Origin of the sequence: Rhizobium sp. CSW-27, from assembly GCF_018760785.1 — a bacterium.
Lineage (GTDB): Bacteria > Pseudomonadota > Alphaproteobacteria > Rhizobiales > Rhizobiaceae > Neorhizobium.
In genome coordinates, this window is sequence record NZ_JAHHZO010000023.1 from 1 (window position 1) to 41,220 (window position 41,220).

Annotated in this window: 45 protein-coding genes; 12 read left to right on the forward strand and 33 right to left on the reverse strand. The window is 62.3% G+C overall.

Annotation, left to right across the window (positions count from 1 at the left end):
• Nucleotides 1-415 precede the first annotated feature (415 nt).
• Complete coding sequence (locus tag KLP42_RS24770) at nucleotides 416-2,353, forward strand: M23 family metallopeptidase (protein ID WP_215570625.1); 1,938 nt, start codon at nucleotides 416-418, stop codon at nucleotides 2,351-2,353.
• A gap of 12 nt (nucleotides 2,354-2,365) precedes the next feature.
• On the opposite strand, the gene KLP42_RS24775 is transcribed toward KLP42_RS24770, so the two are convergent.
• From KLP42_RS24775 to KLP42_RS24810, 8 genes are all read right to left on the reverse strand, one after another.
• Nucleotides 2,366-3,286 (reverse strand): S66 peptidase family protein, encoded by a 921-nt coding sequence (locus tag KLP42_RS24775; RefSeq protein WP_215570627.1) that lies wholly within the window; start codon nucleotides 3,284-3,286, stop codon nucleotides 2,366-2,368.
• Between the two features lie 68 nt (nucleotides 3,287-3,354).
• Complete coding sequence (gene clpB / locus KLP42_RS24780) at nucleotides 3,355-5,955, reverse strand: ATP-dependent chaperone ClpB (RefSeq protein ID WP_215570628.1); 2,601 nt, start codon at nucleotides 5,953-5,955, stop codon at nucleotides 3,355-3,357.
• Between the two features lie 215 nt (nucleotides 5,956-6,170).
• Nucleotides 6,171-6,863: a DUF4167 domain-containing protein gene (locus KLP42_RS24785; RefSeq protein WP_215570630.1), complete on the reverse strand. Its 693-nt coding sequence runs from the start codon at nucleotides 6,861-6,863 to the stop codon at nucleotides 6,171-6,173.
• A 324-nt stretch (nucleotides 6,864-7,187) separates the two neighbouring features.
• Nucleotides 7,188-8,054: a peptide chain release factor N(5)-glutamine methyltransferase gene (gene prmC / locus KLP42_RS24790; RefSeq protein WP_215570632.1), complete on the reverse strand. Its 867-nt coding sequence runs from the start codon at nucleotides 8,052-8,054 to the stop codon at nucleotides 7,188-7,190.
• Nucleotides 8,051-9,130, reverse strand: a complete 1,080-nt coding sequence (gene prfA, locus KLP42_RS24795) for a peptide chain release factor 1 (RefSeq protein ID WP_215570634.1) — start codon at nucleotides 9,128-9,130, stop codon at nucleotides 8,051-8,053. The genes prmC and prfA overlap by 4 nt, the downstream gene beginning before the upstream one ends.
• A gap of 106 nt (nucleotides 9,131-9,236) precedes the next feature.
• On the reverse strand, nucleotides 9,237-11,504 hold the full coding sequence (gene ptsP / locus KLP42_RS24800) for a phosphoenolpyruvate--protein phosphotransferase (protein ID WP_215570699.1): 2,268 nt from the start codon (nucleotides 11,502-11,504) through the stop codon (nucleotides 9,237-9,239).
• Between the two features lie 88 nt (nucleotides 11,505-11,592).
• Nucleotides 11,593-12,867: an aspartate kinase gene (locus KLP42_RS24805; protein ID WP_215570636.1), complete on the reverse strand. Its 1,275-nt coding sequence runs from the start codon at nucleotides 12,865-12,867 to the stop codon at nucleotides 11,593-11,595.
• 202 nt (nucleotides 12,868-13,069) lie between these two features.
• Complete coding sequence (locus KLP42_RS24810) at nucleotides 13,070-13,759, reverse strand: SH3 domain-containing protein (protein WP_215570638.1); 690 nt, start codon at nucleotides 13,757-13,759, stop codon at nucleotides 13,070-13,072.
• A gap of 260 nt (nucleotides 13,760-14,019) precedes the next feature.
• Between KLP42_RS24810 and ubiG the strand changes: the two genes are divergently transcribed.
• A complete protein-coding gene (gene ubiG / locus KLP42_RS24815; protein ID WP_215570640.1) occupies nucleotides 14,020-14,766 on the forward strand; it encodes a bifunctional 2-polyprenyl-6-hydroxyphenol methylase/3-demethylubiquinol 3-O-methyltransferase UbiG in 747 nt (248 codons plus the stop codon).
• 10 nt (nucleotides 14,767-14,776) lie between these two features.
• Here the strand turns inward: ubiG and KLP42_RS24820 are convergent, their stop codons facing one another.
• Genes KLP42_RS24820 through KLP42_RS24840 form a run of 5 tightly spaced genes read right to left on the reverse strand, consistent with a single transcriptional unit; the run spans nucleotide 14,777 to nucleotide 17,762 of the window.
• Nucleotides 14,777-15,349 (reverse strand): DUF3291 domain-containing protein, encoded by a 573-nt coding sequence (locus tag KLP42_RS24820; RefSeq protein WP_215570642.1) that lies wholly within the window; start codon nucleotides 15,347-15,349, stop codon nucleotides 14,777-14,779.
• A 31-nt stretch (nucleotides 15,350-15,380) separates the two neighbouring features.
• Nucleotides 15,381-15,809: a DUF1178 family protein gene (locus tag KLP42_RS24825; protein ID WP_215570649.1), complete on the reverse strand. Its 429-nt coding sequence runs from the start codon at nucleotides 15,807-15,809 to the stop codon at nucleotides 15,381-15,383.
• Nucleotides 15,806-16,657: a carbon-nitrogen hydrolase family protein gene (locus KLP42_RS24830; protein WP_215570651.1), complete on the reverse strand. Its 852-nt coding sequence runs from the start codon at nucleotides 16,655-16,657 to the stop codon at nucleotides 15,806-15,808. Before KLP42_RS24830 ends, KLP42_RS24825 begins: the two co-directional genes overlap by 4 nt.
• 12 nt (nucleotides 16,658-16,669) lie before the next feature.
• Nucleotides 16,670-16,927, reverse strand: a complete 258-nt coding sequence (gene grxC, locus KLP42_RS24835; RefSeq protein ID WP_215570653.1) for a glutaredoxin 3 — start codon at nucleotides 16,925-16,927, stop codon at nucleotides 16,670-16,672.
• 58 nt (nucleotides 16,928-16,985) lie between these two features.
• Complete coding sequence (locus tag KLP42_RS24840; protein WP_215570655.1) at nucleotides 16,986-17,762, reverse strand: ComF family protein; 777 nt, start codon at nucleotides 17,760-17,762, stop codon at nucleotides 16,986-16,988.
• Nucleotides 17,763-17,823: 61 nt separating this feature from the next.
• Between KLP42_RS24840 and KLP42_RS24845 the strand changes: the two genes are divergently transcribed.
• Nucleotides 17,824-18,711 carry a methyltransferase domain-containing protein gene (locus KLP42_RS24845; RefSeq protein ID WP_215570657.1) on the forward strand — a complete coding sequence of 296 codons (888 nt, stop codon included), beginning with the start codon at nucleotides 17,824-17,826 and terminating at the stop codon, nucleotides 18,709-18,711.
• Nucleotides 18,712-18,731: 20 nt separating this feature from the next.
• On the opposite strand, the gene KLP42_RS24850 is transcribed toward KLP42_RS24845, so the two are convergent.
• The 6 genes from KLP42_RS24850 to KLP42_RS24875 all read right to left on the reverse strand — a co-directional run bounded on the left by KLP42_RS24850 (nucleotide 18,732) and on the right by KLP42_RS24875 (nucleotide 22,744).
• Entirely contained in the window at nucleotides 18,732-18,899 is a 168-nt protein-coding gene (locus KLP42_RS24850) for a Flp family type IVb pilin (RefSeq protein ID WP_252193254.1), read from the reverse strand.
• Nucleotides 18,900-18,940: 41 nt separating this feature from the next.
• Entirely contained in the window at nucleotides 18,941-19,261 is a 321-nt protein-coding gene (locus KLP42_RS24855; protein WP_215570659.1) for a hypothetical protein, read from the reverse strand.
• 136 nt (nucleotides 19,262-19,397) lie between these two features.
• Nucleotides 19,398-19,811 (reverse strand): 8-oxo-dGTP diphosphatase MutT, encoded by a 414-nt coding sequence (gene mutT / locus KLP42_RS24860; protein WP_215570660.1) that lies wholly within the window; start codon nucleotides 19,809-19,811, stop codon nucleotides 19,398-19,400.
• The gene (locus KLP42_RS24865; protein ID WP_252193259.1) at nucleotides 19,808-20,587 is read right to left on the reverse strand and encodes a GNAT family N-acetyltransferase; all 780 of its coding nucleotides are present in this window, start codon (nucleotides 20,585-20,587) and stop codon (nucleotides 19,808-19,810) included. The genes mutT and KLP42_RS24865 overlap by 4 nt, the downstream gene beginning before the upstream one ends.
• A gap of 7 nt (nucleotides 20,588-20,594) precedes the next feature.
• Complete coding sequence (gene argJ / locus KLP42_RS24870; protein ID WP_215570665.1) at nucleotides 20,595-21,836, reverse strand: bifunctional glutamate N-acetyltransferase/amino-acid acetyltransferase ArgJ; 1,242 nt, start codon at nucleotides 21,834-21,836, stop codon at nucleotides 20,595-20,597.
• 65 nt (nucleotides 21,837-21,901) lie between these two features.
• Nucleotides 21,902-22,744, reverse strand: a complete 843-nt coding sequence (locus KLP42_RS24875) for a peptidylprolyl isomerase (RefSeq protein ID WP_215570667.1) — start codon at nucleotides 22,742-22,744, stop codon at nucleotides 21,902-21,904.
• Nucleotides 22,745-23,005: 261 nt separating this feature from the next.
• On the opposite strand from KLP42_RS24875, the gene secA reads away from it, so the two are divergent.
• From secA to KLP42_RS24895, 4 genes are all read left to right on the forward strand, one after another.
• Nucleotides 23,006-25,711, forward strand: coding sequence for a preprotein translocase subunit SecA (gene secA, locus KLP42_RS24880; RefSeq protein ID WP_215570669.1), 2,706 nt, complete (start codon nucleotides 23,006-23,008; stop codon nucleotides 25,709-25,711).
• 168 nt (nucleotides 25,712-25,879) lie between these two features.
• Nucleotides 25,880-27,313, forward strand: a complete 1,434-nt coding sequence (locus tag KLP42_RS24885; RefSeq protein WP_215570670.1) for a lipopolysaccharide biosynthesis protein — start codon at nucleotides 25,880-25,882, stop codon at nucleotides 27,311-27,313.
• A 62-nt stretch (nucleotides 27,314-27,375) separates the two neighbouring features.
• The gene (locus KLP42_RS24890; protein ID WP_215570701.1) at nucleotides 27,376-28,605 is read left to right on the forward strand and encodes a GNAT family N-acetyltransferase; all 1,230 of its coding nucleotides are present in this window, start codon (nucleotides 27,376-27,378) and stop codon (nucleotides 28,603-28,605) included.
• 217 nt (nucleotides 28,606-28,822) lie between these two features.
• A complete protein-coding gene (locus KLP42_RS24895; protein WP_215570673.1) occupies nucleotides 28,823-29,029 on the forward strand; it encodes a hypothetical protein in 207 nt (68 codons plus the stop codon).
• A 312-nt stretch (nucleotides 29,030-29,341) separates the two neighbouring features.
• On the opposite strand, the gene KLP42_RS24900 is transcribed toward KLP42_RS24895, so the two are convergent.
• From KLP42_RS24900 to KLP42_RS24925, 6 genes are all read right to left on the reverse strand, one after another.
• Entirely contained in the window at nucleotides 29,342-29,509 is a 168-nt protein-coding gene (locus tag KLP42_RS24900) for a hypothetical protein (protein WP_215570675.1), read from the reverse strand.
• Between the two features lie 10 nt (nucleotides 29,510-29,519).
• Nucleotides 29,520-29,717, reverse strand: coding sequence for an IS630 transposase-related protein (locus KLP42_RS27320; protein ID WP_215570677.1), 198 nt, complete (start codon nucleotides 29,715-29,717; stop codon nucleotides 29,520-29,522).
• A 346-nt stretch (nucleotides 29,718-30,063) separates the two neighbouring features.
• Nucleotides 30,064-31,017, reverse strand: coding sequence for an ImmA/IrrE family metallo-endopeptidase (locus KLP42_RS24910; protein WP_215570678.1), 954 nt, complete (start codon nucleotides 31,015-31,017; stop codon nucleotides 30,064-30,066).
• A 3-nt stretch (nucleotides 31,018-31,020) separates the two neighbouring features.
• A complete protein-coding gene (locus tag KLP42_RS24915) occupies nucleotides 31,021-31,542 on the reverse strand; it encodes a helix-turn-helix domain-containing protein (RefSeq protein ID WP_215570679.1) in 522 nt (173 codons plus the stop codon).
• 14 nt (nucleotides 31,543-31,556) lie between these two features.
• Nucleotides 31,557-32,204 (reverse strand): hypothetical protein, encoded by a 648-nt coding sequence (locus tag KLP42_RS24920; RefSeq protein ID WP_215570680.1) that lies wholly within the window; start codon nucleotides 32,202-32,204, stop codon nucleotides 31,557-31,559.
• Complete coding sequence (locus KLP42_RS24925) at nucleotides 32,201-32,407, reverse strand: ribbon-helix-helix protein, CopG family (RefSeq protein ID WP_215570681.1); 207 nt, start codon at nucleotides 32,405-32,407, stop codon at nucleotides 32,201-32,203. The genes KLP42_RS24920 and KLP42_RS24925 overlap by 4 nt, the downstream gene beginning before the upstream one ends.
• 141 nt (nucleotides 32,408-32,548) lie before the next feature.
• On the opposite strand from KLP42_RS24925, the gene KLP42_RS24930 reads away from it, so the two are divergent.
• The 3 genes from KLP42_RS24930 to KLP42_RS24940 are packed head-to-tail and all read left to right on the forward strand — an operon-like array spanning nucleotide 32,549 to nucleotide 34,789.
• Nucleotides 32,549-33,202, forward strand: a complete 654-nt coding sequence (locus KLP42_RS24930; protein ID WP_215570682.1) for a multiubiquitin domain-containing protein — start codon at nucleotides 32,549-32,551, stop codon at nucleotides 33,200-33,202.
• Entirely contained in the window at nucleotides 33,177-34,358 is a 1,182-nt protein-coding gene (locus KLP42_RS24935; protein ID WP_215570683.1) for a ThiF family adenylyltransferase, read from the forward strand. The genes KLP42_RS24930 and KLP42_RS24935 overlap by 26 nt, the downstream gene beginning before the upstream one ends.
• Nucleotides 34,355-34,789, forward strand: a complete 435-nt coding sequence (locus KLP42_RS24940) for a ubiquitination-like system serine protease family protein (protein ID WP_215570684.1) — start codon at nucleotides 34,355-34,357, stop codon at nucleotides 34,787-34,789. The genes KLP42_RS24935 and KLP42_RS24940 overlap by 4 nt, the downstream gene beginning before the upstream one ends.
• 155 nt (nucleotides 34,790-34,944) lie before the next feature.
• On the opposite strand, the gene KLP42_RS24945 is transcribed toward KLP42_RS24940, so the two are convergent.
• The gene (locus tag KLP42_RS24945; RefSeq protein WP_215570685.1) at nucleotides 34,945-35,823 is read right to left on the reverse strand and encodes a hypothetical protein; all 879 of its coding nucleotides are present in this window, start codon (nucleotides 35,821-35,823) and stop codon (nucleotides 34,945-34,947) included.
• Nucleotides 35,824-36,110: 287 nt separating this feature from the next.
• Nucleotides 36,111-36,947 (reverse strand): DNA adenine methylase, encoded by an 837-nt coding sequence (locus KLP42_RS24950; RefSeq protein ID WP_215570686.1) that lies wholly within the window; start codon nucleotides 36,945-36,947, stop codon nucleotides 36,111-36,113.
• 314 nt (nucleotides 36,948-37,261) lie between these two features.
• Here KLP42_RS24950 and KLP42_RS24955 point away from each other — a divergent pair, with 314 nt between their 5' ends.
• Nucleotides 37,262-37,570 (forward strand): hypothetical protein, encoded by a 309-nt coding sequence (locus KLP42_RS24955; RefSeq protein WP_215570688.1) that lies wholly within the window; start codon nucleotides 37,262-37,264, stop codon nucleotides 37,568-37,570.
• Between the two features lie 44 nt (nucleotides 37,571-37,614).
• Here KLP42_RS24955 and KLP42_RS24960 read toward each other — a convergent pair whose 3' ends face one another.
• Nucleotides 37,615-37,932, reverse strand: a complete 318-nt coding sequence (locus tag KLP42_RS24960) for a hypothetical protein (RefSeq protein WP_252193255.1) — start codon at nucleotides 37,930-37,932, stop codon at nucleotides 37,615-37,617.
• Nucleotides 37,933-38,132: 200 nt separating this feature from the next.
• Between KLP42_RS24960 and KLP42_RS24965 the strand changes: the two genes are divergently transcribed.
• The gene (locus tag KLP42_RS24965; protein ID WP_215570692.1) at nucleotides 38,133-38,276 is read left to right on the forward strand and encodes a hypothetical protein; all 144 of its coding nucleotides are present in this window, start codon (nucleotides 38,133-38,135) and stop codon (nucleotides 38,274-38,276) included.
• Nucleotides 38,277-38,352: 76 nt separating this feature from the next.
• On the opposite strand, the gene KLP42_RS24970 is transcribed toward KLP42_RS24965, so the two are convergent.
• The 5 genes from KLP42_RS24970 to KLP42_RS27410 form a co-directional block, all read right to left on the reverse strand.
• Entirely contained in the window at nucleotides 38,353-38,724 is a 372-nt protein-coding gene (locus tag KLP42_RS24970) for a DUF1515 family protein (RefSeq protein WP_215570694.1), read from the reverse strand.
• Nucleotides 38,708-38,986, reverse strand: coding sequence for a hypothetical protein (locus KLP42_RS24975; RefSeq protein WP_215570695.1), 279 nt, complete (start codon nucleotides 38,984-38,986; stop codon nucleotides 38,708-38,710). Before KLP42_RS24975 ends, KLP42_RS24970 begins: the two co-directional genes overlap by 17 nt.
• Nucleotides 38,987-39,105: 119 nt before the next feature.
• Entirely contained in the window at nucleotides 39,106-40,005 is a 900-nt protein-coding gene (locus KLP42_RS24980; RefSeq protein ID WP_353844929.1) for a glycoside hydrolase family protein, read from the reverse strand.
• An 89-nt stretch (nucleotides 40,006-40,094) separates the two neighbouring features.
• A complete protein-coding gene (locus KLP42_RS24985; protein ID WP_215570698.1) occupies nucleotides 40,095-40,544 on the reverse strand; it encodes a hypothetical protein in 450 nt (149 codons plus the stop codon).
• Nucleotides 40,541-41,185: a glycine-rich domain-containing protein gene (locus KLP42_RS27410; RefSeq protein ID WP_502941350.1), complete on the reverse strand. Its 645-nt coding sequence runs from the start codon at nucleotides 41,183-41,185 to the stop codon at nucleotides 40,541-40,543. Before KLP42_RS27410 ends, KLP42_RS24985 begins: the two co-directional genes overlap by 4 nt.
• Between the last annotated feature and the right edge of the window lie 35 nt (nucleotides 41,186-41,220).

Here is a 41,220-nt window from a genome sequence, read left to right on the forward strand (position 1 = left end):
TCGCCAGCAGCGCCGCCGCCCTCGTTGGTGAAACGGCTTATACGGATACCATCCTATATCGTCAACTCAATAAGTCGCAAAAACGTCAAGAAAATCGCAAGTAACTGAAAATAAACGGGAAATTGAGCAGGCGGCGCGGAGCTCGATACCGTACGGGCGACAGATGCCGGAAAAGCGGGCGGGTGGGACATGCTCCATGCTTATACGCCCCCGCTACGCCCCTGCCGCGACATTTCCACATTCGGCCCTTAAAGCAGCGTTACCTTCGCTGCACAATCGACCGGATCGCAGCACTGCCCGGAGCCCAGCGGCCGGGATGGGGTGGGGACAGGGGTTTGACTCCGACAGCCGAATTCGGCACATCTTCCGGCGGACGAAAAAGACGGCAGGACACCAAGGGGATGACACGACAGGAATGACGACGTCTCGCAGCATCTTGCCCTCTCTGGGAAACGAGGCGCCGATCCTGGCCGATGGCCGGCGTGTGCCCGACCGGCGGGAAATTTCGCTGCGCTGGCTGTCCGGCACCTTCCTGACCGGCATCACCTCTTCGGTCCTGATGGGCGTTGCCCTGTTTGCGGCGCTTGACGGGCGCCAGCAACTGGCGATCCCGGCCGAGGCCTATGCCACCCTTCCGATCCACAGCGACGCCGACAGCGTGTCGCGCGGTGGCCGCCTGCTGACCAACAATGTGATTGCCATGCCGACGGACCGCAAGGTGCTCGAAGTGGCGACCATGGTGAAGGAAGGCAGCAAGGAAGTGCTGCGCCGGCAGCCCTTTTCACACGTGAAGATGACGCTGGCGGCCAATCATGTACCTCAGGAAGCCTATCCGCCCTTCGATCCGCTGACGGTGTTTTCCAGCGGCGAGACGGAGGGTGAGGCCGAACACTCTACCACCGGCGTGATTTACGGCTCGGAGATCGAGTCCGAGGTGAGCCTGCAGACGGTCGCCTTTCCGACCGCGGACCCGAAGCTTCCCTTCGCCCCCGGCATGACACAGGACGAGGTTGAGGAGAATGTGCGCACCAATGGTTCCGTGCTGACGGACGGTGCAACGCAGATTTCCGCCCTCACCTATGTCGATCCGCAGCGCTTCGAGGGCAATGACGCCGTGCTGCCGATGATCGCGCCGCCGTCCGCCCGCGTAGTGGAGGAGAACATGTCGGTGACCGCGCCGGAACCCGTCACGCCGAACACCCGCGACTATGCCGAGGACGTCATTCCGATCCGCCAGCCGACCGAACTGGCCGATTCCATGATGGCTGTCGGCTATCCGAAGACGCAGGCCGACGACATTGCCGGTTTCCTCGGCCGCGAAACCGGCGGCACCGCCCTGCAGGAGGGCGATGTGGTGCGCATCGGCCTCATTCAGGAAGGCGAAATGGTCTCGATCTTCCGCGCCAGTCTCTATCGGCGCGGCCAGCATGTCGGAACCATCGCACTGGACGACAAGGGCCGCTTCGTGCATGGCGCCGAGCCCATCCATCTGGACGCGGTGGACAGCGCCTTTTCCGAAGAGACGCCGATGATGCTGTCCGGTCGCGAATTGCCGAGCGTCTATGACGGCATCTACCGCGCAGCCCTCTCCTACGGCATGACCACCGACATGACGGCAACACTGGTGAAGCTGCTTGCCAGCACGGTCGATCTGCAGGCGCAGTTGAAGCCGTCGGACACCATCGAGGCCTTCTTCTCGGCCGCCGACGAACAGGGCCGCGCCGGCCCCGATTCCGAACTGCTCTATGTCAATGCCCGGTTCGGCGATACGGTCAGCCGCTTCTACCGCTTCCAGAACCCGGAAGACAATTCCGTCGATTATTTCGACCAGGACGGCAAGAGCGTGCGACAGTTCCTGCTGCGCAATCCCGTTCCCAACGGGCGCCTGACATCCGGCTTCGGCATGCGGCGCCACCCGATTCTCGGCTATTCGCGCATGCATACCGGAACGGACTGGGCAGCCCCGCGCGGCACGCCGATCATCGCCACGGGCAATGGTATCGTCGAGCGCACCGGCTGGGCCTCCGGCTACGGCAACCAGACCATCATTCGTCACGCCAACGGCTACGAGACCTCGTACAATCACCAGAGCGCCATCGCCAAGGGTATCCGCGATGGGGCGCGCGTGACGCAGGGCCAGGTGATCGGCTATGTCGGCTCGACCGGCTCCTCGACCGGCGCCCATCTGCACTACGAACTGATCGTCAACGGAACCAAGGTCGACTCGATGAAGGTGCGCCTGCCGGGCGGCAAGTCTCTCACAGGCAACGCACTCGCCCGTTTCGAGGACGAGCGCAAGCGGATCGACACCCTGCTGACCGCCAAGGACACCGACCAGGTCGCAAGCCGCTGATCGACGGCGACTTCAGCCATCCACGGTCAGATTTCCCGCATCCGCATCAAGACGGGCCGTGGCCCCAAGCCGCACGGATTGCGCCCGCGTCCCGTGACCGAAGGGCAGGCCGCCCAGCACCGGCACACCGAGCCGATGCAGGTGCTCGCCGACCAGATCGACGATCTTTTGCGCCTTCTCCGGCGATTTCAGGGTGAACTGCCCGACAGCCACGCCCGCAAGACCCGCCAGATGGCCGCCCTTGACCAGCAGGGTCAGCATGCGGTCGGTAAGGCCGGGCATGCAATCCACAGACTCCAGCAGCAGGACGGCACCACGCAGATCCGGTAGCGCCCAGCCCGCGGCGGTGGCGAGCGTTTCCAGATTGCCGCCGATCAGCGGGCCGGCAGCCGTTCCCCCGGTGGTAAGGCGGAACGTGGGCTCGTCAGGACGGGCCTGGTAGACGATGTCGCCACCATCGAACAGAATCCGGCGAAGGATTGCGGCATTGTCAGGCTCCAGGCCACCGGAACCATCGCCATAGAGAGCCCCGTGGATACCGCCCGGCCCGGCATGGGCGAGAAGCGCCATGTGCAGGGCGGTGATGTCACTGAAGCCGATCAGCGGTTTGGGGTCGCGGCGAATGGCTTCGACATCCATGCGGTCGGCGATGCGATACGAGCCCCGACCGCCACGGGTGGCAAAGATGGCGCGGATGTCCGGATTGCGAAAGGCATCGTTGAGATCGGCAAGCCGCTGGTCGTCGGTTCCGGCAAACCAGCCATGCTCGGCAAAGGCATGCGGCCCGAAATCCACCACGAGGCCCCAGTCTTCCAGATGGGCGGCACATCTGAGCACGGCGTCCCGCTCCGGCGTGCTGGCCGGGGAGACGAAGCGGACGCGGTCACCCTGCCTCAGCCGCGGGAAGACCGGTGCATGCCCTGTCGCATCCATTGCCTGTACCCCATTCTCGTTGCGCAAGCAGAAAGGGCCGCCGGTGTGGCGGCCCTTGCCGGGAAGGATCAGGCGGCTTCGGCAACTGCCTTCTTCACGTAGAACAGCAAGCGATCGGAGCCGGCAGACACCTTGACGGTGGATGCATCGGGCACCTGCCCGCCCAGAATCTGCTCGGCGAGCGGATCCTGGACGAACTTCTGGATCACCCGCTTCAGCGGGCGTGCACCATAGACGGGATCATAGCCCTTGTCGGCCAGCCATTCGCGGGCATCCTCGCCGAGCTCTATGGTGATCTTGCGATCCAGCAGCAGCTGCAGCAGCCGCTTCATCTGGATATCGACGATCGCGCCCATCTCGCTGCGGGCCAGGCGATGGAAGAGGATGATCTCGTCCACGCGGTTCAGGAATTCCGGCCGGAACGAGGCCTTCACCACGTCCATCACCTGGTCGCGGACACTGTCCACATCCTGTCCTTCAGCAAGATTAGTCAGGTATTCCGCCCCGAGATTCGAGGTCATGATGATGATCGTGTTCTTGAAGTCCACCGTGCGGCCCTGTCCGTCCGTCAGGCGACCGTCATCCAGTACCTGCAGCAGAACGTTGAAGACGTCCGGATGCGCCTTCTCGATCTCGTCGAACAGCACGACCTGATAGGGCTTGCGGCGAATGGCTTCCGTCAGCGCGCCACCTTCATCATAGCCGACATAGCCGGGAGGCGCGCCGATCAGACGCGAGACCGAGTGCTTCTCCATGTATTCCGACATGTCGAGGCGCACCATGGCCGTTTCGTCGTCGAACAGGAAGCGGGCCAGAGACTTCGTCAGCTCCGTCTTGCCCACACCCGTCGGTCCGAGGAAGATGAACGAGCCGATCGGCCGGTTCGGATCCTGCAGCCCGGCGCGCGAGCGGCGCACGGCACGCGAGACGGCCTGTACCGCATCGCCCTGGCCGACGACGGACTTCGCCAGCTCGTCTTCCATCCGCAGCAGCTTGTCGCGCTCGCCTTCCAGCATCTTGTCGACCGGAATTCCCGTCCAGCGGGAGACGACATGGGCGATGGCATCGGGCGTGACCACCTCCTGCACCATGGACGAGGCAGAATTGTCCCGCTCTTCGGCTTCCTTCAGCGCCTTTTCCAGGTTCGGAATGACGCCATAGGTCAGCTCGCCGGCGCGCTGATACTCACCCTTGCGCTGGGCAATCGCGAGATCGTTGCGGGCCTCGTCCAGCTGGCGCTTCAGATCGGCGGCAAGGCCGAGCTTCTGCTTTTCCGCCTGCCAGCGCGCCGTCAGTGCGTCGGCCTGCTCTTCCAGCGAGGTCAGTTCGCCTTCGAGACGGGCCAACCGGTCGGCGGATGCCGTGTCGGTTTCCTTCTTCAGGGCTTCCCGTTCGATCTTCAGCTGGATGATGCGGCGGTCGAGTTCATCGAGTTCTTCGGGCTTCGAATCCACCTGCATGCGCAGCCGCGACGCGGCCTCGTCCATCAGGTCGATTGCCTTGTCCGGCAGGAAACGATCCGTGATGTAGCGGTTGGAAAGCGTTGCTGCAGCCACGAGCGCGGAATCCGAGATCCGCACCTTGTGGTGCTGTTCATATTTTTCCTTCAGGCCGCGCAGGATGGAAATCGTGTCCTCCACCGTCGGCTCGTCCACCATCACCGGCTGGAAACGGCGGGCAAGCGCCGGATCCTTCTCCACATGCTTGCGATACTCATCAAGCGTGGTGGCACCGACGCAGTGCAACTCACCGCGGGCCAGCGCCGGCTTCAAGAGGTTGGAGGCATCCATCGCGCCATCGGCCTTGCCCGCGCCGACCAGCGTATGCATCTCGTCGATGAACAGGATGATCTCGCCGTTTTCCGACTGCACTTCATTGAGCACGCTCTTCAGCCGCTCCTCGAATTCACCACGATATTTCGCGCCCGCAATCAGCGCGCCCATGTCGAGCGCCATCAACCGCTTGTCCTTCAGGCTCTCCGGCACGTCGCCATTGACGATGCGCAGCGCGAGCCCCTCGGCGATCGCCGTCTTGCCGACGCCGGGCTCGCCGATCAGGACCGGATTGTTCTTCGTGCGGCGCGAGAGCACCTGGATCGTGCGGCGGATTTCATCGTCGCGGCCGATCACAGGGTCAAGCCTGCCCTCGCGGGCTTCCGCCGTCAGGTCGCGGGCGAACTTCTTCAGCGCATCAAAGCCCTGTTCGGCATTGGCGCTGTCGGCCGTGCGACCCTTGCGGATGTCGTTGATGACCTGGTTAAGGCCCTGTGCCGAGACGCCGGCCTTCTTCAGGCTGGCGGATGTCGAGGCGGAGCTTTCGATGGCAAGCGCCAGAAGCAGCCTTTCGACGGTGACGAAACTGTCGCCGGCCTTCTTCGCAGCCTCTTCCGCCGTCGAAAAGACCTTGGCCAGCGGCTGCGCCAGATAAACCTGCCCATTGCCGCCGGAAACCTTGGGCAGCCTGGCAAGCGCGGCATCATTGGCAAGACGGGCTTCCTTGGCATTGCCGCCGGCACGCTCGATCAGCGATGCGGCCATGCCCTGGTCGTCGTCAAGCAGGACCTTGAGCACATGTTCGGGGGTGAACTGCTGGTGCCCCTCCGACAGCGCATAGGTCTGCGCCGACTGCAGGAAACCGCGAACCCGCTCGGAATATTTCTCGATGTTCATCCGTAACCTCCTTGGATCGCCCTGCCCTTATAAGGCACAGGCCGACAATTGAGATTGAGCTCCCTCAAAGGCGAGCTCCGCTTCCCCGGCCGTGACCGGAGAAGCATTCTGAGCGAGATATGGGAGACGGATTTTTCGGTTTAAAGAGCGGCCAAAGAAAAACCCCGGTCGAGCCGACCGGGGCTTGATGATGGTCAATCCGCGCGAAGGAACGCTTATTCCGACGTGGCATCCGCCATTGCGGGTGCGGCATCGGAAGCGCCGGCATCGCCTTCGCCGGCGGTTTCGCCACGGCGCGGACGGCGCGGGCGGGTGCCGGCATTACGCCGACGCGGCTGGCGCTCGCGGGGCGCTGCACCTTCCTCTTCCATGGCAACCTCGGCGGGCGTGCCTTCGATCACCGGCTGCGGACCGGTGCCATCGATCACGGCAGCGTCTTCCGCGACCGGCTCGGGTGCCGGCTGAGGCGCGGGACGTTCGCGGCGCTGATGCTGCTGGGGCTGCGGCTGGTGAACCGGCTGGGGCTGTGCGGCGACGGTTTCGTCGGCATCACCCATCTCCATGTCATCGCCATCCCGATCATTGTAATCCTGGCGATCGTCGCGCTGGTAGCGCTCCTGCATCTGCGCCTGAGCGGCTGCAATGATGCGGTTGTAGTGCTCGGCGTGCTGGAGATAGTTCTCCGCCATCACACGGTCGCCGGCGCTTTGCGCATCGCGGGCCAGGGCGGAATATTTTTCGGCAATATGCTGTGCAGTGCCGCGGATCTTCACGTCGGGGCCGGAACTGTCATAGGTCCGGGTCAGTGGGTTGGAACCCTTTCGGTTGAAATTGTTACCGCCACCATTGTTATTGTTGTTATTATTGCCGCGCCCCCGACCACGCTTGTTCTGCTGTCCTGGCCTCATCGATTTTTCACCTGAATTCTCTGTGCTTTGCTGATTAAGGGCCACGCGGCCATGCGGCTTCCCGCCGAAACAAGGCTTCACGTGCCGCGGACAGGTGAGATCCATCCATCCTGCCGCATGTGAAAGTCAGTTTTCTGATGCACGCACTGGGTCACTTCAACCCTGGAAGCCTTCCAGGGAAGGCTGCTGTCCGGTTGAGCTTAACCTGAACGAATCTTCGTTCATTCTCAGCCGCCCATTGCGTGCCCGCAACCTATCCCGCTTCATCTCCGAATCCAAGCCTTTTCTTTCGCGTCTGCAAAAAGGGCATAAGCTTCGGGCAATTCACGGATTTTTCCGCGAGAACACCAGCACGCGGTCCTGTCCTCCATAGTCGCGGAAGGCGTCCGTCAAAGTATAACCGGCATCGGAAAATAGAGCGGTCACGGTCTGCTTCTGGTCGAAGCCGATCTCCAGGCCGATCCATCCATCCTCATCGAGAAAGTTGTCGATGCCGCTGGCAATCGCCCTGTAGGCATCAAGACCATCCGGCCCGCCGTCCAGCGCCAGTATCGGATCGTAATGGCGGACATCCGGTTCGAGTTCTGCAATGACATCACGAGTGATATAGGGCGGATTTGACACGATTATGTCGAAACGCCCCTCAATGCAGTCGAACCAGCAGGTTTCCACTGTGGAAAACCGATCCGCGACACCATTGAGATCGGCATTGCGCCGCGCCGTTTCAAGGGCACCGGGCGCAAGATCGGCTCCAACGGCCTGCAATTCGGGAATTTCCTTGAGCAGGGCGAGCGCGATGGCGCCGGTACCGGTGCCAAGATCGAGAAGACGCGCGCTGCCCTTGCGGGCGATGATCCGCCGCGCCGGCTCCAGCATCGCCTCCACCAGGATTTCGGTGTCCGGCCGCGGCTCCAGCGTGTCTGGCGACAGGGCGAGGCGCACGCTGTGAAAATCGCGCATGCCCAGAATCCGGTGCACCGGTTCGCGCTTGATGCGCCGCGCCACCGCGGCATCGATCCGGGCCCTGTCGTCGGCCGCGACCGGTCGGTCCGCCTGCAGCAAAATCTCGGTCGGCGACAGATCGAGAAGTCCCGCCAGCAGTACGCGGGCATCGGTTGCGGCATCGGCAAGCCCCGCTTCGGCCAATCGTGCACGGCTCAGCGCCAGAACGGCCGACAGCGTTTCACTCACGTCTGTTCTCCCAGCTGCGCCAGCTGCCCGGCCTGGTAATCGGCAATCAGCGCGTCGACCACCTCGTCGATCTCGCCTTCCATCATCCGGTCCAGCTTGTAGAGGGTCAGATTGATGCGGTGGTCGGTCACGCGCCCCTGCGGAAAATTATAGGTGCGGATGCGCTCGGAGCGATCGCCGGAACCGACCTGGCTCCTGCGGTCGGCCGAGCGCTCGCTGTCGGCCTTCTGCCGCTCGATATCGTAGAGGCGCGAACGCAGCACCTGCAGCGCCTTGGCGCGGTTCTGGTGCTGCGACTTTTCCGAGCTGGTGACGACGAGGCCGGTCGGAAGATGCGTGATACGCACCGCCGAATCCGTGGTGTTGACGTGCTGGCCACCGGCGCCGGACGAGCGCATGGTATCGATGCGGATGTCTTCCGGACGGATCTCGATGTCGATTTCCTCGGCCTCCGGCAGCACGGCAACCGTTGCAGCGGAAGTGTGGATGCGCCCGCTCGCCTCGGTTTCCGGTACACGCTGCACGCGGTGCACGCCGGATTCGAACTTCAGCTTGGAAAACACGCCGCGCCCGGTGATGGTCGCGATGATTTCCTTGAAGCCACCCGCCTCCCCCTCGCTTGCCGACAGCACCTCGACCTTCCAGCCCTTGGTGGCGGAATAGCGTTCATACATGCGAAACAGGTCGCCGGCGAAAAGGGCCGCCTCGTTGCCGCCGGTGCCGGCGCGGATTTCCAGGATGGCGCTCTTCTCGTCGGCGGCATCCTTCGGCAGGAGCAGGATCTGCATGTCCTTCTCCAGCGCCTCGATACGTTCCTCGGCCTCCGGCAGTTCCATTTCCGCAAGTTCGCGCATCTCGCGCTCGGTCGAGCGGTCCTCCAGCAGGGCACGCAGGTCCGCCACCTCGGAAAGCGTCTTCTCGTAGTCGCGGATCTTGCGTACCAGCGGCTGAAGCTCGGAATATTCCGAGGCCAGCTTCACATAGACGTCGGCCGACGGACCTTCGGACATGCGCGCCTCGATCTCGCCGAAGCGGCGCTCCAGTTCACGCATCTTGTCGACAGGAAGCTTCGCCACCCTTGTTTACTCCAGTCTTCTTCTTGTTGGCCGCAACCGGCAACATGGCCGGCGCGTGGGCGCCATCGTCTGTTGTCGTGCCGCAACGGCGCGGCAGCGCACCCGCCTAGATCGGGATGTTGTGGGCCGCGGCGAATGCCACCAGCATGTCGCGCACCGATGCGTTGGAACGGGTATCGTCCAGCATGGCGTTCAGCTCGTCGGACAGCTGGCCTGCATCAAGACCGAGCAGCATGGCCTTGACCGGACCGATGGCCGTCGGCGTCATCGAGACCGAGCGGAACCCGAGTGCAATCAGCGCCATGGCGGACAGAGGCTTGCCGGCCATTTCGCCGCACAGCGTCAGCGGCGTCCTGTTGCGCTCCGCGGCACGCACGATGTCGCGCAGGATGCGCAGGAACGGCTTGCCGAGAATGTCGAAACGGTCGGAGACGCGGGCATTGCCGCGATCCACCGCCATCGAGAACTGGAACAGGTCGTTGGAGCCGACGGACACGAAATCCACCTCGCTCATCAACTCGTCCAGCTGCCACAGCAGCGCCGGCACCTCCAGCATGGCGCCGAACTGCAGCTTGCGCGGCAGCGAATGCCCGAACTTCGACAGATGCTGCACTTCCTTCTGCATCAGGTCGCGCACCGCATGGATTTCGGCAACCTCCGTCACCATCGGCAGCATCATCTTCAGCTCGGAACCGGCCGAAGCCCGCAGCAGCGCGCGAAGCTGGGTGCGCAACAGGCCGGGACGGTCGAGCGCAAGGCGGATCGCCCGCCAGCCGAGGGCCGGGTTTTCCTCTTCCTGCGCGCGGAAATAGGAGACCACCTTGTCGCCGCCGATGTCGAGCGTGCGGAAGGTCACCGGCCGGCCCGCCGTCTGGCGCAGCACGTTGCGGTAGAAGGCCTCCTGCTCCTCGAGCTTGGGCATGGTGGAGGCGATCATGAACTGCAGTTCGGTGCGGAACAGGCCGATGCCGTCCGCGCCCGATTCGACCAGCTGCGGCAGGTCGACCATCAGACCGGCATTCATCATCAGGCTGATGCGCTGGCCATCCTTCGTCACAGAATCGACGTCGCGCAGGGCGCGGAACTGCTCCTGCCGGCGGGCGCGCAGGCGCACCTTTTCCTCGTAGGCCTTCACCATGTCGGCCATCGGACGCAGGTGCACCTGGCCGTCATCGCCGTCGATGATCACCGGATCACGGTTTTCCGCCAGCGCAACGACGCCGGTCGCCTGTCCGATGACCGGAATGCCCATGGCCCGCGCCACGATCACCACATGGCTGGTAACCGCGCCATCTTCCAGCACGAGGCCGCGAATATTGGCGCGCGGATAATCAAGAAGCTCGGCGGCCCCCATGGCGCGGGCAAAGATCACCGCATCGGTGGGAAACGCATCGTCGAAATCGCGTCCGGAAAAGCCGGTCAGCTGGCGCAGCAGGCGGTTGGCCAGATCGTCGAAATCATGCATCCGCTCGCGCAGATAGGGATCGGTCAGGCGCATCATGCGCGCCTTGGTGTCGCTCTGCACCTTCTCGACGGCCGCCTCCGCCGTCAGGCCGTTGCGGATTGCCTCTTCCATGCGCCGCACCCAGCCCTGGTCGTGGGCGAACATGCGGTAGGTCTCAAGCACCTCGCGATGCTCGCCCTCCTGCGCCACCTCGCGGCGCGACAGCATGTCGTCAATCGACAGGCGAAGCGAGCCGATCGCCTCGGCAAGACGGATGATTTCCTTCTCCGCATCGTCGTTCAGAAGATTGGTCACGACGATGCGCGGCTCGTGCAGCACCACATGGCCAAGCCCGATGCCTTCATTGTAGCCGTCGGCCTCGATGGTGATCGGCCGCGTCAGGTCCAGCTCGAGGCCCGGCTGGGTGATCTTCTTCAGTTCCCCTGTCGCAATCATCTCGGCGATCACCATGGCGGTGGTTTCCATCGCCTCTACCTCGTCTTCGCGGTAGTTGCGCTGCGCCTTGTTCTGGACGACGAGAACGCCCAAAGTGCGACCGGCCCGCAGGATCGGCACGCCGAGGAAGGAATGATAGATCTCCTCGCCGGTTTCCGGCAGGTAGCGGAAGGCGGGATGCGCCTGGGCGTCGGACAGATTGAGCGGCTGGGCGGAAGCGGCAATCGTGCCGACCAGGCCCTGGCCCATCTTCAGCTGGGCCAGGTGGACGGCCCCCTTGTTGAGACCTTCGGTGGCGTAAAGCTCCAGTACGCCGTCCGAGCGCAGCACGTAGACCGAGCAGACCTCGGCCACCATGTTGCTGGCAATCTGGCTGACGATCCGGTCAAGCCGCTCCTGCGGCTCCAGCGGTTCGGCCATCAATTCCCGCAGTCGCTTCAGCAAGACACGCGGGCCTGCCGACAGGTCTCTCATCGGCATGTTCGCTCCCGAATTCAACTCTGCCCATCCGGAAGACGGTGCGCCGCCCCAAAACGAAGCGACGCAGCGAACCGGTTTAAACTCAACTCTTATCGAGACCGTAGGCAGAATGCAAAGTCCGAACTGCAAGTTCGGAGTAAGCACCGTCGATCAGCACGGAAATCTTGATTTCCGATGTGGTGATGGCCTTGATGTTGATGCCTTTTTCGGCAAGTGCCTTGAAAGCGGTCGCAGCGACGCCCGCATGGCTGCGCATGCCGATGCCGACGACGGAGACCTTGCACAGGCCCGTCTCGTTCTGGGCCACGTCGAAGCCGATCTTGTCCTTGTTGTCTTCCAGAACCTTCATGGCCTTTTCGACGTCGCCGAAGGGCACCGTGAACGTCATGTCGGTCTTCGAACCGTCCTCGGAAATGTTCTGGACGATCATGTCGACATTGATGTGGGATTCGGCCAGCGGCCCGAAGATGGCGGCGGAAACGCCCGGCCGGTCGGAGACGCGACGCAGCGAAATTTGCGCTTCATCCTTGGCATAGGCGATGCCGGTAACGACTTCCTGTTCCACGATTTCTTCCTCGTCGCAAATCAACGTGCCGGGCGGGTTGATGAGGTCACCCATGCCCGGCGCATCGGGATCCTCGAAACTGGAGCGGACGAAGGTGCGCACCTTGTGGACCATGGCCAGCTCCACGGAGCGGACCTGCAGCACCTTGGCGCCGAGGGATGCCATTTCCAGCATTTCCTCGAACGAAATCTTCTTCATGCGGCGTGCCTTGGGCACAATGCGCGGATCGGTCGTGTAGACGCCGTCCACATCGGTATAGATATCGCAGCGATCGGCCTGGACGGCGGCGGCAATCGCCACGGCCGAGGTGTCGGAGCCGCCGCGACCGAGCGTCGCGATGCGGTTGTCGGGACCGAGCCCCTGGAAGCCGGCCACCACGGCCACCTGGCCCTCGCCCATGCGGCGGATGATTTCCGTGCCGTCGATGTCGAGGATGCGGGCCGCGCCATGCGCGTTGTCGGTGCGGATCGGGATCTGCCAGCCCTGCCAGGAGCGGGCATTGATGCCCATCGACTGCAGCGCGATCGCCAGCAGGCCCGAGGTCACCTGTTCGCCGGAGGCGACGACGGCATCATATTCGCGCGCGTCATAGAAGGGCGAACTGGCGCCGGCGACCTTCGGGGTATCCTGCACCCAGCCGACGAGTTCATTGGTCTTGCCGGACATGGCGGACACGACCACGGCCACTTCATGGCCTGCATCGACCTCACGTTTCACATGGCGCGCAACATTATGAATGCGTTCAAGATTGGCGACCGAAGTGCCGCCGAACTTCATGACAATGCGAGCCATATCCGACCAAAACCACCCTATCGCGCGCCCGAACCCATGGCGGGCGCCGCTCTGAAAACAGCAAGCCCCTGCCCGCCGGGCAGATCTTGCGGCGTCCTCTTAGCGAAAAGGGGGGGCCGGCGCAATGGGAAAGCCGGGCTTGCGAAACAGGCGGGCCGGGGTCGTCAGACCCCGGCCCGCAAGGCTTTGCCATCGATGCCGCTCACTGCCCCGGCAGCGGGCAGGGATTGTCCGGCGTGCAGCGATAGGCGGGATATGCCCCTTGCGGATTGCGGGGCGGATTGCGGTCGTCATAGCGATAGCGATCGTCGTAGCGGCCGCCCTCCTGCGGGCGCTGCCGGTCATCGTAGCGATAGCGGTTGTCCAGGCCGTAGCGATCCTGATAGCGATAGCGGCCATCATCGCGGTAGCGGTTCGGATCGTTGATCGGGTCGTCGCGGCGGCTGTCATAGCGCGGCGGCGGCGGTGGGGCCGCATCACGGCGATAATCCCAGTCCCGCCACCGGTCGCGCTCGCGATAGAAATCACGATTGCTGTAATATCGCCGCCAGTAGGTATCGACGTCGAAGGTGATGGTCGGGATGCCGAGCGGCCGGTAATACTGCCGCTCCACATAGACGCGGTTCTGGCGATAGCTCGCCTGGATGTAGTTTCCGGACACCCAGCCGCGCCCGCGCGCGAACGTGACATCGCACCAGTTCACGCTGTCGAGGCAGCCATTGATGACGATCGGCGCGCCCACGGGAATGACCACCACCGCCGGATAGCGGGTGCTGGGGCCGGAGCGCATGTTGACATTGGCAGTGGCAAAGCCGTTGGCGGCGGCGGCCGCGACGGTTGGCGACAACAGCAACAGCCCCGCTGCCAGTGCCTTCAATACTTGACGTTTCACAGGTTCCTCCTGGGGAATGCTTATCCTTGGCGCAACGTCCCTTCTGCAGGGCAATCGCCGTCCCGAATTTGTTTTTTTTAAGTCCTAACGCGTGCCGATAACATGATCTGCAACCATCGTCCCCTTCGTAGCAGCAACAGGATGAACACAGGCTGACAAAGGGCTGACGCCTTCCCTTTGTACAGCCGCGACACGATGGCAGACTTGACAAGTCGCGCCGGGAAGCCGACTTCACGCACACGATGACAGGGAGCCAGAGCATGACAAACGCGTCCCCCACCACGATTGACCAGAGCGAAGTGGACCGCTTTTCCGCGATGGCAGCGGAATGGTGGAGCCCGACCGGCAAGTTCAGGCCGCTGCACAAGTTCAATCCGGTGCGCCTGTCCTATATCCGTGACCGCGTCTGCGCAAACTTCGGCCGCGATGCCAAGAGCCACCGGCCGTTCGAGGGTCTGCGCTTCCTCGATATCGGCTGCGGCGGCGGCTTGCTTTCCGAGCCGATGGCCCGCATGGGTGCAGAGGTCGTCGGCGCCGATCCGTCGGAGAAGAACATCGGCATCGCGCAGACCCATGCCCGCGAAAGCGGTGTCAGCGTCGATTACCGGGCCGTCAGCGCCGAGCAACTGGCGGAAGCCGGCGAGACCTTCGACGTGATCCTCAACATGGAGGTGGTCGAGCATGTGGCCGATGTGAGCCTGTTCATCTCCACCTGCACCCAGATGGTGCGCCCCGGCGGGCTGATGTTCGTCGCCACAATCAACCGCACCTTCAAGGCCAATGCGCTGGCGATCTTTGCAGCGGAAAACATCCTGCGCTGGCTGCCGAAGGGCACCCACAGCTATGACAAGCTGGTGCGCCCGGACGAACTGGAACGCCCGCTGACAGCCGGCGGCCTGGAGATCATCGACCGGACCGGCGTCTTCTACAATGTCCTGCAGGACCGCTGGAACCTGTCGCGCGACATGGACGTCAACTACATGATGCTGGCCAAGCGACCGGCATAGCCGGCAGGACTCAGACCTTGAGCAGGGCGACGACGGCCAGCAGTTCCCCCTGCCCCTGTGCATTGCGGGCGGCAATCTGCCTGACGCGGGCGCGATCGATGACCATCGGCCGGCCCTCGCCATCGAAGGGGGTCTTGAAGGTGAAGGCCTCCGCCGTCGGCCCGTGATCGGCAAGACGATGCAGACGCTCCACGCCATCCGTCCATTGCGGCAGCGTGTCGGCCGCCACCCACCAGAGCACCAGCGGCGGCCAGGTCTGGCGGCGGTTCCAGTGGCGGGCGCCTTTCAGCGCCTCCGCATGAACGCCGCTATAGCTGAAGGCCATCAGGGATTCGACTTCACGCCACAGCGAGAGCGACGACGGGCCCGTCGAAAAACCCGATCCCTCCAGATAGCGCGGAAAGACCTGCACGCCCCAGCTCGCCGGCCCCTCCTCGCCCGCATAGCCGGAACGGCCGAGAAAGCCCTCCGCGCGGGCGGCGGCTTCGAAGTTCAACGCCTCCCGCAGGCGAAACCCCTCGACGGCGGGGCTGTCATAGGACGCAACGTGAATGCAGAAATTGTAGAGAGCAAGTCGCGTCATCCGGCACCGTGCCTCCCGGGCCGCTGTTGAATCAGTTGGCATCGTCCGGCAGCACCGGCAGCGGCGCTACCTCGATGCCCTCATCGATCAGGTCGCGCACCTCGGCAATGCTGGCCTGGCCGATGATGCCGCGCTGATCCGCTTCGCCGTAATGGATCTTGCGGGCTTCCTCCGGAAAGCGCTCGCCCACATCCTCGGCACTGGCCTTGATGCTGGCGACCATCTCCTTCAGCTTGCCCATCATCTCCTGCCGGGCGACATCCATCGCCACCTGCTGGCGGGCTTCCTGCTTGCGCGCGGTGGAGACCGACGGCGTCATCAGGCTCTTGCTGATCGATGCGGAATTGCAGACGGGACAGGTCAGGAAACCGCTTTCCACCTGCCGGTCGAAATCGGCGCTGCCGGAAAACCAGCCTTCGAAACCATGGGCATTGTCGCAGACGAGCGAATACCGGATCACGCCACTGCCCCTTCCGCAGGAGCCGTCACGCGATCCAGCGTAAACTCGCGGCCATTCTTCAGGTTCGGGATCTTCGCGCGTGCGGCCTGCACGGCGGCGATGTCGATATCGGCCAGCAGAACCGCCTCACCCGCACCGCCGGCCTCTGCCAGGATGCGGCCCCAGGGGTCGATGATCATCGAGTGACCATAAGTCTCGCGGCCGTCCTCGTGCACGCCGCCCTGCGCGGCGGCAATCAGAAAGGCGCCGTTTTCGATGGCACGCGCGCGCAGCAGGATTTCCCAGTGCGCCTCGCCCGTCTGGCGGGTGAAGGCGGCCGGCACCGTCAGGATCTCGGCACCCGCCATGGCTTCGGTGCGGAAGATCTGCGGGAAACGCACGTCATAGCAGATGGCAAAACCCAGACGGCCGAAGGGCAGATCCGCGACGCGCGCGGCCGATCCCGGCTCGTAGGCTGCGCTTTCGCGCCAGCTCTCGCCATTGTCGAGATCGACATCGAACATGTGGATCTTGTCATAGGCGCAGATGCGCGCACCGTCCGGGCCGAACAGGAAACCGCGATTGGCCATCTTCTCGTCGCCGCGCGCAATCGCCGTCGAACCGACATGCACGAAGATGCCGAGGTCGCGCGCAAGCGCTGCGGCGCGGGCCACGATCACATCGCCGGCCTCATCGGCCAGCACGGCCTTCAGCGCGGCGCGATTGCGCTGCAGCGCCCCGGTCATCTCCGGCGTCTGAACATAGGTGGCACCGGCAGCGGCGGCCTCACGCACCAGCCGCTCCATCGCGTCCGCATTCCTGTGCGGATCGACGCCCGAACACATCTGGACCGCGGCAACCTTCACCATCGCTCCGTCTCCTCAGGCCGCCAGCAGCGGATCCAGCTTGCCGTCCCGATCCAGCGCATGGATGTCGTCGCAGCCGCCGACATGCTCTCCGTTGATGAAGATCTGCGGGAAGGTGGTGCGGCCATTGGCCTTGCCGATCATCTCCTGGCGTAGTTCCTGCGAGAAGGTCGCATCATGTTCGGTGAACGTGACGCCCTTGGAGGCGAGAAGCGCCTTGGCGCGCGCGCAGTAACCGCACATCTGGCGGGTATAGATGACGACATCAGCCATGAAAATCTCCGTGACGGACCGCACGAAAGGGTCTTGCAGGCGGCCCTGATACTCCTCGTCATATAGGCTCGGCAAGAGCCATTGCAAAGGTCAAAACCGTGACGTCGGCCGCCCCTGCCCGTTTCAGGGCGCGGGCGGCGGCAGAGACGGTGGCACCGGTGGTGAACACGTCATCCACCAGCACCAGACGGCGGCCGAACACCCGGTCCTCCTGCCCCCTTGCCACGCGGAAGGCGGCGCGCACATTGTCCTCGCGGCCGCGCGCCGTCAGCCCCACCTGCCGGCGCGTGCGCTTTGTGCGCAAGAGCGTGCCGGCCAGAAATGGCTTGCCGGACTGGTGCGCCAGATGCCGGCCCAGCTCGGCCGCCTGGTTGAAGCGGCGCGCCATCATCCGCGTCCAGTGCAGCGGCACCGGCAGGATGGCATCGCAGGCCTCCAGTTCGGAACGGCCGGCGCGCCACATCCAGGCCGCCATCATCAGCGCGAGATCGGTGCGGTCGCGATATTTCAGGCCATGCACCAGATGACGCGCCGGCCCCTCATGCAGCGCGGCGGCACGCAGGCGGTCGAAGACCGGCGGTTCGGCGATCGCCAGCGCCGACACCATGCCCTCGCCCGGGTCTTCGGCGAAGGGAATACCGAGAATGTCGCAATAGGGTCGCTCGATGAACCGCATGCGGCTCCAGCATGGTCCGCACAGCGCCCTGTGCCCCGCGGTGCGCACCCCGCAGGCAGCGCAGCAGGGCGGATAGAGCACGTCAAGAACCGGGCGCAGCAGCACCGCCGGAGAAAACCGGACCTGCCTCACCTCGATTTTGTCGCTTGCATCCCCCATCTCTTGACTTTAGCCGCAGGCAAGCGCCCATGCGACCCGCAAATCTGATGGAATCGATGCGATGGATCTCCTTTTCGACCTGCCCCTCGTCACCGCCCGGCGCGAACGGGCCATGGCCCGCGCCGTAGCCGGCACCGATTTCCTGCTTAATCTCGCCGCACGCGAACTCTCCGAGCGGCTGGCGGTGGTGGAGCGGCATTTCGACGAGGCGGTGGAACTGCATGGCTGCAGCGGCACGGCCGCACGCCTGGCGCTTTCGACCGGCAAGATCGGCCACATCAGCCGCTACGAGACCAGCAATGTCTTTGCCGTCGGTGACGAAGGACTGGGCATGGCGGCGCTGGAGGATGTGCCGCTTGCCGAACAGTCGGCGAACCTGATCCTGTCGCCGCTGTCGCTGCACCTCACCAACGACACGCCGGGCATGCTGATCCGCATCCGCCGGGCGCTGAAGCCGGACGGGCTGTTCCTGGCGGCCGTTCCGGGCGCGGGCACGCTTGCAGAACTGCGCGATGTGCTGCTGGCAGCGGAAGCGGAGATGCTTGGCGGCGCGAGCCCGCGCGTCATCCCGTTCGCCGACGTACGCGACATCGGCAGCCTGCTGCAGCGGGCAGGCTTCGCACTGCCGGTGATCGACCAGGAAAACTACACCGTCCGCTATGACACGCTGTTCCACCTGATGCGGGACCTGAAGGCCATGGGCATGGCCAATCCGCTGATCGGTCGCAGCCGCACACCGCTCAACCGCGCCTTCTTCCTGCGTGCGGCCGAACTTTATGCGCAGCGTTATTCCGATCCGGACGGGCGCATCCGCGCCACCTTCTCCATCGTCTATGCCTCCGGATGGGCACCGCACGAGAGCCAGCAGAAGCCCCTGAAGCCGGGTTCGGCCAAGATGCGGCTGGCGGATGCTCTCAAGGTGGACGAGACCTCGGCAGGAACGGTATAGCCGTCCGCCGCCCGCAGACTTCAGTGGCCGGTGAGAGCGTCCGACACGATCGCAAGGCTCGTCTGCAGGCTGTCGGTAAATGTGCCGAGGCCTGCAATCAGCGCCACGCAAACGAGGGCGGCGATAAGGCCATATTCCATGGCCGTGGCGCCCGAGCGATCAGCAAGCAGGCGCACGAGGTGCGGCAAGAATCTGTTGCCGCACGGATGCCGGCCGCGGCCGGCCTTCCTCAGCACGGGCTGCCGCTTTCATAGCCCTGCACGACGCAGACGGCGCCGGGCGTCGTCTGCAGCACGCTGCGGCGAATGGTATAGTGCTTGGTCCCCTGCTCGTCCGATTTGATCGAGCCGGTGGTGATCAGATCGAATTCTTCCTGCACATGCGCCATGCGCTGGCTGTCCTGCCGCTTGGCCAGCATGGGGGTGACGATCAGTGACAGGGCAATGGCGGCCGTGCCGAACAGAAGGGCCACGTTCAGAACGCCGGCCCTGCCGGATCTGCCAAGCGCCCGTTTCCGGGTACGGACAGTCTTCCAGAATTCTTCATCCATGGGAGCCTCGTTACGCAATACATGATCGATGCCGCATATTGTCCCAATCGGTTAAAGGATCTGTTAACGTCGTTCACACAGGCGCAGCGATTTTGCGGAAACTGTGGATAAACGGCCACGCCCGGCGTGGCCTCCTTTACAGAAGATCCTGCAGGAAGGGGATCAGCGGCTCATCGGCCGGCGGCATCGGATAATCGCGCAGGTTTGCGGGACGCACCCATTTCAGCGCCTGCCCTTCCCGCCCCGTCGGAATACCCTCGTAACGGCGGCAGACATAAAGCGGCATCAGCAGGTGGAAGGTTTCGTAGGTGTGGCTGGCAAAGGTCAGCGGCGCAAGGCATGGCACGCGGGTGGTGATGCCAAGCTCCTCCTCCAGTTCGCGCACCAGGGTTTCCTCCGGCGTCTCGCCCGGCTCCACCTTGCCGCCGGGAAACTCCCAGAGCCCGGCAAGGCTCTTGCCTTCCGGACGCTGGGCCAGAAGAATGCGGCCATCGGCATCCACCAGCGCGCAGGCGGCAACCAGAACGATCCGTCGCTCTCCCCCGCTCATGCGCCCGTCTCCTGGCGCCAGTAGCGATACTGGTAGACCTCGCGGAAGCCGAAGCGACGGTAGAGCGAAAGCGCTGCCGCATTCGTCGCATGCACCTGCAGCCAGGCGGTGCGGGCTCCACTGATGCGCGCCCAGCGCAGTGCGGCCGTCAGAATTTCCGTCCCAAGCCCCTGGCGGCGGCGATCGGGCGCCACGGCAAAGGACAGGATGCCGGCAAGATCGTTGTCCTGCACGCACAGCATGGCCGCCAGCGGGCCGTTCGACGGATCTTCGGCGATGAAAAGCCCGGTCGGCGGCTTGATGGCAGAGAGGATCTCCGCCAGCGCCGGCTTGATGGCAGGGTCTTCCTCATGCACGGCGAGCGACGCATCGATATAGCGGCCGATATCGTGGCTCGGCAGATGGCTGATCGTGTCGGGCAGTTCCAGGCCCGTCAGGTCCGCCGTCATCACGCTGACCGTCTCGAAAGGCGCCCAGCCATCCGCCGCCAGAACCTGAAGCAGAGGCTGCGGCGCCAGCGGCGTCTCGCGCACCAGGAGCGGGCGTCCGTAGTCCTCGAACCGCTTGCGCGCCTTCTCGATACGGATCGCCGCGTCGCGATGGTCCGAGGGATCGAGCGGCACCACGCAGTTCAGACGCTTGGAGGGGTGGCCGCCGGTCAGCCGCACCTGCCAGCTTCCGTCATAGACCACGGAGGCCGCCGGCCAGGCGCGGAACCCCACGGCTTCCAGACGCCGGACAAGCGGAAGATTACCGTGGGGAGAAATTGCCTGCATCAAACCGTCAGCTCCGATAGTCACCATTGATGGCGACATATTCCTTCGTCAGGTCGCATGTCCAGACCGTTGCACGCCCATTGCCGAGACCGATGTCGGCGCGGATGGCAATGTCCTGCTTCTGCATGACGGCGGTGGTGGCTTCTTCCGAATAGTCCGGATCGCGCTCGCCATTGACGGCAACCCGCACATCGCCGAACCAGATGGCCAGCCGGTCGCGATCAGCCATCTCGCCGGACTTGCCGACGGCCATGACGACACGGCCCCAGTTGGCATCCTCGCCGGCAACCGCAGTCTTGACCAGCGGCGAATTGGCAATCGACAGCGCAATGCGCTTGGCGGCCGCATCGCTTTCGGCGCCGGTCACGGTAACTTCCACCATCTTGCGGGCGCCTTCGCCATCGCGCACCACCTGCAGCGCCAGATCCTTCAGCAGGTCGTTCAGCGCGGCGCGGAAGCCGGCAAGGCGCGGATCGTCGGCGCTTTCCACCTTCGCCTGACCATCGGCGGCCGCCTTGCCGGTGGCAAACAGCAGCAGCGTGTCGGAGGTGGAAGTGTCGCTGTCGACGGTGACCGAGTTGAAGCTCGGGCCGACGCCTTCGCAGAGCAGCGCCTGCAGGGCCGCCGGCGCGATGTCCGCATCGGTTGCCACGAAGGAGAGCATGGTCGCCATGTCGGGCGCAATCATGCCGGCGCCCTTGGCAATCCCGTTGATCGTCACCGTGACGCCGCCGATCTCCGCCGTGCGGGTAGCGACCTTCGGATAGGTATCCGTGGTCATGATCGCCTTGGCGGCTTCCAGCCAGAAATCGCCGGTAGCGGCCACGTGCATGTCACCCAGCACGCCGGCGAATTTCGTGGCATCGAGCGGCTCGCCGATCACGCCGGTCGAGGCGAGATAGACTTCATCCAGGCCGCAGCCGACGGCTTCCGAAGCGGAACGTGCCGTCAGTTCCGTCGCAGCCTTGCCCTTGACGCCGGTAAAGGCGTTCGCATTGCCCGAATTGACGACGACCGCACGGGCACGGCCGGCCGGCAGATTGGCACGGCAGAAATCCACCGGCGCCGAGGGGCACCTGGAGCGGGTGAAGACACCCGCCACCGCGGCCGGTTCGTCGAACACCATCAGGAGCACGTCGGTGCGGTTCTTGTACTTGATGCCGGCAGCGGCCGTTGCCATGCGCACGCCGCGCAGCACCGGCATGTCGGGATAGGTTTTCGGAGCAAGGGGAGAGACGGTAGCGGACATGTGCTTCGGACCCGGATAAAGAAAGGCCCGCAGACGCGGGCCAGGTTGCTATTGTGACGAGCGGATCATTCGCCCTTGGTCAGTTCGTCATAGCCCTTGCGCAGGGTTTCGTCGACGATCTCGACCTTCTGGTCCTTCTTCGCGTCGTCAATGATCTGAGAATACTTCTCCTGCATGACGATCTGGCGAACCTGCGGCTCGACCTGGTGGAAGGCCGGCGGCTGGGCATCGCGCTTGTCTTCCACCTTGATCACGTGCCAGCCGAACTGCGACTTGACCGGGGTCTTGGTGTACTGGCCCTTGTCGAGGGCGAAGGCAGCTTCCTCGAATTCCGGAACCATGCGGCCCTTGGTGAAGTAGCCGAGATCGCCGCCGTCGGACTTGCTGGTGTCTTCCGACTTTTCCTTGGCCAGTTCGACGAAGTCCTTGCCGGCGTCGAGCTGCTTGATGATGTCCTTGGCCTCTTCCTCGGTCTTCACAAGGATGTGGCGGGCATGCACTTCCTCTTCCTTCGGCATGGCTGCGACTTCCTTGTCGTAGCGTGCCTTGACCTCTTCCGGCTTCAGCTTGTCGAACTGGTCGCGAAGATAGGCATTGTGCAGTTCGCGTTCCTGCAGGTAGGCCATGCGCTTCTTGAAGTCGTCGCTGTTCTGCAGGCCGGCGGCCTCTGCCTTCTTGGCAACGAGCTTGATGTCGATGATCTGCGAGAGGGCGGCGACCTTCTTCTGTTCGTCAGGCAGCTGCTGGTACTGCTGGCTGAGATTGGCCATGGCCGTGTCGAGATCGGACTGGTGGATCTCCACGCCTCCGACCTTGGCAACCACGGCGTCGTCCGCGGCAAAGGCCGGCACCTGCAGGAACACGGCCGCGGCCATGGCGGCAGTTGCGAGGAACTTATGACGAAACATCAGGAACTACCTTTCGAAATGGGCACCGGTCTCGGCTGTCGAGCCCGGTCGGAACACCCTCACAAACACCGGATTATGGCCATTCTGTAACGGCCGCAGCCGTTGACATCATTCGACCCCCCTCTTATCTGTCACGCTACTTCGCGTCCAGAAGAGTTTCCGGGCGGGTCCTCACTTTTGCCTGTGTAAAACCGGTGCGGAAGGAGCCTGCCGGATGCCGATCAAGAGTGATGCCATTTCAGTTTGGAAAGGACCATTTGCATGGTCAGCTTCGGTGGGATAGCCCGCAAGTTCTTCGGCTCGGCCAACGACCGCCGCGTCCGCTCGTACCGCTCTCGCGTTGCCGCCATCGGCGCGCTGGAAGAGAGCATCAAGGCACTGACCGACGAGCAGCTTGCCGCCAAGACCCAGGAATTCAAGCAGCAGATCGCCGAAGGCAAGAGCCTGGACGACCTTCTGGCGCCCGCCTTTGCCGTGGTGCGGGAGGCCTCGCGCCGCGTGCTCGGCATGCGCCCCTTCGATGTGCAGCTGACCGGCGGCATGATCCTGCATGACGGCGACATCGCCGAAATGAAGACGGGCGAAGGCAAGACGCTGGTCGCCACCCTTCCGGTCTACCTCAATGCCCTGTCCGGCAAGGGCGTGCATGTGGTCACCGTCAACGATTACCTCGCCAGCCGCGACGCAGCGATCATGGGCCGCCTCTACGGCTTCCTCGGCCTGACCACCGGCGTCATCGTGCACGGTCTCGATGACGAGCAGCGCCGCGCGGCCTATGCCTGCGACATCACCTACGCGACCAACAACGAGCTCGGCTTCGACTATCTGCGCGACAACATGAAATATGACCGCGGCCAGATGGTGCAGCGCGGCCACAATTTCGCGATCGTCGACGAAGTGGACTCGATCCTGATCGACGAGGCGCGCACGCCGCTGATCATCTCCGGTCCGCTGGACGACCGCTCCGAACTCTACAACACGATCGATGCCTTCATTCCGGCGCTGACGCCCGAGGATTACGAGATCGACGAGAAGCAGCGTTCGGCGATCTTTTCGGAAGTCGGCACGGAAAAGCTGGAGAACCTGCTGCGCCAGGCCGGCCTGCTGAAGGGCGAAAGCCTCTACGACGTCGAGAATGTCGCGATCGTTCACCACATCAACAACGCGCTGAAGGCCCACAAGCTGTTCCAGCGCGACAAGGACTACATCGTCCGCAACGACGAGATCGTCATCATCGACGAGTTCACCGGCCGCATGATGCCGGGCCGCCGCTATTCGGAAGGCCAGCACCAGGCGCTCGAAGCCAAGGAAAAGGTGACGATCCAGCCGGAAAACCAGACGCTGGCCTCCATCACCTTCCAGAACTACTTCCGCATGTACGACAAGCTCGCCGGCATGACCGGCACGGCAGCGACCGAAGCGGAAGAATTCTCCAACATCTATGGTCTCGAAGTCGTCGAGGTGCCGACCAACCTGCCGATCCAGCGCATCGACGAGGATGACGAGGTCTACCGGACGGTCGAGGAGAAGTTCAAGGCGATCATTGCCGAGATCCGCGAGGCGCACCAGCGCAACCAGCCGGTTCTGGTGGGCACGACCTCCATCGAGAAGTCCGAACTTCTGGCCGCCATGCTGAAGAAGGAAGGCTTTACCCAGTTCAGCGTTCTGAACGCACGCTATCACGAACAGGAAGCCTACATCGTCAGCCAGGCCGGGGTGCCGGGCGCCGTCACCATCGCCACCAACATGGCCGGCCGCGGCACCGACATCCAGCTGGGCGGCAATATCGACATGCGCCTGGAGCGCGATCTGGAAGGGCTGGAACCCGGCCCCGAGCGCGACGCCAAGGAAGCGGCGATCCGCGCCGAGGTGAAGCAGCTGAAGGAAAAGGCGCTCGCCGCCGGCGGTCTCTACGTGATTGCCAGCGAACGCCACGAAAGCCGCCGTATCGACAACCAGCTGCGCGGCCGCTCCGGTCGTCAGGGTGACCCGGGCCGCTCCAAGTTCTACCTGTCGCTGCAGGACGACCTGATGCGCATCTTCGGCTCCGACCGCATGGACGGCATGCTGCAGAAGCTGGGTCTGAAGGAAGGCGAGGCCATCGTCCATCCCTGGATCAACAAGGCGCTGGAACGCGCCCAGAAGAAGGTCGAGGCGCGCAACTTCGACATCCGCAAGAACCTGCTGAAATATGACGATGTCACCAACGACCAGCGCAAGGTGATCTTCGAGCAGCGCATCGAGCTGATGGATGCGACCGACCTTACCGAGACGGTCGCCGACATGCGTCACGAAGTGGTCGACATGCTGGTCACCAAGCATATCCCTGAGCGCGCCTATGCCGAACAGTGGGATGCCAGGGGCCTCAAGGAAGAGGTGCAGCGCCTGCTGAACCTCGACCTGCCGATCGAGGACTGGGTGCAGGAAGAGGGCATTGCCGAGGACGACATCCGCGAACGGCTGGTCAGCGCCGCCGATGCCGCCGCCAGGGATCGCGCCGAACGCTTCGGCCCGGAAATCATGACCTATGTCGAGCGCTCCATCCTGCTGCAGACGCTGGATCATCTGTGGCGCGAGCATATCGTCAACCTCGACCACCTGCGCTCCGTCGTCGGCTTCCGCGGCTATGCGCAGCGCGACCCGCTGCAGGAATACAAGGCGGAAGCCTTCGAACTCTTCCAGGCCCTGCTTGCCAACCTGCGCGAAGTCGTGACCGCCCAGCTGATGCGGGTGGAACTGGTGCGCGAGGCACCGCAGCCGCCCGAGCCGCCGGTGATGCAGGCCCATCACCTCGACCCGTCGACCGGCGAGGACGAATTTGCCCAGCCGGCCGTCTTTGCTGCCGAGGAGAGCGTGGATCGCGATCCGGCCAACCCCGCCACCTGGGGCAAGGTCGGCCGCAACGAGCTTTGCCCCTGCGGTTCCGGCAAGAAGTTCAAGCACTGCCACGGCGTGCTGACGGCCTGACCGGGCCGGTGCATCCGCAGACCCCGATCCGACGGGGCCGCCCTTGCGGGCGGCCCCGTTTTGCGTTGCGGCGCATGGGCTCTTGCACGACCGTCGAAAGCGTTTCTTAACGGTGAGAGCGGCATAGTGCCCGCGATCCCGGATCCCTCGAAGCAATGCGTGCCAGACATGACGGTCATCGAAAAGGCGGAGAGATGTCTTCCGCTCGGCCTGCGGATTCGGCTGAAGCCGGTCCTCGGCCGGCTTGACCGCTGGCTGTCGGGCAGCAGCGATGCGGCGCTCGCCCAGCGCATGGCGCTGACGGCCTTCCTGATCCGCATTGCCAGCGCGGCCATCGCCTTTCTCGCCCAGATCGTCCAGGCCCGTCTGCTCGGCGAGTTCGAATACGGCATCTTCGCCTTCGTCTGGGTGCTGGTGGTGGTGTTCGGCAATCTCTCCTGCCTCGGCTTCCACACCGCCGTCATCCGTTTCCTGCCGATCCACACCGCGCATGGCGAGACCGATCTGGTGCGGGGCCTCAACTGGACGGCCCGCCTCTTTGCGCTTCTTGCGGCAAGCCTGCTGGCCGCCATCGGCTTTCTCGTGCTGGCGCTCTTCGGCGAAATGATCGCCGATTACTGGATGGTTCCGGCCTTCCTCGGTCTGATCACCCTGCCGATGATCGCGCTCGGCGACGTGCTGGACGGCACGGCAAGGGCCAATGGCTGGACGATGACGGCACTTGGCCCCACCTTCATCCTGCGTCCGCTGCTGATCCTGGCGCTGATGGTGCTCCTTGTGCGGACCGGCTCGCCGCACGATGCCACCACGGCCATGACGGCGGCGCTGGCGGCGACTTACCTGACGACGATAATCCAGCACCTGCGCGTCACGCTGCGGCTGAGGCGCGAACTCGGCCGCGGTCGCCTTCGGCTGGACATGCGCCCCTGGACCCGCTTTGCCCTGCCGTTGTTTCTGGTCGACGGCATCGGCTTCCTGCTGACCAATTCGGATGTCGTGGTGGTTGGCCTCTACCTGCCGCCGGACCAGGTGGCGATCTATTACGCCGCCGCCAAGACGATCGCGCTGGTGCAGTTCGTCAACTTTTCCGTCAAGGCGGCAGCCGCCCCCCGCATGTCCGCCATCCTCGCCACCGGCACGGGGCAGGATCTTGCGCTATTCGCCGGTCAGGCGGCGCGCTGGACCTTCTGGCCCTCGCTCGCCGTCGGGCTCTGCGTGCTGGCGGCCGGTCCGCTGCTGTTGTCGCTGTTCGGCCCGGCGTTTGCCGCCGGCTATCCACTGATGCTGGTCCTGTTTGCCGGCATCCTGGCCAAGGCGAGCATCGGCCCGGGCGAGGTGCTGCTCAACATGGCCGGACGTCAATCGCTCTGCGTGGCGCTCTATGCGGGCATTCTTTCGGTCAATGTGGCGCTGAACATCCTGCTCATCCCCCGCTTCGGCCTGACGGGCGCCGCAGGCGCCACGGCGATTGCCATGGGGGTCGAGGCGCTGCTGCTGCATGTGGCAGTCCGCCGGACGCTGGGCATCGTGCTGTTTGCCTTCGCCCGGCCGGCCCGCTTTCCATCCCTCACGCCCCTGCGCAAGGAAGAAGGTTCATGGTAGAGCCCCCCTCGCCCGCCCCCTCCCGTTCCGATCCGGCCGTGCGCGCACCGGCGGCGGCGGCCATGGCGGCGCCCCTTCCCGCAGGGCTTGCGGCGCTTCCGGAGGCATCGCTGTCCATGGCGGTGGGCCGGCCGGGCCGCACGCTGTCGGTCTATCCCGCCGCCATGGGCTATGAACTGCAGAGCGAGCTGGAATTCCTCTCCAACAGGGCAATGGAGCCCAACATCTTCTTTGCCGCGCGCGTGCTGGCACCCGCCATGCCGCGCATCGAGGATCGTGCGGTGCGCCTGGCCATCCTGCGCGACCAGAAGGAGGCCTCCGGCCGCATGCGCCTGCTGATGCCGTTTTCGCAGGAACGGCCGGGCCTGGCGCTCGGCGCGCCGATCATCCGCGCCTGGGCCAATCCGTTCGGGCCGCTCGGCACGCCGCTTGTCGATGCCGAGGATGCCGCCGAGACGATCGACAACCTGCTCGAGGGGCTCGGGCGCCGGGAGGCGGCGCTGCCATCCGTTCTCGTCCTGCCGGATCTGCGTCTCGATGGTGGCTTTGCCCGGATGATTCGCGCCGTCGCGCTTTCCCGCAACCTGCCGGTCATGGTCAGCAGCCGCTATCAGCGCCCGATGCTGCAGAGCCTTCTCGAGGGCGAGGCCTATCTGAAACAGTCGATCTCGGCCCATCACCTGCGCGAGATGCGCCGCCAGTGGCGCAGGCTCGGCAAGGCAGGCCCGCTAACGCATGCTGTGGCACGCCAGCCGCAGGAGGTCCGCCGGCGCGCAGAGGAGTTTCTGGCGCTCGAAGCGAAGGGCTGGAAGGGCCGCAAGCGCTCCGCGCTCGTCAGCGACCGCTACCGCGCCGCCTTCGCCCGTGAAGCGATCGGCAACCTGGCCGAGATCGATGCCGTGCGCATCCATACGCTCGACCTCGACGGCCGGGCAATCGCCTCGCTGATCGTCCTCCTGATGGGGGGCGAGGCCTATACCTGGAAGACGGCCTATGACGATGCATACGCCGGCTTCTCGCCCGGCAAGCTGCTGATGATGAAGCTCACCGAGTGGCATCTGGAAGATGCCAACATCACCCGCACCGACAGTTGCGCCGTGCCGGACCATCCGGTGATGAGCCGCTTCTGGATGGAGCGGGAAAGCATGGGCACGCTCGTCATCGGCCTGACCGACACTGCCGACCGCGATACCCGCCAGGTGGCAGCACAACTGCATCTCTACCAGAACACCCGAAGCCTGGCCCGCCGCCTGCGCGAGAAGATCCTCGGCCTGCGAGGCCGGGAGACATGAGCGCATGTGCCGCTCTGACGTTCCTCCTGCCCTCCTCTTGCCCCTTCTGCGCGCGGCCGGCGGTTAACCGGATGTTTGGCGACCGCTTGCTAAGACGCGGTCGGGGCCGGCGCAGACGCGCCCTCAGGCAATGCCCGTCATGACCGGACGAGGCCACCACCGCGCCCCGGATGCCCGCGAATTCGCAGCCCCGGCTGCCACGGCCAGGAGCAGACAGATGGACCTCATCAGCTTCAAGAACACGCATGACCAGCAGGTCTACATCAACCCGCAGCAGGTGGCCTATGTGACCCGCTTCGAAGACGCCGTCACCGTGATCGGCCTTGCCATCCCCCACAACGGCAGCCACCTGCAGCTTTACGTGCGCGGCGGCGCCGAGGAAGTCCGCCAGCGGCTGCTCGGCCATTATCACCGCAACGGGTAAGGAAGCGTTTCGTCTGCCTTTCGGCGCGCCATCGGGGCATCATGTCTGGAAATCGTGGTGCCCCGTGCCGTTGTGGAGCACGTTAGTGATTTCAGAGGTTTGAGCACCCCTCACCGGCCCACCGCTGTCCGTTGAATGATCTAGTGTTTCTTCACAGCCTACCGCACCCATGATCATCGTCGAGCGCGACTAAAATACGCTTGATTGCATTGTTTTGGGATGCCGCCAAGGGCGGCCGTATGCGGACTGGCGGCTTGATTGCGCATGCGTGGCTGGCGGGAGTTGCGCCATCTGTGCCGGGCCTTGGCGACGTCAGCGCGTTCGCATTCCGAGGCCAGCAGCGCTTTTTTTATATTTGAAGCCACACCGGCACAGAAACCGGGACAGTTCTGCCGGGTCTGCCTTCATATGATGTTCTTCAAGCAGCCGCACCATCAGTTCCGGCATGGTGATATCGGGATGCTTTTCGACCGTGCTCACCAGGAAACGTTCAAACGCAACCAGCCGGCCGCCACGAGGCCGCCCCTGTCGGGCCGGTGACAGCGTGCCGTCCGGCTACACGCTGCAGCAACTTGACCGCAAAGCTGTTGCTGACGCCGAAGCGGCGCGCTGCAGCTCGACGGGAATGTCCGGCACCAACATAGGCGACGACACGAGAACGAAGATCAGATGAATATGATTTGGCCATGAAGCACCTCCTGGCCAAGTGAATTACGATCGCACCCTAATGGGAATCCACAGGTTCCGTGTTCAAGTCCGATGCTCTAGAGTGTCATTTCGCCCTCAGCCTGAACCGACCCCTATATCGTCATTTACGAGCCGATGCCTTACGGCATCTTAGTCGTTGCCGTCGTGTATGGCCCTCCCTGGCGATGTGGATAGCTGGTTGACTTGACCGTTTTCACAGCTTCGCGCGGCCTGGGCCTAGTAAAAGGTGAAGCACAGCATTCGAACGCTTAATGCCGGTTTTCTGGCATAGCGGAACCGGTCAGCTAAAAAAATGTGATAGCCGTTCTTCTTTTTAACCAAAAAATTCAAGCGGAAAGCTGCCCCGCCACGGGGTAAATGACGCCATGCGGACGTTTGTAGATTCCGAATGTCAGCAGATCGTATTGATTGCAGAAGCTGTCGATTTCGAAAACGTGCAAATCACCGTTAGCGTCCTGCAGGATGCTTTCTCCAACTCCCACTGGTCCCCGCTTGCGTCTAGTCGCATGCCGGATAACCTCGTTATAGGCAGCGGCTCCCGTTACGCCCGGAAAGAACTTTTGGAAAGCAGCGGATCGAGGGAAGTAAGCCACGCTGTCGGAGCCGGCCTTGAGGCAAACTTCGGGATAATAGGGATGCTTGCTGATAAGGCCGAATGCGGGCTGAGAGGGGTCTCGCTCGCATACCATCTGCCACAGCGTCGTCGTGAGAGTGTTGCCGTATCTATCCCCAAATGTCTTGATGCTACTCCAGCCGAACGCAAGATCGCGGGCTTCTCGCGCAAAGCGCTCCCCCATGAATAGCAAATGGCGAGCGCCGAAATTGGCTTCCGCCTCCATTATTTGGTGGCATGTGGGACTAAGGGTAGTTTCGTTGTCGCCTAGGAGCAGCGACTGGTGCCAGTCGAGCAGGTCATGTGTGATCTCGTGAGCGATGACGAAGCGTCGTTTGAGCTGCTTGACCTCGTCGTCGATGAAAATCCGCTTGCTCCCTTGCGCCATAAGGATCATGCCCCGGATACCAAATTTCTCTACCACGTCCCGCATACGCGTTGCCGTCGACGCAATGTCGTTACCCGCCAATCGAGTCCGGTGTGCGATCTCGTCGAGCAGGTTCAAATCCGACTTTCGGTAGTAGGTGAGGTCCAACTTCTGTTGGGCTCTCACCTCCTCCAGTCGTAGTGGTGGCTTCGGACTGCCCAAGTCACGAAGTAGGCGTGCAACCCGCTCCTTGATCTCTTGGGCCTCGAAGCGGCCGATATCCGGCTCGACATGGGGCAAGTTCTAGTTTCCTTTATCCAAGGTAGATAGGAACTTCACGAAATCGTTCAGTCTTTGCCTCTCCGTCTTAGAAAGGGCGGATAGATCGTCCGAGCTCGCCGCAAACCGTAATGATTCCTCTGCCACTTTCTCGCTTCTAACAACAGCATCAGCGGTCAAGCTTTGCACAGCCACAGCGGGCACATTGAGATATTCTGCAATCCTGTGAAGCGTCCTCGGCCTCGGCACATACCGAGGATCACTTTCGATGCTTTGAAGTTCTTCTGACTCGACTTTTATCTTATCCGCCAATTGTGTGATCGACATCTTGTCCCGGCGCCTGACCTGCAACATCAAAACGTGCAGAACAGGTCGGGCTCGCTCCGGTAATCGTGCTGGATCGGTAGCGGGGGCCAAGTTGCTCGCGGCATCAATGAAACGATTGAGAGGCCTTGCGTCTCGCAGCGGAAAGCCCGCTTCGGTGTCAATATCTGGGTCGTTCTCGATACGAAAGCGCAGCCACTCAGGGGTGAAATGCAGCTTCATGGTTCAGCTCCTCGTTAGTGTTTTCGGGACAAGAAGGTTGCCACCTGGCTAAGGGGGAGCTCGAAGTATCTGAGCTGCTCGTGCACTCCTTCTTGGTCTACGCCTAAATCAGTCATATTCATCGCATCACGGTAGAACGCTTCGGCCCCAGGCAACGAGTGGAGTCCGATGCGGCCACCATATTCTTCTTCCAGGCTCAAGCTGACCGCGGTACCAATCATCACGCGCCCCGCGCCCTTATAGACGGGATCGGCAACTAAAACCGGTCGGTTCCACGGCGCAGTAGCAAGGAGTTCGACATAAATAATGGGCAAGCGCAAATGCTCAGGATGGCGACTGAAGCATTCTTCGCCGCCTTTCCGAACAATCATTATGGCTTGAGTGCCGCCGCCGCATTCTAGCACGAAGACATCCAGAACGAACGGATTGGTCAGTGCCTCAATGCTCTTCTTACCCCATTCCCAATGCGCATCTTCGGCATTAACCTCCATCATGGTTTTGCCGCTCGCCTGCGCTTCCCGTCGACGCATGTCAAATATGGATCGCCATCGTCCCTCCACGTGCGCGACATTATCCGTGCTAATGCCCCGGAAAAGGTCGGCCTCTTCGTAGCGCTGGGTGTGTCTATTGAACAGGGCCACCTTACCGATGAGTGACTTCATAGGACCATCAACTCGGCCTTTTCGGCTTTATCCGCGCTCTCGATAAAAACCTTGTCGCCGCGAGCCAGCCGCTCATCCACGGACTTGTAGAGTCGAAGAGCTTGGCGAACCAAGGCTATCTTGGACACACCCTTCTGATCGCACATCGTTTCAAGAGCATCCATTTCCATATCGCTCAAATTGAGCGTCATCGTACGTTTCATGTTCGCCTCCGTGCCTTGGGGGTACTCTCTACACAAAAACTGTGGATATGTCAAACAGAGAAAGGCTATAAAGTAGCCAAAATTTAGCTAGACATAGGCTAAATTTTGAGTGAAGCTTATGACGACATGAAAGGAGATCTCATGAGCAGCTACAAAATCGAACTCGACGGACGCGTTTTCGAAACGGCGGACCCCATCCTCTCGGGCCGCGACATCCGCAGCATCGGCGGCCTTTCGCCGGCAAGCGACTTTGTTCTCATCGAAATCGGCGATGCGACTAGCCGTTCGGTCGGCTTGGAGGAGCCGATCACGTTGCAAGAGGGCCAAATCGGCCAGTTCCGGTCATTCAGGTCGGATCGATCGTACTCGCTGACGATCAACGAGCGTGGTTTCGAATGGGGCGCAGAAGATATCTCGGCCTCCGACATTCGAAAGTACGGCGCAATCCCCGAGGACCACGACCTGATACTCGATAGTGATCGGGACCGACCGATCGGCGACGACGACGTTGTGCGACTGAAGCCTGCGGGCGTCGAACGTATCACCTCCATTGTGGCACCGAAGGTCCAGATTTTCGTCAATACGCGAGAGCATTTCGTACCTAAGGGACGTCAGACTTTCTGGGATATCGTCCGCCTCGCATTCCCTGAGGCGCAGCCACAGGTGAACACCGCCTACACCGTCAGCTACCGCAAGGGACCGGGCGACCGGCCGGAAGGCACGCTGATTGCCGGCGAGTCTGTGCGCGTCAAGAAAGGGATGCTTTTCAATGTTTCCGAAACTGACAAATCTTAGAAACGACGTGGCCCGCCTCATTGAGGCGGGTTACGAGGTGGCGATCGAGCATGACCACCTGGTCATGCGCGGCGTTCCGTACGTCAACGAGAATGGGCGCGTCCTTAGGGGCGTGCTCGTCTCGACGTTGCCCGGCTCAATGACGCAGGAAGCGCCGCCCGATAGCCATCAGGTTTGGTTCGCTGGCGAATATCCCTGCGACGCCACGGGAACGCGAATGCAGCATATCATCGCCTCGGTTCAGCACTATGTCATCGGCGGTGCATTGACAGTCGATTTCCACTTTTCGAGCAAACCCAGGAGCGGCGCCTATACCGATCATTACGAAAAGATGGTCACATATGCGACCATTTTGGAAAGCCAAGCGGCGTCGATCGAGCCTGGGGTGACGGCCCGTACGGGCAGGGTCGTGGCATCGCCCGACGATTCTCCCTTCGAATATTTCGACAACGCGTCAGGGCGTGCGGGTATCGCAGGGCTCACTGCTAAGCTGCGCAAGCGCTCAGTTGCGATTTTGGGCCTGGGTGGTACAGGTTCTTACGTCTTGGATTTCCTCGCCAAAGTTCCGATCGAAAACATCCATCTTATTGACGGCGACATCTTTGAGCAACACAACGCCTTCAGGGCTCCTGGCGCGGCGCCTGCCGAAAGCATCCGCGCGCGCATGCCAAAGGTCGAGTACTACGCCCAGGTCTATTCCCGCATCCATCGGGGAATAGTTGCCCATCATGCCTACGTCACCGAGCAGACGATTAGCCTTCTGGAGGGCCACGATATGGTTTTCATCTGCATTGACAACAGCGAGGCGAAGGCTGTCATCATCGCGTCACTGGAAGCTCACAGGACACCCTTCATTGATGTTGGCATGGGTGTGGAGGCAGTCGACGGCGGGCTCACCGGCCAACTCAGGACCACGCTGAGCACTCCGACGTACCGGAATCACGTACACGAGCGTGGACGCATCCCCATGACCAGAGGGCGCGGCAACGACTTGTATGCCCGGAACATTCAGGTATGCGAACTCAATGCGATGAACGCCTGCTTGGCCGTTATCCGCTGGAAGCGGGAGTGTGGGTTCTACAAAGACACGGAGCACGAGCATTTCAGCCTGTTCAATATCGACGGCAATTACCTTCTGAATGAGGACGTAGTATGAGCGATATACGGTTCCGCCACCAATTCGTGTCGACCGTTCCGTCCCAACCGGAGGAGCGGACGCTATACGTTTCGTTGGATTTCGACACAATGATCCACCTTTGCGCCTGCGGTTGCAGACGTGAAGTCGTCACGCCGCTTAGCCCAAAAGACTGGCGCTTCATCTACGACGGCGAGACCGTGTCCGTTTTGCCTTCGATAGGGAGTTGGGCGCTGCCGTGCAGGTCGCACTACTTCATCAAACGCGGTCGCATCGAGTGGATGCCCCAATGGTCAGACGATGAGATCAAGGCGGGGCGTGATGCCGATCTACGCCGCAAGCGTCCAGACGTGCGGCCTCCAGAGAATGACATGAAGCAGATCATCACCAACGAGTCCGCCGTCTCACAGCCCGGGCTGTTCAGGCGGATTATGGACAAGCTGGGATTCTGAAGAGTTTTTGCCCTTCAACCGGTCGGCTACTCAATGAGGTGGCGAAAGGTTGGTTCGCCTCTGGACAGTCGCGACAATCTTGTTGTTCCATGCATCATGATGCATAAACATGACCTAGAGTTTCATTTCTAATAATCGGAGAACGCGCGGAGAAATTATTCATCCGGGACGTTTCTATTGGAATACTGTCCTGCCGTCGCGCCCCACAATTTAAGATATGATTCTGGTGTAAAGATGTTCATTGGAGGAATGTCCTCGGGGGAAATAATTGCTGGCTCTTTGAATTTATAATTACGTCTGTGTTCTTCGTCTTCTTTTTTCACGAGATCATATTCGCTCAGCCTCCACGCCCTCATCATTTTTATAATAAAGCTACACGACAAATGGGATCTCCACAGGAATCTAACGCGTATTTTACTATATTCATTCGAAGAAATATTTAGTTTAACACCGGATTTGTATTCAGTTTCAAAAATAAAATAGTTGGATATTTGTTGTTGATGAACCTTTATGTCACCTATGAAACTTTTGATTTGATCCGACGTCATCCAAACCTCAAGCAATTCAGCTTTGTTATTCATACGATCTACCAGATCAAAGATTTTCTGCTGAGACAACGCATCATTTTTACTTATAATCTCCGGTGGAATTTCAGTCTGGTTGATGAAGTAGCCTACTGGCATTGTGATTGCAGTCGGAGTTTGAATATAGGCCTCCTGCAGGTTCAACGGCAGCTTGCGCCGCAGCATGTCACATACAGAAAGTTGCGCATCCAGAAGGTCCTGATAGTTGCGGTTGAAGTCCGCGGCCGTTAATTGTTGATTCATTATTGATGTCTGTCGCCATGTTCCCAGAGAAGAATATATAGATGCCGATAAAGCCAGCACAGATATGAATATAGAGAAGTATTCAATTCGATAATTTTTTGTAATTGTATTTTTTCTTTTATATAACTTATGACCTCCGGGTGGTGCGATATTTTTATTACCAATTGCCAATTTATAAAATTTATTTATTCTGTTTATTCTTCGCAATTTGATTACCTCACTATAATGTAATTCGACATATTGTCGCTAACAACAATTCAATCCATAGATACACCGATTTTGCATTTTTGAATTGGCTGAAATCGTTTGCTGCGTGGAAGTCATTACATCAGCATCCAGTTGAAGTGTCAAAATGCGCCCATTGACGCATTCGCGTTAACGCGCGCGCGTCTTGACGCGTCCGCGTGAGCGTGCGGTAATGATGACGCATCTTAACGCTTTATAAAGCGCGTACGCCGGCTCGTGAGTGCCGGCGCTGCTTTCGCAAAGTCCTCTCAGGAGAGGGGCATATTGGCAGGCATGGGGTGGCGACCATCCAGGATGATCACCTCGCCCACGTCCTTTCCGCTGCCCCCGCTCACCGTATAGGTCAGGCCCACGGAAACCATCGGGAAACGCGCAAAGGTTTCGCGCACGCCGGCACAGTCGTTCAACGAGATCATGAAGCGCCCCTTGATGCGAGAAAGCCTGTCGGCCATCTCGGCAAAAGTGTCGCGGCTGAAGACGTTTTTCCCATAATCGTTCTCGCAGCCCCAATAGGGCGGGTCGAGATAAAAGAGGGTGTCCGGCCGGTCATAGCGGTCGATGAAATCTGACCAGTCGAGGTTCTCGATGACGACGCCGGAGAGACGTTCGTGCACCTCCTCAAGGATGGTGCTGAGGCGGGCGATGTTGACGCGGGCAGGGCCGCTTGTGTCGACGCCAAAACTCCGCCCCGTAATCTTTCCTCCGAACGACAGACGCTGGAGGTAGAGGAAGCGGGCAGCCCGCTCGAGATCCGTCAGCGTCGTGGGATCGGTGGCCGCCAGGCGCTCGAATTCCCGTCGCGATGTCAGCTGGAATTTCATGACCTCCATCCGCTGGGGATAGTGCCGCTGCAGGATGCGGAAGACCGTCGCCACGTCGCCCGAGCGATCGTTGATCACTTCGCTTCGGGGGATCAGCGTGCGGCGGAAGAATACACCGCCCATGCCGACAAACGGTTCCGCATAAAGTGTATGCGGCATCTGCTCCAGGAGCGAGGCAATTCGCTGGGCAAGCTGCTTCTTGCCGCCGAGATAGGGAGCGGGTGGGGTGACGGGGCGAACGCCGGTGAAATCAAACAAGTCCATTGTCAGGGATCTTTTATTCTGCCATGCCCCGCGGGCCTGCGCAGGCCTCGGGTGTGGCGATGATCCTTTGGGATTGCCAGGCGGGGAGAGAGTGCAATCAAATCCCGCCGTTGCAGCGTGTGAACGCTGCGGCCACCCGATGTCGGGCGGCATCAAGGGCCGGGCGGTTTTCCGCCCGGCCGATCTTGTGTGGAGACGCGCCTCGGCCGCCCGTTGACAGGCGACCTGCGGTTCTTCATGGATGGAGCGCCTGAGAGCGGCAGGCAAAAAAACTCACATGACCGAATGCGGCCGGTCCGAACATGGAGATTCGGATGTCAGGTTTTCCTCAGGCGAAGACTGACCTGTTACCCAACGGGCAGCGCTACAGTTCGCCCTATCTATCTGATTTTGTGGGCGGCAAGGTCTTTACTGTCTGTCCCAAATGCGGCCTTCAGCGCCGCTACGATGCGGCCAGGCTCCTGGAGAGGGCAGGGGACCGTTGTTTGCCGGATCTTCTGAATGTGATTGCAGCGGCCGAAGGTTGTCCGCGTGTGGGTGACAAGGATGATCGCTGCAACCTGCATTACGATATCGAGAGGATGCATCAGCAGCCTCTCGCTCAGTCCCGTAACGGATCATGAGGCAGAGGTGAAAGCCGGCGCGTGACCGGCTTTCACGTCTTGTCTTATTTGCACTTCTTGGCGGTCATCGACGCTTCCAGCGCTTGTACCTTGCCCTTTGACACGGCGACCTCCCCTTCCTTGTCGCCTCCGAAGGTCGAAGACATCGGCACCCCGATCAGAAATACGCCAAACGCATCGCCGGTTGCCGCGTCATGCTGTGCCTTTGAGACGGCCGAGAGCTTTTCCTTTTCCTTGACGAGATCACTCGCCAGTTCGCTGCAGCTTTTGCCGGAATAGGCGGCCATCGGATAATCCACCGGAACGATCGCATCCGGGCGCTTTGCGCAGGACGTCACCGCCAGGGCCGCCAGCCCCATCATCATCACTTTTCTCATCAATCCCCCTGATCAAGAAACCATGCAACCCAGGGCATGGGTCCTCAGTCAAAACACCTCACCCCTGTAAAGGCAATCGCTTTGGATTGGTGATCTGAGAAAATCCCCGGAGTTTTCAGGATTGTTCGCATTTTAAATTCCTCTCATATTTTGCGAGGGAGTATCTCCGGGTGGAGGGCGGATAGATGGAACTGAAATTGATCGTGCGAAAGCTTCGGGAAGCAAAGGCGATCGCCGAGAAATCGAACAACGATCTTATGATTTACCTGATCGGTGTGGCGTTGGCAGAAGCCGAAGACCGATTACTGGACCCCGGCTACCAGTCATGAGCGGGCATTTTGGAGAACCGGCACCCTTCGTTTAGAATGCCGGTCTGCCGTTTTCCGCCAGGCCAGAGAGGCGACGCTACAGGCGGCCGAGAAGAAGGGTGGCGATCCGCTTCAGAGCGTCGGCAAAGGAAACGCCAAGCGCCATGCCACCGAGCCCGATCACGCCGAGCCCTCCCATCCCCATCAGTTTCCAACGCCGCACATCGTCGGTCACCGGCTTCATCTGGGCTATGTCGCGCTGCACGTCGGCAACATTGGCCTCCACCGCGCCGACGCGCCCCACCATGTCATCCATCCGGCGATGCATGCGCGCCCGGTTCTCTGTCGAGCGGTCTTCCGAGCGGGCCATCATGTCCTTGATTTCCCGCATGTCGTCTTTCACGCCACGCAACCCCTCGACCAGCTCCCCGAGCTGTCGATGCACGCCGGCATCAATCCCGTCCATCATTCGTCCCGCCGCCTCGCTCGATCTTCTTACTGTCCCCATGGGCCGCGCATTCCGCGCGGCTCCAGATCTTTCCGGCGCACAGCCCCACCACCGTCCGGTCGATCTTGCGCTGATCGGCAGGCGTTGCCCCGCGTGCGCCGATCAGGTCAGCGCCAACCACCCGCCGCAGCCCCTCGACACCGGCCGGCCCCGTAGTCCCACATCCCGTCAGGGCAAACATCGAACCGAGAACGAGCATCGTCGGAAGCGTTACCTGCCGCATTGTTCTGCCTTTCGAGAGAGAGTTGCGCCTCCAGGCCGGCGCGGTGCCACAACCAGGCGCCCGCCAGCCCGAGAAGAACGAGCGCCGCGAGCGTTGCCACGATACGAACGGAGCCCATCTCACACCTGCACCTCTTTTCCGCGCCAGCTGTTCCAGCGGCGGACAATCAGGTCACGATTGCGATAGGCGACATAGCCGATGGCGATCACCACGGCGCCCGCCGCAATCCAGCCCCAGGGCAGGCCGGCCGACCAGGCGGCAATGGCAGATCCCGCCCCGCCGCTTGCGGCACGGGTTGCCGCCTCGCGCGCCGCGCCGGCATCGCGTCGCAGCTGCGAAAGCGTGGCAGGCCCGATAATGCCATCCGCAACAAGATGCGGGTGCGCGCGCTGGTAGGCCAGAACTGCCGCCTTCGTCTTCTCGCCCATCCAGCCATCAATGGCGCCGGGGTTGAGGCCGGCCGAGCTCAGCAGCTCCTGCGCTTCGCGAACAACCGGATCGGCCAGGGAGGGAGCCGCGTGCGCCGCCCGTGGCGCGCCTTCCGGAGGGGCCGTGTCGATACCCGTGTAAATGCCAGTGGAGAACAGCAGCGCCTCCTCCCGGCGCCTGCGGACCAGGCCGGAAAGCCGCTTGCCGCCCGCCGTGTTGTAATGGCTGCCGAGGTAGTCGGCCGCCGCCTTCAGCTTGCCCGCCCGCCAGAGTTTGGCCCATTCCCATTTCATGGCGCCGATCCCCAGATTGAAGCAGGCGCTTGCTGCCGCATCGAGCTGATGCTGGCTGCGGTCGGCAGGGCTGTCGGCCACAACGGCCGGCACATATTCGACGGCCATCACCCTATCGAGAATGGCATCCGACTGTTCGGCCGTAATCTTCGTCTTTCCAGGCACCAGCTTGGTGATGCCGATCCGCGCCAGTTCGCGCCGGCAGCTGTCGCTGCGCAGCGTGAAGCCGGTCCCGATCGTCGGGATCTTGCGGGCGTCGAGATAGCAGGTGAGAGGATTGCCTTCGTGCAGGCGCACGAAAGCCCTCCCAGCGGGGGAGATGCTGGTTACAGGCAAGAATGCCTCCTATGGCGATGATGGGAAATGTGCAGTCGCGCGGATGGAAATCAGGCCGCCGGCCACGCGACGGCCGGCAGCTCCTGCAGAAACTCTAGAATACCGGGCTGCTCTCGCTCGCCCGTCTCGACCTTCGCCAGTTCCGCATAGGCATAGGCCCACACCTGATCGCGCCAGCGGATGAAGGCCTGCGCCTCGTCGGCCCATTGCGGATTGGTTGACGCGGCATAGGAGGCCAGGCTGTTGCCGCTATCGTAACGGCGCGCCTGTGCTGCCTGATCGAGAACCGCCTGAATGGCGAGACGGTAGTTGTCCACGGCCGGCGCTGGAGCGGTGGCATCTTCCGAAGGCGGAGCAAGGGTGCCTGCCTCCAGACGCCATCCGATTTGCGCAGTCTCATGTTCGACCCAGGTTGCCCTGTCCGGCCAGTCGTCCGGCATGGCGCCCTCAAACAGGGCGCGATCGACAACGACACCGTCGATAATCCTGATGTAAATCACGAGGAGACCCCGCAGTATTCGGTGATGATGACGAGACCAGGCGCGCCATTGCCGCCGGCCTTGCTTCCGAGGCCGCTGTAGTCCGACCCGCCAGCTCCGCCGGCGCTGTAGCCTGTCGCCACAGAGCCGGGATTTCCGATGAACCCGGCACCCCCAAAGCCGACAAGGCCTATAGCGTCACCGCCGGACCGGCCGTATGTGACTGCGGACGTATCGGAAAAGCGATTTCCGGTGTTGCCATTGCAACCCTGAAGAACAAGATCCCCTGTTCCTCCGGTGCCCCGTTGGCCTCCTCCGCCCGACCCCTGAGCAGCAGCACCCAGCCCGCCGCCACCGCCACTAGCGATACACAGCGAGCCGACCGACGTAGACCCGCCGGCACCACCCTGGTTCGCGCCAGCCGCGCCGCCACTGCCCGCCGCGCCGATGATGACCGGTTGCGATGCGCCGATATCGGCCCGTGAGGCGAACCGTATTGATTTTCCGCCGGAGCCGCCTCCGCCCCCGCCATTGATCGTGCCGGAAGCGGTTTGCGCGGCGCCCCCGCCCCCGCCTCCGCCTCCCCAGCACTCCAGTAGTGCGAAGGACATATTGGGGTCCGGGACATATGTGGCGGAGGCCGTGAACACCCGTAGACGCACCCGCTGCGGGACGAACGCGGCATCGACGCCGCTGT

Coding starts and splice junctions, on each gene's coding strand:
- KLP42_RS24965 (WP_215570692.1), top strand. CDS start 38,133: ATGGAACTGAAATTGATCGTGCGAAAGCTTCGGGAAGCAAAGGCGATC.
- KLP42_RS24935 (WP_215570683.1), top strand. CDS start 33,177: ATGTTTCCGAAACTGACAAATCTTAGAAACGACGTGGCCCGCCTCATT.
- argJ (WP_215570665.1), bottom strand. CDS start 21,836: ATGTCCGCTACCGTCTCTCCCCTTGCTCCGAAAACCTATCCCGACATG.
- KLP42_RS24940 (WP_215570684.1), top strand. CDS start 34,355: ATGAGCGATATACGGTTCCGCCACCAATTCGTGTCGACCGTTCCGTCC.
- KLP42_RS24775 (WP_215570627.1), bottom strand. CDS start 3,286: ATGGATGCGACAGGGCATGCACCGGTCTTCCCGCGGCTGAGGCAGGGT.
- KLP42_RS24930 (WP_215570682.1), top strand. CDS start 32,549: ATGAGCAGCTACAAAATCGAACTCGACGGACGCGTTTTCGAAACGGCG.
- KLP42_RS24925 (WP_215570681.1), bottom strand. CDS start 32,407: ATGAAACGTACGATGACGCTCAATTTGAGCGATATGGAAATGGATGCT.
- ubiG (WP_215570640.1), top strand. CDS start 14,020: ATGACAAACGCGTCCCCCACCACGATTGACCAGAGCGAAGTGGACCGC.
- KLP42_RS24875 (WP_215570667.1), bottom strand. CDS start 22,744: ATGTTTCGTCATAAGTTCCTCGCAACTGCCGCCATGGCCGCGGCCGTG.
- KLP42_RS24840 (WP_215570655.1), bottom strand. CDS start 17,762: ATGGGGGATGCAAGCGACAAAATCGAGGTGAGGCAGGTCCGGTTTTCT.
- KLP42_RS24820 (WP_215570642.1), bottom strand. CDS start 15,349: ATGACGCGACTTGCTCTCTACAATTTCTGCATTCACGTTGCGTCCTAT.
- KLP42_RS24855 (WP_215570659.1), bottom strand. CDS start 19,261: ATGGATGAAGAATTCTGGAAGACTGTCCGTACCCGGAAACGGGCGCTT.
- KLP42_RS24950 (WP_215570686.1), bottom strand. CDS start 36,947: ATGGACTTGTTTGATTTCACCGGCGTTCGCCCCGTCACCCCACCCGCT.
- secA (WP_215570669.1), top strand. CDS start 23,006: ATGGTCAGCTTCGGTGGGATAGCCCGCAAGTTCTTCGGCTCGGCCAAC.
- KLP42_RS24960 (WP_252193255.1), bottom strand. CDS start 37,932: ATGATGGGGCTGGCGGCCCTGGCGGTGACGTCCTGCGCAAAGCGCCCG.
- KLP42_RS24975 (WP_215570695.1), bottom strand. CDS start 38,986: ATGCGGCAGGTAACGCTTCCGACGATGCTCGTTCTCGGTTCGATGTTT.
- grxC (WP_215570653.1), bottom strand. CDS start 16,927: ATGGCTGATGTCGTCATCTATACCCGCCAGATGTGCGGTTACTGCGCG.
- KLP42_RS24915 (WP_215570679.1), bottom strand. CDS start 31,542: ATGAAGCTGCATTTCACCCCTGAGTGGCTGCGCTTTCGTATCGAGAAC.
- KLP42_RS24845 (WP_215570657.1), top strand. CDS start 17,824: ATGGATCTCCTTTTCGACCTGCCCCTCGTCACCGCCCGGCGCGAACGG.
- KLP42_RS24890 (WP_215570701.1), top strand. CDS start 27,376: ATGGCGGCGCCCCTTCCCGCAGGGCTTGCGGCGCTTCCGGAGGCATCG.
- KLP42_RS24830 (WP_215570651.1), bottom strand. CDS start 16,657: ATGGTGAAGGTTGCCGCGGTCCAGATGTGTTCGGGCGTCGATCCGCAC.
- KLP42_RS24805 (WP_215570636.1), bottom strand. CDS start 12,867: ATGGCTCGCATTGTCATGAAGTTCGGCGGCACTTCGGTCGCCAATCTT.
- ptsP (WP_215570699.1), bottom strand. CDS start 11,504: ATGAGAGACCTGTCGGCAGGCCCGCGTGTCTTGCTGAAGCGACTGCGG.
- KLP42_RS27320 (WP_215570677.1), bottom strand. CDS start 29,717: ATGGCCAAATCATATTCATCTGATCTTCGTTCTCGTGTCGTCGCCTAT.
- KLP42_RS24895 (WP_215570673.1), top strand. CDS start 28,823: ATGGACCTCATCAGCTTCAAGAACACGCATGACCAGCAGGTCTACATC.
- KLP42_RS24920 (WP_215570680.1), bottom strand. CDS start 32,204: ATGAAGTCACTCATCGGTAAGGTGGCCCTGTTCAATAGACACACCCAG.
- mutT (WP_215570660.1), bottom strand. CDS start 19,811: ATGAGCGGGGGAGAGCGACGGATCGTTCTGGTTGCCGCCTGCGCGCTG.
- KLP42_RS24770 (WP_215570625.1), top strand. CDS start 416: ATGACGACGTCTCGCAGCATCTTGCCCTCTCTGGGAAACGAGGCGCCG.
- clpB (WP_215570628.1), bottom strand. CDS start 5,955: ATGAACATCGAGAAATATTCCGAGCGGGTTCGCGGTTTCCTGCAGTCG.
- KLP42_RS24865 (WP_252193259.1), bottom strand. CDS start 20,587: ATGCAGGCAATTTCTCCCCACGGTAATCTTCCGCTTGTCCGGCGTCTG.
- KLP42_RS24955 (WP_215570688.1), top strand. CDS start 37,262: ATGTCAGGTTTTCCTCAGGCGAAGACTGACCTGTTACCCAACGGGCAG.
- KLP42_RS24785 (WP_215570630.1), bottom strand. CDS start 6,863: ATGAGGCCAGGACAGCAGAACAAGCGTGGTCGGGGGCGCGGCAATAAT.
- KLP42_RS24970 (WP_215570694.1), bottom strand. CDS start 38,724: ATGATGGACGGGATTGATGCCGGCGTGCATCGACAGCTCGGGGAGCTG.
- KLP42_RS24885 (WP_215570670.1), top strand. CDS start 25,880: ATGACGGTCATCGAAAAGGCGGAGAGATGTCTTCCGCTCGGCCTGCGG.